The organism is Thermogemmatispora aurantia (assembly GCF_008974285.1).
GTDB classification, from domain to species: domain Bacteria; phylum Chloroflexota; class Ktedonobacteria; order Ktedonobacterales; family Ktedonobacteraceae; genus Thermogemmatispora; species Thermogemmatispora aurantia.
Genome location: NZ_BKZV01000001.1, coordinates 1,210,214 through 1,267,884, shown reverse-complemented (window position 1 = coordinate 1,267,884; position 57,671 = coordinate 1,210,214). Strand labels below are relative to the sequence as shown.

At 59.1% G+C, this 57,671-nt stretch carries 42 protein-coding genes; 17 read left to right on the top strand and 25 right to left on the bottom strand.

Annotated elements, in window-relative coordinates:
• Nucleotides 1-45: 45 nt before the first annotated feature.
• The 4 genes from KTAU_RS04920 to KTAU_RS04905 all read right to left on the bottom strand — a co-directional run bounded on the left by KTAU_RS04920 (nt 46) and on the right by KTAU_RS04905 (nt 4,374).
• Nucleotides 46-1,692 (bottom strand): efflux permease Rv1217c-related protein, encoded by a 1,647-nt coding sequence (locus tag KTAU_RS04920; RefSeq protein ID WP_170293065.1) that lies wholly within the window; start codon nt 1,690-1,692, stop codon nt 46-48.
• A 45-nt stretch (nt 1,693-1,737) separates the two neighbouring features.
• Nucleotides 1,738-2,652, bottom strand: a complete 915-nt coding sequence (locus tag KTAU_RS04915; RefSeq protein ID WP_151727288.1) for an ABC transporter ATP-binding protein — start codon at nt 2,650-2,652, stop codon at nt 1,738-1,740.
• Nucleotides 2,588-3,418 (bottom strand): TetR/AcrR family transcriptional regulator, encoded by an 831-nt coding sequence (locus KTAU_RS04910; protein ID WP_151727287.1) that lies wholly within the window; start codon nt 3,416-3,418, stop codon nt 2,588-2,590. The genes KTAU_RS04915 and KTAU_RS04910 overlap by 65 nt, the downstream gene beginning before the upstream one ends.
• Before the next feature lie 263 nt (nt 3,419-3,681).
• The gene (locus KTAU_RS04905) at nt 3,682-4,374 is read right to left on the bottom strand and encodes a hypothetical protein (RefSeq protein WP_069803854.1); all 693 of its coding nucleotides are present in this window, start codon (nt 4,372-4,374) and stop codon (nt 3,682-3,684) included.
• Between the two features lie 304 nt (nt 4,375-4,678).
• On the opposite strand from KTAU_RS04905, the gene KTAU_RS04900 reads away from it, so the two are divergent.
• Nucleotides 4,679-6,838 (top strand): thioredoxin domain-containing protein, encoded by a 2,160-nt coding sequence (locus KTAU_RS04900; protein ID WP_151727286.1) that lies wholly within the window; start codon nt 4,679-4,681, stop codon nt 6,836-6,838.
• Nucleotides 6,839-7,015: 177 nt separating this feature from the next.
• On the opposite strand, the gene KTAU_RS04895 is transcribed toward KTAU_RS04900, so the two are convergent.
• Complete coding sequence (locus tag KTAU_RS04895; RefSeq protein ID WP_151727285.1) at nt 7,016-7,735, bottom strand: universal stress protein; 720 nt, start codon at nt 7,733-7,735, stop codon at nt 7,016-7,018.
• A gap of 1,075 nt (nt 7,736-8,810) precedes the next feature.
• Between KTAU_RS04895 and KTAU_RS04890 the strand changes: the two genes are divergently transcribed.
• The gene (locus KTAU_RS04890) at nt 8,811-9,515 is read left to right on the top strand and encodes a hypothetical protein (RefSeq protein ID WP_151727284.1); all 705 of its coding nucleotides are present in this window, start codon (nt 8,811-8,813) and stop codon (nt 9,513-9,515) included.
• A gap of 237 nt (nt 9,516-9,752) precedes the next feature.
• Entirely contained in the window at nt 9,753-10,526 is a 774-nt protein-coding gene (locus tag KTAU_RS04885) for an anti-sigma factor (RefSeq protein ID WP_151727283.1), read from the top strand.
• Nucleotides 10,527-10,826: 300 nt separating this feature from the next.
• Here KTAU_RS04885 and KTAU_RS04880 read toward each other — a convergent pair whose 3' ends face one another.
• Nucleotides 10,827-11,405, bottom strand: coding sequence for a nitroreductase family protein (locus KTAU_RS04880; RefSeq protein ID WP_151727282.1), 579 nt, complete (start codon nt 11,403-11,405; stop codon nt 10,827-10,829).
• A 284-nt stretch (nt 11,406-11,689) separates the two neighbouring features.
• Between KTAU_RS04880 and KTAU_RS04875 the strand changes: the two genes are divergently transcribed.
• Nucleotides 11,690-12,601: an LLM class flavin-dependent oxidoreductase gene (locus KTAU_RS04875; RefSeq protein ID WP_151727281.1), complete on the top strand. Its 912-nt coding sequence runs from the start codon at nt 11,690-11,692 to the stop codon at nt 12,599-12,601.
• Nucleotides 12,602-12,715: 114 nt separating this feature from the next.
• The gene (locus KTAU_RS04870; RefSeq protein WP_151727280.1) at nt 12,716-13,621 is read left to right on the top strand and encodes an LLM class flavin-dependent oxidoreductase; all 906 of its coding nucleotides are present in this window, start codon (nt 12,716-12,718) and stop codon (nt 13,619-13,621) included.
• Between the two features lie 138 nt (nt 13,622-13,759).
• Here the strand turns inward: KTAU_RS04870 and KTAU_RS04865 are convergent, their stop codons facing one another.
• From KTAU_RS04865 to argG, 3 genes are read right to left on the bottom strand one after another with little or no spacing between them, the layout of a single operon-like run.
• On the bottom strand, nt 13,760-15,067 hold the full coding sequence (locus KTAU_RS04865; protein WP_371875060.1) for an argininosuccinate synthase: 1,308 nt from the start codon (nt 15,065-15,067) through the stop codon (nt 13,760-13,762).
• Between the two features lies 1 nt (nt 15,068).
• Nucleotides 15,069-16,526, bottom strand: a complete 1,458-nt coding sequence (argH, locus tag KTAU_RS04860) for an argininosuccinate lyase (protein ID WP_151727278.1) — start codon at nt 16,524-16,526, stop codon at nt 15,069-15,071.
• Between the two features lie 3 nt (nt 16,527-16,529).
• Nucleotides 16,530-17,825 (bottom strand): argininosuccinate synthase, encoded by a 1,296-nt coding sequence (argG, locus tag KTAU_RS04855; RefSeq protein WP_151727277.1) that lies wholly within the window; start codon nt 17,823-17,825, stop codon nt 16,530-16,532.
• 1,262 nt (nt 17,826-19,087) lie between these two features.
• Here argG and KTAU_RS04850 point away from each other — a divergent pair.
• The 4 genes from KTAU_RS04850 (at nt 19,088) to KTAU_RS04835 (ending at nt 22,595) form a co-directional block, all read left to right on the top strand.
• Nucleotides 19,088-19,804: a hypothetical protein gene (locus KTAU_RS04850; RefSeq protein ID WP_151727276.1), complete on the top strand. Its 717-nt coding sequence runs from the start codon at nt 19,088-19,090 to the stop codon at nt 19,802-19,804.
• Nucleotides 19,805-19,978: 174 nt separating this feature from the next.
• Nucleotides 19,979-21,040 (top strand): radical SAM protein, encoded by a 1,062-nt coding sequence (locus tag KTAU_RS04845; protein WP_151727275.1) that lies wholly within the window; start codon nt 19,979-19,981, stop codon nt 21,038-21,040.
• 26 nt (nt 21,041-21,066) lie between these two features.
• Nucleotides 21,067-22,182 (top strand): methyltransferase, encoded by a 1,116-nt coding sequence (locus KTAU_RS04840; RefSeq protein ID WP_151727274.1) that lies wholly within the window; start codon nt 21,067-21,069, stop codon nt 22,180-22,182.
• 62 nt (nt 22,183-22,244) lie between these two features.
• Nucleotides 22,245-22,595: an SdpI family protein gene (locus KTAU_RS04835; protein ID WP_151727273.1), complete on the top strand. Its 351-nt coding sequence runs from the start codon at nt 22,245-22,247 to the stop codon at nt 22,593-22,595.
• 140 nt (nt 22,596-22,735) lie between these two features.
• Here the strand turns inward: KTAU_RS04835 and KTAU_RS04830 are convergent, their stop codons facing one another.
• On the bottom strand, nt 22,736-23,242 hold the full coding sequence (locus tag KTAU_RS04830; protein WP_151727272.1) for a DUF1648 domain-containing protein: 507 nt from the start codon (nt 23,240-23,242) through the stop codon (nt 22,736-22,738).
• 52 nt (nt 23,243-23,294) lie between these two features.
• Nucleotides 23,295-23,648, bottom strand: a complete 354-nt coding sequence (locus KTAU_RS04825; protein WP_151727271.1) for a helix-turn-helix domain-containing protein — start codon at nt 23,646-23,648, stop codon at nt 23,295-23,297.
• 761 nt (nt 23,649-24,409) lie between these two features.
• Between KTAU_RS04825 and KTAU_RS04820 the strand changes: the two genes are divergently transcribed.
• A complete protein-coding gene (locus KTAU_RS04820) occupies nt 24,410-25,372 on the top strand; it encodes a TIGR03560 family F420-dependent LLM class oxidoreductase (protein ID WP_151727270.1) in 963 nt (320 codons plus the stop codon).
• Nucleotides 25,373-25,521: 149 nt separating this feature from the next.
• Here KTAU_RS04820 and ppc read toward each other — a convergent pair whose 3' ends face one another.
• From ppc to KTAU_RS04800, 4 genes are all read right to left on the bottom strand, one after another.
• Nucleotides 25,522-28,452: a phosphoenolpyruvate carboxylase gene (gene ppc, locus KTAU_RS04815; protein ID WP_151727269.1), complete on the bottom strand. Its 2,931-nt coding sequence runs from the start codon at nt 28,450-28,452 to the stop codon at nt 25,522-25,524.
• A gap of 601 nt (nt 28,453-29,053) precedes the next feature.
• Nucleotides 29,054-30,556 (bottom strand): carbohydrate binding domain-containing protein, encoded by a 1,503-nt coding sequence (locus KTAU_RS04810; protein WP_151727268.1) that lies wholly within the window; start codon nt 30,554-30,556, stop codon nt 29,054-29,056.
• Between the two features lie 135 nt (nt 30,557-30,691).
• A complete protein-coding gene (locus KTAU_RS04805) occupies nt 30,692-30,982 on the bottom strand; it encodes a hypothetical protein (RefSeq protein ID WP_151727267.1) in 291 nt (96 codons plus the stop codon).
• A gap of 245 nt (nt 30,983-31,227) precedes the next feature.
• The gene (locus KTAU_RS04800; RefSeq protein WP_151727266.1) at nt 31,228-31,617 is read right to left on the bottom strand and encodes an ACT domain-containing protein; all 390 of its coding nucleotides are present in this window, start codon (nt 31,615-31,617) and stop codon (nt 31,228-31,230) included.
• 447 nt (nt 31,618-32,064) lie between these two features.
• Between KTAU_RS04800 and KTAU_RS04795 the strand changes: the two genes are divergently transcribed.
• The 4 genes from KTAU_RS04795 (at nt 32,065) to gltB (ending at nt 41,283) form a co-directional block, all read left to right on the top strand.
• Nucleotides 32,065-33,633 carry an APC family permease gene (locus KTAU_RS04795; protein WP_151727265.1) on the top strand — a complete coding sequence of 523 codons (1,569 nt, stop codon included), beginning with the start codon at nt 32,065-32,067 and terminating at the stop codon, nt 33,631-33,633.
• A gap of 557 nt (nt 33,634-34,190) precedes the next feature.
• Entirely contained in the window at nt 34,191-35,177 is a 987-nt protein-coding gene (locus KTAU_RS04790) for a serine/threonine protein kinase (protein ID WP_151727264.1), read from the top strand.
• Nucleotides 35,178-35,319: 142 nt separating this feature from the next.
• Complete coding sequence (locus tag KTAU_RS04785; protein WP_151727263.1) at nt 35,320-36,189, top strand: metallophosphoesterase; 870 nt, start codon at nt 35,320-35,322, stop codon at nt 36,187-36,189.
• Between the two features lie 522 nt (nt 36,190-36,711).
• On the top strand, nt 36,712-41,283 hold the full coding sequence (gene gltB / locus KTAU_RS04780; RefSeq protein WP_151727262.1) for a glutamate synthase large subunit: 4,572 nt from the start codon (nt 36,712-36,714) through the stop codon (nt 41,281-41,283).
• Nucleotides 41,284-41,405: 122 nt separating this feature from the next.
• On the opposite strand, the gene KTAU_RS04775 is transcribed toward gltB, so the two are convergent.
• The 7 genes from KTAU_RS04775 to KTAU_RS04745 form a co-directional block, all read right to left on the bottom strand.
• Entirely contained in the window at nt 41,406-43,073 is a 1,668-nt protein-coding gene (locus tag KTAU_RS04775) for an MDR family MFS transporter (RefSeq protein ID WP_151727261.1), read from the bottom strand.
• 97 nt (nt 43,074-43,170) lie between these two features.
• Nucleotides 43,171-43,767: a TetR/AcrR family transcriptional regulator gene (locus KTAU_RS04770; RefSeq protein ID WP_151727260.1), complete on the bottom strand. Its 597-nt coding sequence runs from the start codon at nt 43,765-43,767 to the stop codon at nt 43,171-43,173.
• Between the two features lie 272 nt (nt 43,768-44,039).
• Nucleotides 44,040-45,407 (bottom strand): UDP-N-acetylglucosamine 1-carboxyvinyltransferase, encoded by a 1,368-nt coding sequence (gene murA, locus KTAU_RS04765; RefSeq protein WP_151727259.1) that lies wholly within the window; start codon nt 45,405-45,407, stop codon nt 44,040-44,042.
• Nucleotides 45,404-46,978, bottom strand: coding sequence for a phytoene desaturase family protein (locus KTAU_RS04760; protein ID WP_151727258.1), 1,575 nt, complete (start codon nt 46,976-46,978; stop codon nt 45,404-45,406). The genes murA and KTAU_RS04760 overlap by 4 nt, the downstream gene beginning before the upstream one ends.
• A 40-nt stretch (nt 46,979-47,018) precedes the next feature.
• On the bottom strand, nt 47,019-48,404 hold the full coding sequence (locus KTAU_RS04755; RefSeq protein WP_151727670.1) for an FHA domain-containing protein: 1,386 nt from the start codon (nt 48,402-48,404) through the stop codon (nt 47,019-47,021).
• A 196-nt stretch (nt 48,405-48,600) separates the two neighbouring features.
• Nucleotides 48,601-48,855 (bottom strand): hypothetical protein, encoded by a 255-nt coding sequence (locus tag KTAU_RS04750; RefSeq protein WP_151727257.1) that lies wholly within the window; start codon nt 48,853-48,855, stop codon nt 48,601-48,603.
• A gap of 376 nt (nt 48,856-49,231) precedes the next feature.
• Nucleotides 49,232-49,996 (bottom strand): hypothetical protein, encoded by a 765-nt coding sequence (locus KTAU_RS04745; protein ID WP_151727256.1) that lies wholly within the window; start codon nt 49,994-49,996, stop codon nt 49,232-49,234.
• Between the two features lie 790 nt (nt 49,997-50,786).
• Here KTAU_RS04745 and dnaA point away from each other — a divergent pair.
• The 3 genes from dnaA (at nt 50,787) to KTAU_RS04730 (ending at nt 54,689) form a co-directional block, all read left to right on the top strand.
• Nucleotides 50,787-52,382 (top strand): chromosomal replication initiator protein DnaA, encoded by a 1,596-nt coding sequence (gene dnaA / locus KTAU_RS04740; protein WP_151727255.1) that lies wholly within the window; start codon nt 50,787-50,789, stop codon nt 52,380-52,382.
• A 378-nt stretch (nt 52,383-52,760) separates the two neighbouring features.
• Complete coding sequence (locus tag KTAU_RS04735; protein ID WP_170293064.1) at nt 52,761-53,468, top strand: SDR family oxidoreductase; 708 nt, start codon at nt 52,761-52,763, stop codon at nt 53,466-53,468.
• Nucleotides 53,469-53,516: 48 nt separating this feature from the next.
• The gene (locus KTAU_RS04730) at nt 53,517-54,689 is read left to right on the top strand and encodes an S-adenosylmethionine:tRNA ribosyltransferase-isomerase (RefSeq protein WP_151727254.1); all 1,173 of its coding nucleotides are present in this window, start codon (nt 53,517-53,519) and stop codon (nt 54,687-54,689) included.
• Between the two features lie 194 nt (nt 54,690-54,883).
• Here the strand turns inward: KTAU_RS04730 and KTAU_RS04725 are convergent, their stop codons facing one another.
• The 3 genes from KTAU_RS04725 to KTAU_RS21475 all read right to left on the bottom strand — a co-directional run.
• A complete protein-coding gene (locus KTAU_RS04725) occupies nt 54,884-55,759 on the bottom strand; it encodes an SAM-dependent methyltransferase (protein WP_151727253.1) in 876 nt (291 codons plus the stop codon).
• Between the two features lie 153 nt (nt 55,760-55,912).
• Nucleotides 55,913-57,022 carry an ABC transporter substrate-binding protein gene (locus KTAU_RS04720; protein WP_151727252.1) on the bottom strand — a complete coding sequence of 370 codons (1,110 nt, stop codon included), beginning with the start codon at nt 57,020-57,022 and terminating at the stop codon, nt 55,913-55,915.
• 415 nt (nt 57,023-57,437) lie between these two features.
• Nucleotides 57,438-57,671: hypothetical protein (locus tag KTAU_RS21475; protein ID WP_170293063.1), on the bottom strand; the 234-nt coding region annotated here is incomplete at its 5' end.

Here is a 57,671-nt window from a genome sequence, read left to right as displayed (position 1 = left end):
AACTCTGCTTCTCCTCCGCCGGTGTGGGGGAGCCAGCCGTCTCACTCAGGCCCTGGCCACGAGGCTGCTCTGCCGGAAGTGGAGGAAGGCGGCCAGCCCCACAACCAGGGTCAGGCCGAGAATGGTCAGCGTAGGTCCCCAGCGCCAGCCTTCGGTAATTGGGCTACCGTAGAGATGGAAAATCGAGAGATTGATCAGCCACTCGGGCAGCTTCAGCATCGGCTGCAGGAACTCCATCAGGAAGGAGAGAGCCAGGAACACGCTGATGAGGCCCGTGGTCAGGCCCGAGGGGAGGCGCGTCGCCAGGAGGTAGACCAGGGCGGCGGTCAGCCACTCCAGCGGCAGCATACTGAAGCAGGCGGCAGCCGTGTCGCTGACATCGATGCGCAGATTAATGATGTTGGCCGTTACCAGGAGACTGAGCCACATCAACAGTGGAGGAATCAGTGAGGCCAGGATGACAGCCGAAGTGTGCTCTGCGAGCAAGCGGAGACGCGACTGCGGCATGCTCAGGATGATCTCCAGGCGGTTGTTGTCAAGGTCGCGGCTCCAGCTGGAGGCCAGCGTCAAGGCGAAGATGGTCAGGGCCACAGGGACAAACGCGAAGACGGTCGCTCCCAGAAAGCCCTGGTTAGTAGCGACGTTGTAGCCGCTAAAGAGCTGGCTCATCACGGCATTGCCTGCAACTGCCTTCCTGAAGACGTCCAACAGGCTGGGAATGAGAGCGGTCAAAAATTCGACGAAGAAGAGCGTGATCACCGTCCACCAGAAGAGGGCGGTGAACTGCGCGCGCAGGGTGCGCAGACCCAGCGAGCGCAAGAAGGGATCGCCAGCGGCGCGCGCCAGCGCACGGGCGCGCTCGACCGTCGCCGGTTGCCGTTGTCCATTGAGGGCGAGCTGAAACGCCACGCCGCCCAGATCGCGCCGGGCAAAGAGCAAGGCACTGGCGACGATCAAGACCGCTGCCAGCAGGACAAGCAGCGTCAAGGCTCCCCAGTTGGTGGCCACCGAGGGAATCAGAGGCTTATTAGCATTGTAGTAGTAGAAGATCGATAAGCGGCGCAACCAGTCGAAATCGTGCTGAACTCGCCCGACACTATCAAACACGAACATGATCACCAGGACCGCTGCCGTCCAGCCGGCAGCGGCACCGCGCCAGCGCACGAACTGCGAAATCAGCAGGGCGATGGAGGCAAAGATCAGTTCAAACAGGCCGACGTTGAGAGCCGTCAGCAAGGCACGCGGGTAGTCAGCTGCTTGCTTGGCGCTGAGCTGGCCGAGCAGAATAAAGAGGCTAATGATAAGCATCATCACAAGGATGGCTAGCATGAGCGCAAGCAGCTTTTCCAGCAAGAGGCGTATCCGAGCCAGCGGCTGCGAGAGCAGGACATCGAGCGTGCCGCGCTCCTCGTCCCCGCGTACCAGGCGGGCGCCGGCCAGGATGGCCCAGATGGCCAGAAAGGCTGGCAAGGTCGTGCCAAAGACGCGAAAGGTGACATAGCCGGGAATAGTGTTGAGCGCCACCTGATCGCCATAGAAGCTAAAGGACTGATAAATCTGCGTGACACCAGCGCTGAGAGCATCCTGAGCGGTGGCATACATAGCATAGATCAGCAATCCCAGGCCGAGGCCCCAGCAGAGGACTGCGATCCAGTACTCGCGCAACGTTTTCAGCCAGATTGTACGCAGCATAGCTGTTCCCTCCCGTCCTGGCCGCCAGAAAGCGGACAATGACATTTAGCGGCCAGCGGCAACCGGCTGGTCGACCTGATAGAAGCGCAGAAAGATCTCTTCGAGGCTTGGCTCCTGGGTTGAGAGGCTGAGAGCATCGTGGGCGGCGGCTGCCTTGATAACTGCCTGCAGCTCGCCCTGGACGTCAAGATGCAGCTCGCGACCGTCGCGATTGAGGCGGACGGCGGCCACGCCCGGCAGCCCCTGGAACCACTCCGGTGAGGCAGGCCCAGGAAAGCTAATGACGACTGTCTGCTGCCGCATGTGCTTGAGCCGGCTCACCTCGTTCACCTCGACGAGGCGCCCATCGCGGATGATGCCAACGCGGCTGCAGGTCTGCTCAACCTCGGGCAGGATGTGCGAGGAGAGGAAGACCGTGTGTCCCTCGCTCTGTACTTCCCGCAGCATGCGGTAAAACTCCTGCTGGTTGAGGGGATCGAGGCCACTGCTCGGCTCATCCAGGATAAGCAAGCGTGGACGATGCATGAAGGCCTGGATCAGGCCCAGCTTCTGGCGGTTGCCACGCGAATACTCGCGGAAGCGCTTGCCAGGATCGAAGTCCAGTCGCTCGCAGAGCTGCTGCACGTAGGAGCGGTCAACGCCGCCGCGCAGGTGGCCGAGGTAGGTCAGGATTTGGGCCCCTGTCAGCCCGGGATCAAAGGCGAACTCCGAGGGCAGGTAGCCCACGAGCCGCTTGACGGCAGGCGCCTGCGACCAGCAATCCAGGCCGGCGATGGTGGCGCGGCCCGCCGAGGGACGCAGGAAGCCCATCAGCGTGCGGATGGTGGTGGTTTTGCCGGCGCCGTTGGGGCCGAGAAAACCGAAGATTTCACCCTCCTCGATCTCAAAGGTCAGATCAAGAATGCCGCGGCTGCGACCGTAGTACTTCGTCAGGCCGCTGGCTTGAATCAGTGCCGTCATGATAAGTTTCTCCTTCCATATATTGGCTGAGATAAGCGCGAATGGCTATCACGAAGCTTTCGATATGCTCATTGACTGTGTAGGCCAGCCGGCGGCGCTTCTCTGGGGGCGGTAGCTGCTGGTTTTCCAAGGCTCGGCGAATGGCCTCGCCCAGATCCTGAGCCTGTTGCTCAAGCGGAAGGCGTTCTTCTTCCGGCCAGAGCGGGTCGAGCGTCATATAGCCCATAAAGAGGGCTGTCAGCATGTATTCTAGGCGCTTGAGGCTCAGGTCTGAACGCAGCAAACCCTCCTCCTGCATCTGCGCCAGAATGGCATGAGCAAAAAGCACTTTGCGGCGAGCGATCGAGTTCCCCTGCAGATAGTCATGCTGCGCCATCGAGCCGAGCAGACTGACATCGTTGGTCAGCAGCGCCTTCACCAGCGGACGCTCCTGGTAGCGCAGAAAGGCATAGGGAAAAAGCGTATGGAAGGCAAAGCTATCAGCATTCTCAACGATATACTGCTGCAGTGATTCGATCACGGCCAGGGCCTCGCGCATAATCACCGACATAAAGAGGTCCTCGCGTGTCTTCCAGTGGAGATAGATGGTCCCTTTGGCAACCCCGGCCTCGTGCGCGATGTCATCGATGGTCGTCTTATCGTAGCCCCAGCGCTCGATGAGCTTGACAGCAGCGTTAAGGATGCGCTCGGCCCGCGCTCGGCGTTTCTGGGGAGAGGTAGGCGCCCTGCCACGCCGCCGCGGAGGCTGATCTGACTGGCCTGCCACTGTTCCTGGCCTCCCTTGTTTTTATTGACTAAATGACTGAATAAATAAGAACAGTCAAAAAATTCTGATTAGAGAATAATCCATTGTGGCAAGAAAGTCAAGGGGAGGGCGAGAGACAGAAAGGCAGGGGCTGCGCCAGTGCTAGCGGAGGGAGCGGCTGCTATCTTGAGCGAAGCCGGTGATCGCTGTCGAGGAGAGAGGCCCTCTGCTCCCGCCCGGGGGCAGAGGGCCTGAAGGCAGCGCCGATCAAAGCCAAAGCTATTTTAATTGCAGTTCGCCAGGTGCTGTTGCAGGGAGCTGAGACTGAGAGCGACCTGGACCGCTGGCTGTGGCTGACCTGGTCCAGGCTCAGCGGGGGCGCCGGGTTGCTGGAGGGTCACGATCCCGTGGGCGTCGACGGGGAAGGCGTCATAGACCTCCAGCCAGCTTTCCTGGCGGCCTCGCGGCGGTTGAAGACCGGGGGCGAAAACAAGCACATAGTGGCCATTCGGTTGAAGCTGTGGAAACCCAATGATCCAGAACTGATCTGATCCCACCTGGCCACCGACCGTAACAAAGGCCTGCGTCGCTTGCCGCCGCCGATCGTGGAGGATTCTCATCGTGCCGAAATGAACAGGGGTGTAGATGCGATAGCCCTCTGCCACGAGCGTCTCGGCGAGCGAGCTATGGGAAGCTGGCGCCATGTGTGGTCGCAAGCCGTCGGGGGTGTTCCAGCGGCTTTTTCCGTAGCTCACGGTTTGAACCTCGGCGGTCAGGATGCTGGTGCACATGCTCGCCGGCGAATTGAACTCATAGCGATCGACTATCAGGTGGATATTGAGAGACGCCTCAGCCTCTGGACTGCTTGAGGAGTGCTGTGCGGCGGGGGTCTGGCAGGAAGAGAGCATGACGACCAGTAGCGAGGCCACCAGGGCGGCAAATATAGCAGAAAAATATGAAGCGAGCTTTTCTTTCATATTATGGACTACCTCTGAGATAACGTTTACGTTTCTATTCTCCATGAAACGGGCCTGGCAGATAGCTACAACTGGAGAAGCGTCACGGGAAAGGAACGATCTGCTGCTTAGACGTGCAGGGGAACCGCTTGGTCCCCAGGCAGCTTGCTGTCGGTATCCAGGGAGAAAAGTGCAAGGTACACTCCGGCCTAGCGAAGGGGCTGTGCGGTCTCCTGTCCCGTCTCTTGATGTCGTACAATGAAGATCTAAAGGGGCAAGCTGACTATTCTTGAAACGTAAAGCGAGCAGATGCTCGGGAGGCAACATGACAGAAGCGAGCGACGCGCCGCAAGGCGCTCAGCATACCAATCGTCTCATTCATGAGACGAGTCCCTATCTGCTGCAGCACGCACACAACCCGGTGGACTGGTATCCCTGGGGGGAGGAAGCCCTCAACAAAGCCAGACAGGAAGACAAGCCCATTTTTCTCAGCATCGGCTACTCCGCCTGCCATTGGTGTCACGTCATGGAGCGTGAGTCATTTGAAAACGCAGAGATTGCGGCCCTCATCAACCGTCACTTTGTGCCTATCAAAGTTGACCGTGAGGAGCGGCCCGATCTCGACGCCATTTACATGCAGGCCGTCCAGGCGCTGACCGGTCAGGGAGGCTGGCCTCTCAACGTCTTTCTAACGCCCGATGGCAGGCCCTTCTTTGGAGGAACCTACTTCCCGCCCGAGGACCGGCGCTATGGCGGGCAAGTGATGGCCGGGTTCCCGCGAGTGCTCTTGACTCTCGCCGACGCCTATCAGAATCGGCGCCAGGAAGTTGAGGAGCAGGCCGAGCGCCTGGCCGAATACCTGCGCGAGCGCAGCAGCGCGCCCCTCTTGCGTCGCAGTCAAGGGCAGGTCTTGCCGCAGCTTGAACTCCTGGCCAATGCTGCGAGCGAACTGGCCGCCGAATTTGACCCCGTCAATGGCGGCTTTGGCGGTGCTCCCAAGTTTCCCAACAGCATGGCTCTGGAATTTCTCCTGCGCGTGCACCTGCATCGCGCCGCCGGCGAGCTGCCAGCGGCGAAGGAAGGGGAGCGCTCGGAGCTGGAGATCGTTGAGCAGACGCTGCGCCGCATGGCCTGCGGCGGCATCTACGACCAGCTTGGCGGTGGTTTTCATCGCTACTCCGTTGATGCCCGCTGGCTGGTGCCTCATTTCGAAAAGATGCTCTACGACAACGCCCTGCTCAGCCGCCTCTACCTGCATGCCTACCTGGTCACGGGCAACCCCTTCTACCGACGCATTGCCGAAGAGACCCTTGACTACGTCATGCGGGAAATGACGGCGCCAGAAGGGGGCTTCTACTCAACCCAGGACGCAGACAGCGAAGGGGAAGAAGGCAAGTTCTATCTCTGGCAGGCCGAGGAGATTGCCCGCCTACTGCCTGGCGAGGAAGGGGAGCTGTTCATGGCCTGGTATGGCGTGACCCCGCGCGGCAACTTTGAAGGCAAGAACATTCTCCACGTGCCCGAGCCTGATGCCCAGCGGGTGGCTGAGCGTCTCGGGGTCAGTCGAGAGCGTCTGGAGCAGGCTCTGGAGAAGGGCCGCGCGCTTCTCTTGGCGGCACGGGAGCAGCGCGTCAAGCCGGGACGCGATGAAAAGGTCCTGACGGCCTGGAATGGGCTGATGCTGCGCAGCTTCGCCGAGGCCGCGCGCTATCTCGGGCGTAGCGATTACCGGCACGTAGCCGAGCGCAATGCTGACTTTCTGCTGACGGCGCTGCGCAGGGATGGGCGCCTGCAACGTACCTGGAAGGATGGACGGGCCCATCTGGCTGGCTATCTGGAGGACTATGCCTTTCTGGCGGATGGTCTGCTGGCCCTCTACGAAGCCAGCTTCGAGCTGCGCTGGTTCAGTGAAGCGCGCAGCCTGATGGAGGAAGCCCTGCGCCTCTTTGCTGATAGCGAGAATGGTGGCTTCTTCGACACCGGCAGCGACCAGGAGGCGCTGATCAGCCGTCCCAAGGAGATTATGGATAACGCTACACCGGCGGGCAACAGCGTCGCCGCCGAGGTCCTGCTGCGCCTCGCCGCTTTCACTGGAGAGGCGCGCTATCGCCAGGTGGCCGAGAGCTATCTGCAAGCCCTGGCTGATATCATGACGCAGCATCCACAGGCCTTTGGTCATCTGCTGGGAGCGCTTGACTTTGCCCTCTCGCCCGAGCGTGAGATCGCCATCATTGGCGACCCGCAGGCTGAAGAAACAGCCGCTCTGCTGGCTGTGGTCAACCGCCGCTATCGACCCAACAGTGTCCTCGCCTGTGTGGCACCTGGTACCACGCAGGAGCGTGCCGCCGCTCTCATCCCGCTCCTGGCAGAGCGACCCCAGCAGAATGGACGGGCGACAGCTTACGTCTGCCAACATTTTGCCTGTCAGGCGCCGGTGACAACACCAGAGGCTTTGCAGGCCCAGCTCGACGAGTTGAATCGCTAATGTCCTTCTGCCAAGGCTGAGTGAGGAAAGACAGGGCACTGTGGACCGGCTCCCGCTTCGTTGATCCACAGTGCCCGGAACACGTGCTGATGCACATAGTAGAGTCGCAGAAAGCTGAGCAGGCCCGACATAGGTCGAGGCCAGTACCTAAAAGAGGCAGATAGCGGGCTGCCAGGCTTAGTCATTGACATAGCGCAGTTGGCCTTCCACCTCGTGACGGCAGAGCCTGCCACTATTGACGAGATGTTCAAGCGCGAGCGTAGCCGCGGCAACCTCCTTTCTACCAGCCTTCTTCTTGCTGGCTGGCAGAAACATCGTGGCGACCTGCTGGGGAGTGAAAACAGCCAGAGCGCCGGTCTGCTCCTCCAGGTAAGCGGTCAGGGCCTTGCGATACCAGGCCACTAGGTCGCCTGGCTGGGCGATCGGCGGCGCCATCACGATCATCACCGGGCAGGGGGCAAGCGCTAAGACACGGCGGGAGATGCTGCCGACGAGCAAGCGTCGCAGTTTGTGACGAAAACCCTCGCCGCGGCTTCCGACGACGATCAGATCGACGCCCAGCTCACGCGCAGCCCTGACGATCTCTCCCGCCGGCTCACCGACGCGAATCATCATCTCGATACGTTCAGAGGAGATGGTGTATTTTTGGAATTCTAGTCGGGCGCGCTTGAGCACCTCCTCGGCTTCGCGGCGCTGTTCGGTGGTGATCGGTAGGGGCTGAATCTGGCCAACATACATGCCAAGCGAGGGAGAAGCGGTATAGGGGATAGGAATGACCGTCAGGAGAATCACGTGAAAGGCCGGAGCCTGCTCAACCAGCTCTCTGACTTTCGTGATCGCCTGCCTGGTGGCCGGAGAGATCGCGGGATCGATACCAAGCAAGATATGCCTGTTCATGGCTACTGTACTCCCGAAGGTCACCCGAAGATGGCCACCCCATCTTCTGGGTTCGGTTTCTCACTCAGCGGGGATCAGTGGCCCGGACATCCAGCGTTGGGCTGGGCTAATACTGTGGTACTGTTACTGCGTATCTCACCAGAGAAATTCTCTATCCGAGCGGGGACAAGGGGCGGAAAGCGCCTGACACCGCGGCTGGCTCATCAGCTTGTTACTGACTGATTCGCCTGCCTGCTGTTCTGCTGCCTGCCTCGTGTGATACCACATACCCTCATCCTCTCTTCTTCGCGCGGCGCTCGCTTCGCCACCACCTTAGCCGGTAGTACCTCTTCTTTTCCTGGCTTCCTTCCTGACTCCTCCTGGCGACCAGCTTCCTGACCGGGTTCGTCGCTTTTGTCGCTAGCTGCTTGTGTGGCAGGAGACCACTATAGAAAAGATCAACGCTTATGGAACGCCGTCGTTGTCTGGTCACTCATTGCTCAGCCATGTCCTTGCGCGCCGTACCTGGCCTGCGTGGAAGGTGGCAGACAGCCAGCCAGTCGACTGAGAAGACAGCGCCTGCTGCGGTTCCTTCCTCGTCGGCGCTACTCGCATGTTTCTGCTCTCACCCCGCCGTTGAATGTGTGGAGTAGTTCACACTGAGCTGGTTAGCTGCGACATAGCCTGTCCTGAGAAGGGACCGTACACTCTCTATACGATAGTATAGCTGTTTTTTAAAGAAGCCACAAGAGCTTCAAGCCGCTTCTATAGCAGAGTTCAGGCCCTTCAGGCAGCTGAATCCTGTCGAGGAGTGGTCTCCGCCATGAGCAATGTCAATGGACTGGGTCCAGGGGGAAGCCCGGTCGCCCAGCGCATCGTTCCAGTGCTATTCTTGGTGCCTGCCAAGCCAGGTGGGCGGCGGGAGATCTGTCGTTATAAACACATAATCTGGACTCATACGAATGAAAAATTGGAGATCAGCCTGTCACTAGCGTCTACCTGAATATGGATGTCTTAGGGTCCTGCCAACAAGCGGACGAACAAGACTATCTCCGTGTAAGCGAAGGCATTGAAGGAAGAAAGCAGGTTGAGAGCGATGGGCATGCAGACTGAACAATTCTCAAGTGTCCTGGAGCTGGCCCTGCCGACCGAGGTTGAAGCCGGGGGAGCCGAAGCGATGGACGAGAGAGCAGCCGAGCAAAGGCACGAGGAAGAGTGCTATGGACTGGAGATCTTCCAGCGCGCCATTCTGGAAGGTGATCAACAGGCCTGGGCGCTGCTTCAAGACCAGTTCTCTGATCTTGTCCGCTGTTGGATGCGCCGACATCCTAAGCGAGAGATTGCCATGCGTCTGGATAGCGAAGAGAACTATATTGCCCAGGCTTTTGAGCGGTTCTGGCAGGCGACAGCCTTCAAGCAAGACCTTCAGTTTACTTCCCTGGCGGCGGCCCTGAGCTATCTGCGGGCGAGCCTCAACGGGGCTATCATGGACACTTTGCGTATGTACGCCCGACCGCGCGAGGCTTCTCTCTCTGTGCCGGGCTACGAAGGAGCACCAGTGAGCGAGGACAGAGATGATGGTGGCGAGCTTTGGGAGATACTCAAGAGTCTGCTGCCTCAACGGCGAGAGCGGTATCTCGCCTATCTGCTCTTCCATTGCGGCCTGAAGCCACGTGAGGTTGTCCGCTACTGCTCACAGGAATTCCACAGTGTCCAGGAGGTTTACCGCTTAAGGCGTAATATTGTGGAGCGCCTCATTCGTCATGCTGATCAGCTACGTTGGCGGCTCAGCGTGCATTAGCCGTCCTTCTGGGCAGTGGCCTGACCTGGCGTAGCATAGCAGGATGGGGTTTATTACTCCGAGGACTAAGTGGTGCGACAGGAGAGGAGGAAGCTGGAGAGAAGCAGAAGAACGCCGTGTGTAAAAAGCCGCACCTGAAACGTTGATTTAGCGAAAGGAGTATCCTCAGAAGGAGGAAGAACCAGCCTGCGTTTAGGCATCGTTGCATGCCATGCTGCCAGGTGAAGGAAACAAACGATGGATTGCAAAGATCAGTTTGCCCCTGGGACTGAGGAGCTGGCCATACTGGCCTTCGGCGACGAGGGCCTGGCCCCCGAAGTGGTGCGACACTTACGCGCATGCATGATTTGCCAACGGCGCCTTATGCAGTTTCAGGCGCTCTATCGTCACTTGCTGGCGCAACTCTATCGTAGTCAATGCCCTGATGGCCTGCGCCTCAGCTTCTACTGTGCTGGCCTCCTCAGTGTGGAGGACCAGCGTCAGATTGCGGCTCACGTGCAAGAGTGCCCGCTCTGTGCCGAAGAAGTGGCTATTACCAGGCGCTTCATGGCTGATCCGCTGGTACCCGCGACGTCAGCTCCTTCTTTCTCTCGCCTGGCAGCGCCTCACACCAGGCGTCAGGCTCGGCTGGTGTTGTGTGATAGGTGCCCATCAGCAACATGGCCGCGGTACTACCACGGTGAAGAGTTTGAGCTGGCACTACATATCTTGTCTTCCACTCCAGGGCGTTACGTGCTGTACGGTCTGCTCAGCTGCGCCAATGCTGCGCTGGATGTGTCAGCTTTCGCCGGTCGGCAAGCAGAGCTACAGCCGCTAAAGACGCCGCCAGGGAAACAAGCCAGGCGATCCGTGACCAACGCTGATCTGCCTCGGCTGTCAGCCGAGATCGACAGTCGGGGAACGCTGACCTTCCCCGCCGTGTCTCCGGGATGCTATACACTGCTCTTGCGCCTGTGCGAGCGGGACCTGGTGATTGAGGAGTTACAAATCGATGGCTACGGAATGAGCTGAAGCTAAAGCTCGCTGGGCCGGCGAGAGGTGACGAACGCAAAGCAAGGGCGCCGGACCTGGGACGGACTAAGGACCACCGGATCGCCTGGTAAGCGTGAGGGACCACTGGCCCTGGGAGAGGCCGAGCCAGCGTCAGGTCGGCGGCCTCTCCCCTGGTTCCAACCGGCGCCGTCGAGTATGTAATATATGCTTTTAGGATAAAAAGAGTAATATCTTGTTTATGGCTTTTCTTGAGAAAGCGCAGTGATTCCAGGGTGCTCTCTTTGCGGCTGGCCTTCCCGTTGGGGCTGAATCACGCTCCTACTCCAGATCGCCCAGCCAGTGTGTCTTGTTCCGATAATCGGTTGGAATCCGCGCAGGTGGCGAAAGAGCCGGGTAGCCGACATAGAGAAAGGCCACAATCTCATCTTCGGGAGCCAGGCCGAGCCAGGCTTTGACCTGTGGATCATAGGCCGCTTCGCCAGTGCGCCACATCGTGGCCAGGCCCTGCTCCTCGGCGGTCAGCAGCATGTTCTGAACGGCGGCGGCCACCGCCTCGATGTTTTCAATGGCACGTACCTCGGGACGCTGAGGAGCCTCGGCAGCTACCACAATGACCACTGGGGCGCGCAAGGGCTTCTGACGCTCCTTCTCGATCAAGGCCCGGACCTTTTCATCCTGGCTCCGGCTCAGGCGTAGAGCCAGGGCCTGAGCCATTGCCTCGCCCAACTCCTGGCGGGCAGCGCCGCTAAAGATGATGAATTTCCAGGGTTCGACTCTATGGTGATTGGGGGCGTGTGTGGCCGCCTCCAGCATGCGCTCAATCTGGGCCCGTGTCGGACGGCGCTCACTCATCTTGCTGATGCTGCGCCGTCGGCGGATTGTTTCAAACACCAGCATTGTCGATGTTCACCCTTATGAAGTGCCATGATGATGTTCCGTATACTATACCCTATGCGGCCCTGTTACTCAAGGAGGACTTTCGCTCTCAGGCGGCTTCACGGGCTGTGGCGGCTCTCTTTCTCTGATTGCCTCTCTGTCTGTCCGCCTGATCCTCTGCCTGTCTGATAGTCTGATAGTCGGCCTGGGAGATACGCTATAGCTGTCGCCAGGGCTGCCTTGTCATGGTTCTGCTCGAGGGATACAATGGAGGCAAACGGTAAAGGTAAAGGCGAAAGCGAGCCATGATGACAACAGTACACTTTGGCTGGGTTCTCAATGCCGGACCGACGCGCGGCATGGAGCCAAGCCGTTTTCTGGAAATCACGCGAGAGCAGATTGCGCTGGTGGGCGAACAGATCGACTCTCTGTGGTTCACCGATCATCTGCAGTTTGGACAGTCGCCTGTGCTAGAGGGTTGGACAGCGCTGACCTATATTGCCGCACTTTACCCACAGTATCGCATTGGTCACATGGTCCTCTGCCAATCTTTTCGCAATCCGGCTCTGCTGGCCAAGATGGGTGCTACCTTGCAGTATCTCAGTGGGGGGCGTTTCCTGCTCGGTATCGGCGCAGGCTGGCATGAGGAAGAGTATCGAGCCTACAACTATCCTTTCCCCGAGCCACGAATCCGCCTTGAGCAGCTTGAAGAGACCCTTCAGATTGTCAAAGCGCTCTGGAGCGAGGAACAAGCGACCGTTGAGGGGCGCCATTATCGGGTCCACAGCGCCTATTGTGAGCCAAAACCGGAACCGGTGCCGCCTGTCATTGTCGGTGGTCTTGGTCCGCGCCTGCTCCACATTGTGGCCCGCTATGCTGATGGCTGGAATGCTGCCTGGGTCAAGCCAGAAGCCTATCGCGAACGGCTCACGACCTTCGAGCGTGCCTGTCAGCAGCTCGGGCGAGATCCTAGCCAGATCGAGCGGAGCTGGTTCGGGCGCTGCATCTGTGTCCCATCTCCGCAAGAGGCGGCCAGACTGCAAGGTCGGGGGCTGCTGGGTACTCCGGACCAAATTGCGGAGCAGATCCAGGCCTACGTCGACCTGGGCATCACCACCTTTATGCTGGGAAGCTGGGAGCTAGAGGATCTGCAAACCGTCGAACTGCTCGCGCGTCAGGTGTTACCACGCTTCCGTCCAGGTGCCGGAGCCGCCTGAGCGTCACCGCCGACAACGGCCCTGTGATAGGACTCTGATGATGCTCGTTGGTTGAGCGATCGGCGAACGAGCAAGCAAACAAGTGAATGAATGAGTGTGTGAGGAGCGAGGTTTATGGAAACGCCCAAGAGCGAGCGTCCCCCTATCCTCTTTGGGGCAAATGTTGATCCTACCGCGGACGATCCTCGCAGGCCCGTGGAACTCGCGCGCGCCGTGGAAGAAGCCGGCTTTGACCTCATCGGTGTTCAGGATCATCCGTACAATGCGGGCTTCCTTGACACCTGGACGCTCATTGCCGTGCTAGCGCAGGCCACACAGCGCGTGCGCTTCTTCCCCAACGTCGCCAATCTGCCGCTGCGTCCCCCGCTGATGCTGGCTAAAGCGGTGGCCACCCTTGACGTCCTCAGCGGCGGCCGTCTTGAGCTGGGACTGGGAGCTGGCGCTTTCGCCGAAGGCATCGTCGCTATGGGGGGACCACGGCGCAGCGCTGGCGAAGCGGTTGCGGCCCTGGAGGAAGCAATGCAGCTCATACGCCGCTTCTGGAGCGGAGAGCGCAGCCTTCACTTTCAAGGACGCTACTACAGTGCCCAGGGAGCGCGCCCCGGTCCGCGTCCGGCCCATTCGATCGGCATCTGGCTGGGGGCCTATCGTCCGCGCATGCTACGCCTGACTGGACGTCTGGCCGATGGCTGGATTCCCAGCAGCACCTACGCGGCCCCCGAGCAGCTGCCTGCCATGCAGCGTCAGATCGACGAAGCTGCTCAGCAGGCAGGGCGCCCGCCGCGAGCTATTCGGCGTATCTACAATATCGTCGGCCAGATCACCGATAGCGGCCCTGGCTGGGAGCGCGGCACCTTCCGCGGCGGCGTCCAGGACTGGATTACAGAGCTGACGCGCCTGGTGCGCGAAGTGGGGATGGATACCTTTATCTACTGGCCTCTGGAGGACCGTCTACCTCAGATCCAGCGCTTCGCTGCCGAGGTGATCCCTGGCGTTCGCGCGGCCCTCAGTACTCCCTAGCGTGCTCCTCTCGTAGAAAGGTTGTGGCAGCCGGGGCAAGGAGCCAGCAGCCAGCGCTAGAAAGAACCAGGGCAGGCGGCCAGCAATAGCTAAAGGGCATTGCTGGCCGCGCCGGGCCGGCTGGCTCTCTGCGTAAACTCAGCCCTGTCCTTCTGAGGAAGAAGGAGCAGGTCCTTTCTCCAGCAGGTTGCCCTCCACTCCTTTCAGCAGGTTCCCCTCGATCCCAAGCGAGGGAAGAAGCTGGGCCTGGGCCTGTGTCTGCAGTGGGAGGCCCCACAGCTTAATAAAGCCCACAGCGGCGTTATGATCGAACTGATCGCCCGTATCGTAGGTCGCCAGGCTGTGGCTATAGAGCGAATGCTCGGACTGGCGTCCGACCACTGCAAACTGGCCCGGTGCCAACTTCACGCGCACCTTGCCGCTCACAAAGCGCTGCGTGCTCTGCACGTAGGCCGCCAGGTCCTGATGCAGGGCGCTGTACCACTGCCCGTTGTAGATCAGGCGCGCATATTCGGCAGCAACCAACTCCTTGAAGCGCAGCTGGTCGCGGCTGAGCGTCAGGCTCTCTAGAGCCTTATGTGCGGCATGCAGAACCACCGCGGCGGGAGCCTCGTAGATCTCGCGCGACTTAATGCCCACCAGGCGATTCTCGACATGGTCGATGCGCCCGATCCCGTACTTGCCGGCCAAAGGATTGAGTGTCTCGATCAAGGTCACCCCATCGACCTCCTCGCCGTTGAGGGCCACCGGGATGCCACGCTCAAAGGTCACCTCGATATAGGTTGGCTCGGGGATGGGCGGACCGCCCGGACGTCCGAAGAGCCAGGGGCTGGTTGTCCAGGCATAGACATCCTCTGGCGGCTCCTGCCAGGGATCTTCCAGGGCCCCGCACTCGATGCTGCGGCCCCAGAGATTCTGATCGATCGAGTAGGGGCTGGCGTTCGTCACCGGAATGGGAATATTGTGCTCGGCGGCGTAGGCGATCTCGCTGTCGCGCGTCATGCTCCACTCCCGTACGGGGGCGATGATCTTCAGATCGGGAGCCAGCGTCGCGATCGAGACATCGAAACGCACCTGGTCGTTGCCCTTACCAGTACAGCCATGAGCCACGGCAACTGCACCCTCGGCGCGGGCTACCTCTACCAGCAGGCGAGCAATTAATGGACGGGCCAGAGCAGTTGCCAGCGGATACTGGCCCTCATAAATTGCGCCGGCCTGCAGGGCAGGCCAGACAAAGTAGCGCACAAAGTCGGCCCGCGCGTCCACCACAATCGCCTTCACGGCCCCAATCTGTTCCGCGCGGCGGGCAATACTTTGCAGATCGCGATCGTTGCCGACGTCGATTGTCAGCGCGATCACATCCAGATCATATTTCTCCTTAATCCAGCGGATTGCCACAGAGGTATCCAGACCGCCGGAATAGGCGAGAACCGCAGTAGCCATCAGCTTAAGCCCTCCCATGCTCAGACTGAATCCCATCCGGCGCCGACGTGGGGCTGCTCTGACCGCCCTGGTCATTCTGTCCTGGGTCTATCAGGCGCCGGATCGCTCTTTCAAAAGTGGCAGTGCGTTCCTGCCAGGCCGCCCGGGCGGTGGCCAGCCGCTGGACCACTTGTTCCAGACCGAGATTACCGGCTCCGCCCAGGTGATTGCGCTTCTTGAGGCGCTCGACCAGCTGCTCGCGGCTCTCCGTTGGCAGAGGCTCATGACGGTCGAGCTGAGCTGTTACCTCAGCTCCCACAATCCGATAAGCATCGCGAAATGGCAGGTTGGCGGTGCGCGTCAGCTCGTAGGCGCGATCGGTAGCGAAGAGTTCGAAGGTGCAGGCGGCGACCAGGCGGTCGACATTCACCTCCAGCGACCCCACCACTAGCGTGCAGATCTCCAGACACTCACGTACCACATCCAGCGCTTCCATAAAGGGGCGCTTAGTCTCCTGATAGTCCATATTGTAGCCAGAAGGAAGACCGGTGACAATGCCGAGAATCTGCTGCTGAAGAGCCAGCACCGTCTGCGTGCGAGCGCGTACCAGCTCCATCACGCCCAGATTGCGCTTTTGTGGCATAATGCTGCTGCCCGTACATAGTTCCTGGGGTACGCGGAAGAAATTATACTCTGCCGTTGTGAACAGCAAGATGTCCTGAGCCAGCTTACTCAGGTCCAGCATGACCTGAGCCAGGGCCTGGACAATGGCCGCCTCTACTTTGCCGCGGCTATTCTGAACATAGATCACATTATGCTGCACACGGGCGAAGCCCAGCAGCTCAGCGGTATACTGGCGATCGATGGCAATCGGTACACCATAGCCGGCGGCGGAACCGAGCGGCGACTGGTCGTTCAGGCTGTAGGCGGCGCTCAGCAGCTGCTCATCGTCAAGCAGGGCCTCGGCGAAAGCACCAGCCCACAGGGCCACTGAGGAGAGCATGGCCCGCTGCATATGGGTATAGCCGGGCATCGGCACATCGGCATGGGCGCCGGCGAAGCGCCAGAGCGTTTCCACCAGCGTCAGCAGGGAATTGGCGATTCCATGCAGCTGCTCCTTGGCATAGAGGCGCAGGTCAACCAGCACCTGATCATTGCGCGAGCGCGCCATGTGGATCTTCTTGCCAGCGGCGCCAGCCACCTCTGCCAGGTAGTTCTCGACACGCGTATGCACGTCCTCATCGCTGGGCGTGATCGTAAACTGTCCCGTTTCGGCCAGGTGGAGGATGTCGCCCAGGGCCTCTTTCAAGGCCCTGTGTTCGTCCTCCGTCAGCACGCCAATCTTGGTGAGCATGGCCGCATGTGCCAGTGATCCCCAGACATCGTAGCGCACCAGGCGGCTATCGAGAGCGCTATTCTGCGCCGCCTCGAAACGCTCGACCTGCTCATTCACACGATAGGTTTTCTGCCAGAGTTTCGGCATGAATCAGATCCCTCCCACGGGACTGAACCCCAGATTCTTGTTGCGGCGCGAGATCAGCTCATAAGGCAGGCCGCGAATATGGGCCACAGCGGCGCACTCCTTCTGATTGAAGCTGGCGCTCTTGATAGAGCGCACATCGGGGAAGAAGAGACCGCCCTCCGCCTTGCGTGCCACAATATCAACGTTCCCCTTATAGAGCTGGAGCGTGTACTCGCCGTTCACCACCTTCTGAGTCTCAGCAATAAAGGCGTCGATGGCCTGCTTCAGAGGATGGAACCACTCGCCGTGATAGACCAGGCGTGCCCAATAAGCATCGAGAGGACGCTTCAGCTGAATCTCCTCCTTCGTCAGACAGAACTGCTCTAGATCGCGATGGACCTTCAGCAGAATAGTTGCCGCGGGAGCCTCATAGATCTCGCGGGACTTAAGGCCCATGATGCCATCCTCGAAGATGTCGATCTTGCCGATCCCATTGGCCCCCCCGATCACATTCAACTGCTCGATCATCTCATCGAGTGGCATCTCATGGCCATCCAGGGCGACCGGCAAGCCGTTGCGCCAGGTCAGCTTGATCATCGTCGGCTTATCTGGGGCCTTCTGAGGGGGAGTCAGCCACATCCAGATCGAATCGGGCAGCTCGGTATCCAAATCGATACCGCCGCTGGCGATCGAACGGCACCACATCGTCTTGTCATCGCCGCCGACAATGATCTCCTCGATCGGAACGCCGTAGTGCTCCATCAGCAGCCCCTCCTCGCTGCGCGTCAGGTCGAAATCACGCACCGGCACAAAGATCGCCAGGCCGGGAGCGAAGAGGCTAAAAACGTTATGCATGCGGTACTGGTCGTTACCTTTGCCGCTGGAACCCTCCATCAGGGCATCGCAGCCCAGTTCCAGGGCCTTCTGTGCCACCCTGGCGGCGATCAACTGGCGCGTCATCGAGGTCGAGACGGGATAGCCGTTGTAGTCCGAGTTGGCCTGGATGGCTTTTGTCAGCCACTGCTCGGTGAATTCCTTCCTGGCATCGATCGTAATCGGCTGAATACCCAGCTGAACCGCGCGCCGCACCGCCATATCGATCTCCTCTTGCCCCTGACCAACATCAACGTTGATGGCATACAAGGCTCGCGCCTTGTACTTGAGCTGAGAGAGCTTGACGCAGAGCGACGAATCGAGGCCACCGGAGTAAGCCAGGGCGATGCTCTTCCCCTGGGGGACCTCCACCGCCTCGATCTTCTGCAGGGCAACCGCGAGAGCACTCTGCTTGCTAGTTTGCTGTTCCTGATTGCTGGTTGTCATCGTGCAACACTCCTTCAAGGTCAAGGAAAACGTGTCGAGAAGGAGCGAGCAGGCATCAAAAAACCCTCGCCCCTTCCTGTCCTGGAAACCTGAAGGGACGAGAGTAGGCAAAGGCGAGATGAGATTGAGGACTCGCTTGCACCTACACCCGTGGTGCCACCCTTATTGTCACCAGCCGCTGCCTAGCGCCGGAGAGAGAAGACCAGCTCTCTCCTGTTGGATGCCGCTCACACCAGTGTGAGGAGCATGCACGGTGACCGCTCTTTACGGTTATTGTGCTGCGTGGGAACCACCCACCTGATCCTACTTGCCCGTGATGTGCTCCCTTCCACTTCCCTCCCTGCCCCAGATCAGGATGCTTCTGACTTCAGGCGCATCACGGACTTTCTTCGGCCAGCCGCTCACGAAGGCGTTCCAGAGGGCGTGTCCTTCCGAACTCTCACCAATCATCGGATCGCTGTTGGCCGCTTCCTCTGTACTACGTTCGCTCGACGCGGGACAGCTATCAGCAAGCCCGTATTCGATTGTCGCTTGTGCGGCGTGAACACCTGCCCTGGTGGAATGATGGCCTCTCGCGGCTTCTTGCCCGACTGCCTGGCGCATCTCATCTGCCAGGGGTAGCGCCGCGGTGTCTTCCTGCTGATGAAAAAGAGAGATGCCTGCGAGCAATGGCCTGCCCGGCAGGCATACCTTTTTTCAGCATTGATGTTGTAGTGTAGATCACGGCAAGTGGAGCGAACTGCTGTCAGATCGGCTCTGGAAGCCAGGAACGAGAATTTCGCAGGAGACAGCGCGCAGAGGAAGGTTGCTTATGCGAGCTGCGGACTCCTGGCGGCTTTCGGGAGCGCAATGCTGGAACGAATGATACTCATCCAGATCGCAGCTTGCGGCTCTGTCAGCAAGGCCCACACCCAGACGGCCCACCCACCTTCCAGCGAGGCGCTTCGCTGTCATCATCCTCCGCTACCTCTTGCCGAGGCTTCTCCTGCCTGCTCTCGTTTTCGCTCTTGATGCCAGCCTCTATTCCCAGAAGCTAAACACTCTGCCAGAACTATTATACAGGCACGGTCGGGATTGCGCAAGTTTCTGCCTGGCGGACACATGACTTCTGCGCTAGCAGGAGCATACGAAGAAAAAGATGGGAGAAAGCATGAAGAAAAATCCTTCGCCTTTTCCCCTTGTGATTGCTGGAAGCTGGCTTTATGCTTTTTATCAGATGTATTTAATCTTAGTCCTAGTTCTAGAATCAGGAGGTAAAGACCTTGAGTGAGGAAAAGAATGAAATAGAGCAAAAGATGGCAGAAAGTCAGCTGAATCGTCGTAAGCTGCTCAGAACTGTCGGAAAGATTAGTGCCGCTGCTATCATCGGAACTGGTGGATTGAGTGCTACTAATGAAGTAGCACAAGCTGACTATTCTGATGATAATAATATTATATTGCCGCTCAAACTAGATAATGCTCGAAGTTTCAAAACTTTTATGAGCGCTTTGGAGGATTCAAAGCTGCGAGCCGGTCTTAGAAGCCACTCCGCATCGCTTCCGGCTGGTGCGCGCGAGCTGGTCGCCATGCTTGACGACCAGGAGTTCTTGAAGATGGGGGTCGTATGTGTGGAAAAGTTCGATCTGATGATCCACGGCAAAACAACTGTTGAGGAGGTCCAACGAGTTGGTCAAGATTTGTACAGGTACATCAACACTAAGTATCCAGAAGGCTTCAAGACGCTTTGTCAGTATGGTCAGGAGATATTCCCTGAATATCGCCGCCAGGCTACGGTATTGCAGCAGGCTGTAGAGAAAGCCAGCAAAGGGGAAGCTGCCTCCCTCAATTTCCCCTGGCTTGGTGCTAATATCGCTATTGCTGCTAACGCAGGGGGAATTGTCAATGCAGGAGCAGTTGTCAATGCGGTCGTGTATGCAAATGCTGCTGTTGCTACTCTGGCAGTTGTAGTGTTGGCTGTAGTTCCCCCTGCCGTATCCTGATAATGCTGTAGGAGGGAAAATGTCTGGTGCGTCAGGTGTTTATTTGTTCATACCCTCACTACAGTCCTTGCTAACAGCAGTGACTTCATAAAAACCAGGGCAATTGGGTGAGCAAATAAACACCTGAGCGCCTCGGAGAAAGAGGCAAAGCTGGCTGAAAAGGAGGATCCGGACATGTTTATTCGTCCACATTCATTGGCTATTATCACAACCCATCAATGCACAGCGGCGTGCGACCATTGCTGTTTTACGTGTTCTCCCTATGTAACCAAGTCTCTCCGTTATGAGCGCATGGAGCAGCTGATCGACGAGGCTGCACAAATTCCTAGCCTGTGTGTAATTTCATTTACTGGTGGAGAGTGCTTTCTTTTGGGCGATAAGCTCGACGCGCTAATCTCTCGCGCCTCCGGTTACGGTCTCGTTACTCGCTGCGTCACTAACGGCTACTGGGCTGTTACGCCCAAAGCAGCAGAACAGCGGGTTGCGAAACTTGTCAAAGCTGGCCTCAAGGAGATCAATTTCAGTACTGGCACCTTCCATTCGCGGTATATTCCCGTGCAGCGTGTGATCAATGCCGCGTGTGCCTGCGTGCAGGCTGGCTTGACGACGCTCATCAATATCGAGATTTGCAATGAGTCTGATTTCAAACCCGAACTCATTACAGAGCATCCTGTTTTGGCCGAGTATATCGCCAACAGAAGCCTGACCGTCCAGCGCAGTGTCTGGATCGAAGCCGAGGGCATCTCGCCAGTCACTCATCCTGAAGAGCACAGTCGCTTCAACCCTGATCGCAAGAGCGGCTGCCAGACCATTCTCAACGTCCTGGCAGTAACACCAGACGAGCACCTAGTTGCCTGCTGTGGTCTGCATCTCGAACGCATTCCTGATCTTCACTTGGGATCTGTATCACAAAAAAGTATTCGCCAGGTGTTGGATGAAGCACCTGATGATTTCCTCAAAATCTGGATACACGTCGAGGGACCAGAGCGCATCTTGGAATTTGTCAAGCGATATGTGCCGGACTACGAGCTACCTGTTCACTCTGCCCATCCGTGTGAGACCTGCTTGCGATTACACAAGGACAAGGTCGCTAGAACCGTCATTCGGGAGCATTACCGCGAAGTCGAGGATGAGGTTGTTTCTTTATATCTTGCCGGGATGGCCAGCAACGCTTTGAATACAGCCGTGCTTCGTCAATATCAAGGACAGCAAACGTTAGCCACTGACGAAGCATAGTGCTTGTAAGGTAAAATTGAAGTGTCATGGTTATCGATCCGAAATCCACGTTGACTAGCGCCATAATCGAGCAATTACATAGGCTAGGTCATAGGATCGCACAATCTGGCCTGTTGGACTTACTGGCAGCCTATGGATGTGAAGAAGAGCGGCAGGACACCTTACGTTTTGATATAGCTTTTTTGCCAAGAAAATTGGCTTCTGCCGTTAATTTGCTTGTTTTAGGTGATGCGATCAAATTGACCGAAGCCGAGGAGATACTTGGAGCAGATGGTATCGAGACCTTGCTCGCACTCGAGTTAGCGAAGCATGAGTTCGATTCCTTGCACTTACCAAATCTACGTCTCATACGCCACTTTGGCGTAATGCTGTTCTGCCAGCAGCCGGCAATCACTGCCCGCTTTTACTACGGTAATGACTCGTTAGCTTTGGGGCGGCTGCTGTTGCCTGTCAGAGGAGACGTCCTGGATCTCTGTGCCGGTGTTGGTACGCAGGGATTACTGTGCGCTCTGACGGCCCAACGAGTTGTTTCCGTAGAGGTGCAAGCTGAGGTTGCGAAACTCTACGCGATCAATAGCGCCTTGAATGGCCTAGAGGAGAAAATGGAGTTACGTATTGGTAACTTGCTTGAGGCAGTGTATGACGAGCGCTTTGATCGTGTCTGCTGCAATCCCCCATTGTTGCCTGTGCCTCATAGCTTACCTTATCCTCCGGTCGGGGATGGTGGGGAAGATGGCCTGACAATCATTCGTCGGGTCGTATCTCACCTGTCAACCTTGCTCACTCCTACCGGCAGTTGTCAGATCATCGGGACGGTGGTAGGCAATGAAGCGGAGGCCGCATTCCAGGAACTGGAAGATCTTGCAGAGGACCAGGAACTCTCTATCCAATTGATTGTGCCTTGGCGTGAACAGCTCGAAGCGCAAAGCCCCTTAGTCAGATCCCTGGCCTTGACAATCAGCCAGTATGGGAATCTCCCTTATGAAGTGGCGCTCCATGAGTTATTAGCATCCTACCAGGCCATGCAAGTCCGCTATCTCTATTCCTTTCTCTTGCTGGCCCATCGGGCGAGTGCGAGAGGCGAAGCCGGACTTGTCCTGACCCATCACTACCTGCGTGGCAGCTCCTTCTGGAGTGTGTAATGAATGAGTAGTCGTTACAAAATGTTGTCAGTTGCAGCAGCGACGTGAGGAGGTTGTTTCCCGTGAATTCACTGAATCTCTTAGCCAGCGCCATCGATGTCGTGGCGGGCGTTTCCCTGATTGTTTTGAGCCTGCCATTGTTGCGCGGCAATACTCAACGCAACTCCTTCTACGGTTTTCGCTTCGGACGGGCCATGACCTCAGCCGAGCAGTGGCGCGAAATCAACCGCTACGGAGCGAGATGGACGATCCTCTGGTCTAGTCTGCTGGTGGTTATTGGGATCGTTGCTTTCTTTATTCCCTTTGGTGACAATACTACTCTGGCTTTCCTCTGGATCGTTATCCCTGTGCTCTTCCTTTCGACTATACCTATCATCCAGACGGCCAGCTATGCGAGGCGCATAGCTGGATAAGATAGTGCGTCCCTTGATAGGAAGGGAATGCTTCCTCGTGTGCTCCTCCAATCTTTCCCCGGCGTCTGGACTCCTTTCCTGGCGTCGGGGACCCAGGCTTTAGCCGTGGGGTAGTTGACTCTTATGCCGTTGTTGGCTATCTAGCGGGCACGTCTGGCTGCTACGATATACACCGCCGTTGAAAGCAGCATGCAGAGCATCAGACCGATGAAAACCAGCGCGCCGGGACCCGTCGCTTGTTTAGTCGCCATCTCTATCGTAAGCCATTCGCCATAGACCAGCATCCAGATCAGCAAGAGTTTGAGCCAGTTGATCAGCCCTCGCGCTAAGCGATACTGCCGAGCTGCGTTCTCTTCGGTGATGGCCCAGGGATAATTGAAAAACTGCGTGATGCGTGACAAGAGAGTCAGGAAAATATAGGCAATAGATGAGAAAATGGGGTAGTAGAGAAGATCAGATTTGTTAGTATAGGCATCAGGTTGACCTGCGAGATTGAAATGACCAGGGATACGTGCCGGCAATGTAGCCCAGGCCTGCACCGTCAGGTAAATGCTCAAGGCAATACTGACCAGAGCGACGACCTCTATCCCTATTTCGAGGGGAGAAAGTGGTGGACGGACTGCAGGACGCTGTTTTCTCTCGTGCATAGAGTGCTCCGACTTTTTGAAACGCTCAGTCTCAGCAGAATATGCTGTTTTTTTACATTCCTTCCGCTGCTCTCTCAGGGTCTTCTTCAGCTACGACGAGTGCATAGCCGAAACGATAGATTCTACGTAGAGAGAGGCCTGTCGGACGCAATTTGGATTTGATATTATCTATGTGTCGCTCAAGCGTTTTACGTGTACAGCGGTCTTTAGACGGTTTGGAGAAAATGGCCATGAGCAGGCGGGAATCTTCCACATTCTCATGTGTCAGCAGAATACAAAGTAAACGATACTCTGTTGGCGTAAAAGTGATGAGCTCCTCATTGATAAGGAGTGCTCTGTGAGCATCGCTGCGACTGATCTGATATGCTCCGATGGAGCGGCATGGCGTAAAGTGACGTAGTCGCATAAATCCTCCTCAGTAGTATTATTGACATTGAGACTATTCAAAGTAAAAGGCAACCCTGTCTTACCAGCAACTGCCTGATGGGGAATAGTTCTTTGCCCAGAGACGGGCCAGCCATAGGATGCTGACCTGGTGAACCTTCACAGATCGCGACGGCTTTGTCACCAGCTCTACCAGGGCTGCCAGCTGGGAACGAAGCTCTCTTTGCCCTGGTTGAGCCGCTGAATAGCGCTATCGTTGCCTGCTCGTTGCCGGCGTTGTCTGCGGCAACGCTCTTGCGGTGCCCATGGACCAGTGTCTACGAGACAGTGGACGAAGGCGACAGTGAAGTGCCTCGCTGGAAGGTCGTCAGAGCCAGAGCCTTGCTGGTGCCGCTGCACGGTCCGCTCTAGATTCGTGTCGCTCGCTCTTGCAAGGTGCTCTCGAAAGTAGCCAGGAATCCGCAGCCCGGCATGAGGTACCGCTGTATACCGCCCCTGCGCAATTGATCGGTGCTATCGCTCAGAGCCGATCTGGTAACTGTTCTATTCACTCGTCGTAATTCGCACATCAATTCTAAAAATACCATATGCCTGGCAGCGAGGTCAACCCCGGCGAGCGGAGATACTGATGATGCAGCGTTGGCGCTTGTGCCCCTGCGGAGCGGTGTGTCATACTGGTAGCAGACAGGGCGGGGTACTTGTGTCTGTGTGGGGGCAAGCAACCCCTGCCGCAAGAGAGACAGCCCACGCCAGCTCAGTCCAGAGAGGGAGAAGCATTGCACAATGGTTGCTATTTCCATTCAGATTGAGGGACAGACGGGTCTGACCTGGCCCCGCTGGAAGCGTCTGGTTGAGGCCATCGAAGGTCTGGGCTATGCTGGCCTCTTCCGCTCCGATCACTTCACCGATCCCGTGCCGCCCGACCGCGAGGCCCTGGAAACCATTGTCTCGCTGGCCTATGCCGCCGACCATACCCGACGCGTCCATTTTGGCCCCCTTGTCTCGCCGGTCTCCTTTCACCATCCCGTCATGTTAACGCGCCAGGCGATTGCTCTCGACGACCTGAGCGGGGGACGTTTCATCTTCGGTGTAGGGGCTGGCTGGCAGGAGCGCGAGCATGCCATGTTTGGACTCAATCTGGGTGATATGCGCACGCGCATGGCCCGTTTTGCTGAGGCCCTCGAGGTCATCACCCTCCTGTTGCGCTCCGAGCAGCCAGTCACCTTCAGCGGCAGCTTCTACCAGCTCCGCGAGGCGCAGCTCCTGCCCCGTCCGCAGCGGCCTGGTGGGCCGCCCATCATGATCGGCGGCGGCGGACGTAAACGCACGCTGCCGCTGGCGGCACGTTACGCGGACATCTGGAACGCCGGCTTTCTCTCACCCGAGCAGTTTCGCGAGCTTTCGGCCTTTCTCGATCAACTACTGCAAGAGGTTGGACGCCCGCCTGCGAGCGTTCAGCGCACCATGATGACCTCGCTCTTCTTCGGGCGCACACGCGAGGATCTCTATCAGCGCCTTGACTGGTGGCGTCACTATGATCCCAGCTACGCCCCCCTCTCCTCGCGGGAGATCCTGGAGCGAGTGCAGGCCCAGAATCGCACCATCGTCGGCACGCCCGACATGGCTATTGCCCAGATCAAGCGCTACGGCCAGGCCGGCGTTCAAGAGCTGATGCTGCAGTGGTTCTACCTCGACGACATCGACGGTCTGCGCGACTTCGCCGAGACAGTCCTGCCTTTTGTCTAGTTGACAGACCTCGGACCCCCGGCCAAGCAGACGGACAGAGCAGCACAAAAAAGGATGGGACCGATAAGGCGGGTCCCATCCTTCCCCTCGTCTTGTCTCGCCTCGCCTCGCTTTACAGATCTGCCTCTGCTGGCGAGGGAGGTGAACCACTAGCCGGTATTGCGCAGGCCAGCAGCAATGCCATTGATGGTCAACAGCACAGCGTAGGTCAGGCGTGCCCGCTCGCGCTCCTGCTCGCCGGCCTCCTGTTGCTCGGCCTTGCTCAGATCCAGCGGTCCACCCAGGGCGCGCAGACGGCGAAGCAAAACCACCTGGAAGTAGCTCAGCGGGTCCACATAGGGATTGCGCAGACGGATCGAGCGCTGCAGAACCGGCGAGTTATCTAGCAGGGCCTTGCCTCCCACAATGCGCAGGAGCCAGTGACACGTGCGCTCATACTCTGCCTCAATCTCGGCAGAGATCCGCTGACGCAGCTGCTCGTCAGCCACCAGCGTCGCATAGTGGCGAGCAATATGCATATCCGCCTTGGAGAGCGTCATCTGTAAATTATCGAGGAAAGCGCGCATGAAGGGCCAGGAGCGGTACATCTCCTGTAGCTCGTGCAGGCCCTGTGGCTCGGCCTGCACGAACTCCTCGATAGCCCCGCCGATCCCGTACCAGCTTGGCAGCACGTAGCGGCTCTGCATCCAGGAGAAGACCCAGGGGATGGCGCGCAGCTCCTCAATGTTGCGCCCGCTGGTGCGGCGCGCTGGGCGCGAGCCGATATTGAGCCAGCCGAGTTCGAGAATCGGCGTGGCCTGCTCAAAGAAGGTCAGAAACTCGCGATCCTCATAGATCAGGCGGCGGTAGCGCTGATAGGCACTCAGCGAGAGCCGATCCATGATCTCGACCCAACGTGGCGGTTCCTCGCGGCGCGGGTCCTGGGGGAGGCTCGACTCAATGACGCCAGTGACCACCAGCTCCATATTGCGCAAGGCAATCTCGTGAAGCCCGTATTTAAAGGAGAGCATCTCGCCCTGTTCGGTAATGCGAATGCGCCCGTTGACGGTGCCTGGTGGCTGGCCCAGAACAGCCTCGTAGATAGGGCCGCCGCCACGCCCGATGGCCCCGCCGCGTCCGTGGAAGATCATGATGCCGATCCCATAGCGTTCTCCCAGTGCGGCCAGGCGCTGCTGCGCCTGATAGAGCTCCCAGCCCGAGGTCAGCATTCCGCCGTCCTTACTGCTATCCGAGTAACCGAGCATAATCTGCTGCTCATTGCCATGACTGGCCACCCACTGGCGGTAGAGCGGGAAGCGGAAGGCTGTTTCCATGATCGTCGCGCAGCCGCGCAGATCGGCGATTGTCTCGAAGAGCGGCACGATCGGCAGGCCGCTGATGCCGGCCTCCTTGCAGAAAAACTGTACCTCCAGCAAGTCGCTGAGCGTACGCGCCATACTAATGATATAGCAGGTCACCGCCCGTGGACCGAACTCCTCGCGCGCCTGGCGAATGGCCTCGAATGTTCCCAGGACCGTGGCTGTTTCCCTGCTCAGCTGAAGGCCGCGTCGCGGCAAGACGCGCGGGTCACGGAGCAAGCGTTCCAGCAGCTGGACCCGTTCCTCCTCGTTCAGTTCCAGATAGTCTCGGGCGAGCGCTCCATCGGAGCCAGCGGTCAGTGTCTCTGCCAGGCCGGTCACGCGCAGCAGCTCTGAAAGCGCCTGGGCATGGCGCTCGCTGTGCTGGCGCACATCAAGCGCGGCGAAATGAAAGCCAAACAGCTCCACCTGGCGGATCAGACGAGCCAGCGCCCCATTGGCCACCTCATGCTCACCGTCGGCCAGCAGGCTCTCATAGACCAGGCGTAGATCAGCCAGTAGCTCCTCCGCCTCGCGATAGGCCACCGTGCGCTGTAGGGCCGAGGCCAACTCAGCCGCTTCCTCCTCCTGGGCTGGGGCCATCGCAGCCAACGTCGCTCCCAGACGCTTCCACATGAACGACAGCTTGCGCCGATATGGCTCCAGGCGCGTCTGTTCACCCAGCTCGCGGTCGTAGTCTGGCAGACGAGCGGCATCCTCCTCGATCGAGCGACGCAGCTCCTCAGTCACCGTGCTGTAGGTAATCGACTGTGAATACTCCCGTGCCAGTGCCTCAATCGAGCGACGGTAGTGTGTCAGTAAGCTAGCGCGTTGCAGGCGCAGAGCCTGCAGCAACGTCTCCGGTCCGACATTTGGATTGCCATCCTGGTCGCCGCCGATCCAGGAGCCGATCCGCAAGAAAGGTGGAACGCGCAGATCCAGGTTGGGATACTGCCGTTCAAGCAACTGCTCGAACTCCTCGTAGAGTTCGGGCAGTGCCTCGTAGATAATCTCATCGAGGTAATAGATGCCCATCTTCACCTCATCCACCGGCTGCGGGCGCACGTGGCGGACAGCATCGGTGCGCCAGAGCAAAGCAATGGTACTCTCCAGCTCGCGCTGGCGTGACCAGGGGCGTTGAGATCGACCGAGCATGTGGCCGTACTCGCGGTCGTAGGCATCCAGCAGATCAGCCACCTGACGCGACTTGATGATCAGCGTACGGCGCGTCGCCTCGGTCGGGTGGGCAGTAAAGACTAGCTCGATCGAGAGGCGCTGCAGGAGGGCTTGCAGGGTCTCTCGATCGACTCCGTGCTGCTGGAAGAACTGCATGAGGGCAGCCAGCGAGCCGCGCTGTGGCGTCGGTTCCGGGCCACTCTCGTGTTCGCGGCGGCGGCGAATGCGATGGTACTGTTCCGCCGTATTGACCAGGTGAAAGTAGATCGTGAAGGCGCGGATCACATCGATGGCCATGCGCAGATCGCAGCTCTCCACGACCCGCATAATGTCGGCATCCAATGCCTCAATCTCACGCTGCAATTGTTCTGCTTCCACTCCCTCAGCCTGCGCCAGCTGCTCGGCATAATCGCGCAGACGCTTGCAGCTACGGCGGAGGTGTTCCACTGTCTCGAACACCTCACTGCCCCCATGCTGCTGAATAGCACGTCCCAGCGCATCACCGAGCATGCGGATATCACGACGCAAGGGAGCATCTTTCTCCTGACGGCGTTCTTGCTCAGACATAGAGATGCATCCTTTTCCAAGCGCTCAGATGCAAAGCCCTGCTCTGCCAGAGTAGCAACTGATTCTCTCCCGGCTGGCTCCTCCTTCCCAACACCAGGCAGCCTGGCCAGCCTTCTGCTGCGCGCCTACTGAGACGACGACACTGGCAGAGCTGTCAGCCAGACGGCGATCCCTCATCCATTCCGGGATGGAAGTTGCGGAAACCTAGGTGATCAAGCGATCAGCGTTGCTGGATCCCTCGTCAGCGGTGCGGTCAACGGTCCTTGTGGGAGGCTCATCATTGTGCCGTCAGTAGCAATTGTAGCACATTGCCGTGCGAATAGTCGCGCTTCTCCCTGCATCGTCGGACTCGCCGAATGCTAAAGGGACCTTGAACTGACCTGGCCGCTTTGACCAGTGAGCATCTTTCTTCCCATAAAACGACCTGCAGCCAGGGGCAAGTTCCTGCTGCAGGTCGAGAAAGAGCCGCGCTTCCCTGGGGGGTAGGGGCCGGAAGGGACCGTCAAGACAGGGATAGCTAGACTGCCGAAGCTGCGCGATGACTGTCAAGCCGGTCGTCGTCGGCTGCCTGCCCCGTGCAAGCCGGGTCTGTCAGCGTGAGCTAATGCAACGACACATCATCGACATAGACCGGACCCTGAGCGTACCAGCCGTGGACATAGATCGTCACGCTGGTTGTTGAGGAACCGGTCGTGAACGTCACTGACAGCAATGTATAGCTTGTGCTGCTTGTCCAATTGCTAGCTCCGCCGCTGATGCCGAGATAAGCATACGGGCCGTTCACATAGGCGCTCAGCGTATACGTATGATTCGGCTGCACACTGATTGTCTGCGTGCACTGGCCAGTTGTCGAATTGCTCGGCGTCAGCTGCAAAGCATACGAACCGCTGTGGACGGGAGACGTCACCACACGGTCGCCGGCGTCGCAGCTCCAGGGCGAGAGCGAGCCACTTTCAAAGCCGGGATTGGCCACCAGGTTCCCCCCGGTTGGAGTTGGCGAGGGCGTTGGGGTCGGGGTGAGGCCAGGGGTGGGAGTAGGCGTCGCCGGCTGAGGCGTTGGCGTGGGCGTGGGATTCGTGGTGCTGCCGCTAGTGAACTGGTTAAAGAGCTTCGAGAAATCAAAGGGCTGCTGCTGAATACCGCTGCACGTCGGTGAGACATAGGCCCCATTGTTGGGGCAGGGCTGATCGCGGCCCGCCGACCACATCGACAGCTCCCCCAGACCATTCTGCTGGGCGAAACTCAGCAGCTGCTGGGCATCCTGGAGTGTAAAGACCTCGGGCGACACATCGTTTAAGCCGATCATCGGCGTCACCCCAATCATTGCCCACAGCTGGGCGCTCGACTTGTTGGGGTAAAGGCTCTTGAGCTGATTGAAGGTACTCTGAGCGGCGCTAATGGCATTTTGTCCCATCTGATTGGGAGGGACCGAGCTGCCGTAATCCATCGCCATAATATTGACCATACCCACGTTAACGCCGTTAGCGATGGCATTCTGCAGAAGATTGATGCCATCCTGTGTCAATCCCGAAGGCATCACCGGCAGCGTATACGAAACGAACAACCCGGGGTTGGCCGCCTGCAGAGCGGCCAGGGCCTTATTGCGCCGGTCGACCGAAGCCGAGTCGGCAATGGCCGCCCCCTCGATGTCAAAATCCACGTGCGTCAACTGATAGTTGGTCACCACGGCCTGGTACTGGGCCTGCAAGCTACTGACGCTGCTGCAAGCCTGGGCCAGCTCGGTGCCATTGGCGCCGCCGAAGGAGACAATCACATCGCCGCCCAGGGCACGCAGATTGCTGATATCGCTCTGCAAGAAGCCCTGATTGACGGGGGTGGTTCCATTCCACTCGGCCTGACAGCTTCCGCCGCCGTTAATAATGAAGGCCAGTGTATAGAACTTCACCCCAATCTGCTGGGCCGTCTGCGTCAACTGGAACGTGGGATATAGACTTGTATCAACATAGGGAGCGAAGTAGTGGGCTGGGAAGCCGGCGGCCTGCGCTGGCCGACTCTGATGCAGCTGCCAGCCGACTAAGAGGGAGGCTGCCAGAGAGAGCGACAGGGCGACGAAAACGATAGGACGCGGTAATCTTTGCTGCATCGTTGCTCCTTTGTTGCATCATGCATCGTTGGTAACTAACACAGGCAAGAGAGAGAAGAAGGCCGCAGCCATGCGAAACAAAGAGCAGCAGGGAAGCGCGCAGCGCAGCCTTGCGTATGACCATCCGACCCTGGATCAGCAGCGAGGATGAGAAGAAGATAAGGCATCGCTTACCTCCTGATTGAGGGCTTCATCATAGAGCTGGCACAGCGTTTGCAATGCCGCTTTCTCGCCGACATAGTGCGCTAACTGGGCACAGAGCCGGTCGGCTCGGCGCAGATGGAAGGCAATGACCTGGTGGCGGGCCCGTCCCAGTGCCAGCCCGTAGAGACCGCGCTGCATTGCAATGTACTCGGCCTCGATCTGGCAACGGAGGCGTGCCACCTCACTCTTGCCCTCAGCCAGGGACTGCTTACTGCCAGGCATAGGCTCACCTGAGAGTGACTTTCTGCTCGCGCACAGCGAGCCTGCAGAAGCGAACAAATCCTTTTCAAGGAGATCCTAACCAAAACTGGACTGAATGTCAAGATGTATAGTCCACTTTATCTAACCCAGGTGGCTGGCAGTCGCCTGGGCTTAAAGTGGTCAAAGGCAGGGCTTGGATGGAAGCCGGAACCGATAAGAGGGAGAGAAAGGTAAGGTGAGCGAGCCTGGGGGCTGATCAGAGCGAGCTAGGTACGGAAGTGGTGGCCGGCCCGTTCCAAGACCTGTCTGGCGCGTTCCAGATCTTCGGCCTTCACCAGGATATGGTCGGTCTCATAAGTGGCGATAGCCAGCACACTGATATTAGCTTCCGCGAGTGGGATAGCCAGCGAGACATGCACACCAGCCACAGAAAAATCGAAAGGGCCATCGACGCGCAGGCATTTCCAGCCGCGTTCGACCTGATAGCCCTCTTGAGGGACGTTATCCTCGCAGCAAACGACAGACAGCTCATAGGGTGTGCGGGTGAGGGAGATAAATTCATCGCCGATCAGGGCCCAGTGAGGGATTGGGCCATTGGGATCGAGGCGGCAGACAGCGTACTGGCCGGGCAAGATTGAAAGCGTCAATTTCTGCATAGAGCAACAGACTCCCTTCTCCGACAGCGACAGCGTAGCAAGCAAATAGAGCAGCGTGTGTAGGAATCGCCAGCGGCGTTGAGGCCGCTGGCGGCTGCTATCCTGAAGTCTGTGTTTTTTGCACAATGCTCTGGCTAACGTTTCCACCAGCGACCCAAAGCGCGGGGGTAAAAAATCCCCACAGTGTTAAGTATAGCCGTTAACGTGGCCCGCGTGATTGTGCACAATGCATGAATCCCGTCTCTGACTTTTTGATGGATTGTCTCTACTTTTCGGCGAGGGAGCGGCGCTACACTACTAGCGTGGGGAAGAGCAGGAGACGAACGAGCGGTGATTGCCCGAAAGCTCTTTCCGCAGCCCGGCGCCATGAAGGCGAATCCTGTGGTAATGAGGCCAGCCATCATCACATTCTTCCTGGGATTGTGCTGCTAGAAAAGGAGGTTCCTCATGGCTACAGAAACCGGTGGTGAGGTGCGCATGCAGCCCACCCTGGGGCTGACGGGTGTCACCATCAACGCGATGGCGCTCATTGCGCCTGGTGCTTTTCTCTGGACCACCTATCAGATCCAGGCGGTGCCGTCCTCGGCAATGAACATGTGGTTTTCGGTCTTCATTGCCACTGCCATCGCCATGCTCACCGCCATCGCCTATGCGACCCTGGCCAGGCGTTATCCAGAGGCAGGCCCCGGCAGCTCCTACTATTTTGCCGAGGCGGCGGTCTTGCAGCAAGAGGAACACCGGCACTTCAAATTTGCTCGTTTGAGTAAATTCATTGTAGGCTGGGCCTCGCACCTCTATTACTGGGTCTACCCGGGCGTGATGGTCGCCTTCATGGGGCTAGTGATCACCTACATCATCCAGACCTTCGTTCCCAGCTTTGGCGCGCCCTGGCAGGAGGTGCTTGTCTGTATTGTCTTTGCCATCATTGTTGGGGCCATCGCTTACATTGGCGTCACGGGGGCCACTCTGGCCAACATCATTATCAACGCCATCCAGATCATTGCCCTGGTCAGTTTCTCGATCCTGGCCGTTGTCTACCGTATCCAGCATCCCGAGCTGCACTACATGCATCCCAACCCGCTAAGCGTAGTGCTGCCCCATGACCTGGGCGGGTTGATCTTCCAGTCAACGATCGCCATTCTGTTGGTGGTAGGCTTTGAATCGGCCACGGCCCTGGCGGCGGAGGCCAAGAATCCGGCGCGGGATATCCCGCGGGGCGTCATTCTCTCGCTGGTTATTCAGGCGGTTATCTTCTACTTCCTGGAGTACTTTGCGGCCAATTTCGTGATCAATGATGCTTACAAGAACGCTGGCGGGAGTGGCTTTGCAGCGGCCAATAGCTCGGTGGCTCCCATCGGTGATCTGGCGCGCATCATCGGCGATAGCCTGCTCGGTGGCAATGGCCTGGCCTACGCCATGATGCTGGCGGCCAGCGTGGTAGTGGCTCTGGTAGGCACCTCTCTCTCTTGTTTGAACACGGGTGTGCGCGTGACCTACGCGATGGGCAAAGATACCGAGCTGCCGGTGGTCTTCGGTTTCCTCCACGGGCGCTTTCGTACCCCTCACGTCGGAGTAATTGTCCTGACGATCATTTCAGCGCTTGTCGGGTCATACGGTGTGCTGAACGTGAACAACCTGACCCAGGTGACCCTGATCTCGAACATCGGCACCTTCCTGCTTTACGGTATGACCTGTTTGATCTGTCTGATTGCTTTCCGCGGCGTGCCGGGGCGCAGCTTCTTCTCGACGATCCTGGCCCCAGCTCTGGGAGCGCTCATGAATATCCTGATGCTGGTCGGCGTGCTCTACTACGCCATCACAGCGGGCGGTGCCTCGCAGCTCAACACGATCATCGCTGCGCTCTTCGCGGTGGCCTGGCTGGTCATCGGCTTCGGCTACCTCTACATCCGCAAGTTGGTCACGGGCACGCCTATCCTCTACCCCGAGGACCACAAGGAGAAGCTGGGGCTCAAGATCGGCTCTGGCTCGGGGGTCCTCTCAGGCGAAAGCAGCTAGGCTAGAGGTCTCTGCTCAACAGCGATGAGCGGATGGTGGGCTGGCACTAGCGCCAGCCTGGCCGCAGTCAGTCGGCAATGGCCTGAACCCAAACTGTTCCTCTCAGTGTGTTTGCCTGTTCCTGTCATGAGCCGGTCGGGCAGGAAGCCGGGGAGTACGAGCTGCCTGTGGTGCAGCAACGAGGCGGTCGCAGCGCAGCAGAGATCTCTCTGGCTGATCCTGCCGGCCTGGCCCACTGGCAGTGGACCAGAACAGAAATACGAGACAGACGGAGACGGCGGGTATGGAGGTCGGCAGGCCAGCAATGGCCAGCGAGTCTCTGCGCGCAAGAAGGAAAGAGGGTGAGAGGTAAGCTTGTCACTGCCATAAACCCACCAGGGCGAAGGGAGGAGAAGAGGGAGTGAGGTAAGGTAACTGGCAGACTCCTTGGGAGAAGCTATGATGAGCGTTGCTTGTTCGGGGGGCGAAGACTGGCGGGGCTCTCCCTTTTATGCTACACTGGGGGAGAGAGACAGACTGGCACTGGCAACTATCTCGCGGAAAGGCGTACGGAGCCGATGCAAGGGGTCTATTCACCGGGGACGCGCATCGACCACTATGAGATCGTGCGCATGCTGGGCCACGGCGGCATGAACCGTGTCTACCTGGCCCGCGATTTGCATAACCAGGAGCTGGTCGTGCTCAAGTTTCCCAACAGCGAGCTGATTGGTGACATTGCCGTCTTCGAGCGCTACAAGCGTGAGGCCGAGGTTGGTCATCGGATCAATCATCCCTACGTGCAGCGCCTGCTCAATGTGGACGAGCCGCGCTCCGAAGACTACCTGGTGATGGAGTACATCAAGGGTCGCTCGCTACGCCAGATCCTGGAGGAGCATGCTCCCGAACCCCTGCCGGTTGCTGAGGCTCTGCGCATTGCCATTCAGATCTGCGAGGCTCTGGCCTATTGCCATGAGCATGGGGTTTTCCATCGCGACATTAAGCCCGAGAACATCCTGATTCAGGAGAACGGCGATGTCAAGATCATTGACTTTGGCATTGCCCTGCTGGAAGGGGCGCGGCGCGTAACCTGGCGTGGCCTCTCCAGTACGGTAGGAACTCCTGACTACATGTCGCCAGAGCAGCTGAAAGGCGAGCGTGGCACCGCCCGCTCCGATATCTATGCGGTCGGCATCATTCTGTACGAGATGCTCTGTGGTCGAACTCCCTTCGAAGGCGAGAACGTCTTTGCCATCATGAATCAGCATGTCTCGCAGGACCCGCCTTCGATTCTGAAGTACAATCCGCAGCTCTCGCCGGAACTGGCAACGGTGGTCATGCGGGCCATTCGCCGTGATCCGCAGAAGCGCTATCAGAGTATGCAAGAGCTGCTCCACGACCTGCGCAATCTCGGAGAGGTCAAGCCAGTACCCTATACGCCCGATCCGGTCCAGCTCGGCCAAACCGGACGTCTGGTGCTCATTGCCTCCCTCGTTATCATTGCCCTCTCCCTCGCCATTATTGCCTTTGGCTTCTTAGTACAGTTTCTGCATCACGCAGCGCACTGAGGTGAGCAGGTAGCTGTCTGCCTCTCTCCCTGCCGCACTAACCTGCCTGTCTACTTGCCTGCCTGCTTGCAAAGGCGATCGCTGTTTACTGTTCTGTTGTGTTCTCGATGCGTGGTTCCTTGGACGGAAGGGGGGCGATGCTATGTCTGAGTCCGTCGCGACGCCAATCTATCTGGTTGGCGATGTACATGGCCATCTCAAAAAGCTACTTGTGCTCCTGCAACGTGCTCAACTGATCGATAGTCAGCAGCGCTGGAGTGGGGGCCAGGCCAGGCTCTGGTTCCTAGGCGACTTTGTTGATCGTGGGCCGCAGGGTATTGCCGTAGTTGAGTTTGTCATGCGTTTGCAGCAGGAGGCGGCGGCAGTCGGTGGACGCGTCGAGGCGCTGCTGGGAAATCATGAGTTACTCTTGCTGGCGGCGTATCGCTTTGGCCGGCGCTCTACGGGCCTGGGTAGCAGTTTTCTCACTCGCTGGCGCAGGAATGGGGGCCAACGGGCAGACCTGGCTGCCCTGCGTCAACATCATCTGGATTGGCTGCAACAGCTGCCGGCAATGGCCCTGGTGGCTGACCATTTGCTCATCCATGCCGATGCTCCGCTCTATCTGCGCTGTGGCCGGACGCTGGAGGAGGTCAATACTTCCTTCTCTCACCTGTTGCGGCACAGCGATGCTCTGGTCTGGGAAGAAACGTTGGAGGATTTTGGGGCGCGCGGTCTCTTCGCCAATCCTTTTGTGGGGACGCAGATGGTGCAGCGCTTCCTGCACACCTTTGGAGGCCGCTACCTGGTGCATGGTCATACGCCCATTAGCTTCTTGACCGGCCAGGCCGCTGGCCGAATCCTTGATCCCTGGATCTATGCCGGGGGGCAGTGTATTAATATCGATGGTGGCCTGCACCTGGGTGGGGCCGGTCTGGTCTATCAGCTTCACTCTTCGCGCCACAGCCCTGTCACTGACAGTCATGACAGGCCCGTGCCTGGGCAGCCGGCGCTCAGGGCTGCTGCGAGCTAGTCAGACAGGCAAGCTGATGACGGATGAGAAAACCGCAGGCCATCGTGCCCCACGCCTGATCCGTCATCTCTGCTCGGTTGCTTATCTCTCAAGGAGAATAGCATACTCTTCCTCCTTGTAGCCCTCCTGAACTCCTGAGACAGGCCGCGTGTGGGAACAGGGCGGTTCTCATGCGATCAGCTCGCTGGACAGAGCTTGGAGGCCGTGAGCACCTGTTACAGTGTTCACGGCCTCCGGCCCGTGCCTGCTTCACGGGTTTCCCCTTGCCAAAAGCCGTGTTCGTATGTTACACTTTTTGAACAGCGAACGCTGGTTGTTCGGCTGTATGGACCGTGACCAGGTGTCCGCGAGCCCCGCCGCTCTTCCCCGACCAATGCCGCTCATGTGTGCGCATCTGTGCGCCCTGCAATCCTGTCTATCCCGATGACCTCGGCGAGCGCTGTTCTGGTCGCCGACACAGTGTGGCTCCAACGCTGGTGCCTCCTGGTCTTCTATGCTGTCTGTTTTACAGGAGGGCAATCTATGCAGCACCACGCTTCTGCTGATCCCGCATATCCGCTCTACGATGCCCGGTGGGAACATGATGCCTGTGGTACAGGCTTTATTGTACAGATTTCCGGAGAGCGCAGTCATGCGCTGGTAGAGATGGCCCTGGAGGCGCTGGCTCGCCTGACGCACAGGGGGGCCCAAGACGCCGATGCCGAGACCGGCGATGGTGCTGGCGTGCTGACCCAGCTGCCGACGGAACTCTTCCGCTCGGAGCTGGAGGCCCAGGGGATCACGCCGCCCAAGGCTCACGCCCTGGCTGTGGGCATGCTCTTCCTTCCCCCCCTCGCGCGCGTTCCCGAAGAGCTTGAGACAAGCCGCCAGATCGTCGAGCAGACGCTGGCCGAGTTGGAGATCCCGCTGTTGCTCTGGCGCCAGCCGCCGCTCGATGAGAGCGTGCTTGGCTCCCAGGCGCGCGCGACGCTGCCAACGATTTCCCAGATTTTGCTTGCATGTCCAGACAAGCTTACCCCTGAAGCGTTCGATGCCTCCCTCTACTATGCCCGTCGCCTGATCGAGCGTCGCTGGCTGGAGGCCGGCCTGACCAATGCCTATGTGGCCTCGCTCTCCCGCCATACCCTGGTCTACAAGGGCCTGATGGCGCCCGATACGCTGGCGCGCTTCTACCGCGACCTGGCCAATCCTCTCTATACCAGCGCTTTTGCTATCTTTCACCAGCGTTACAGCACCAACACTTTCCCGTCCTGGCCGTTGGCCCAGCCGTTCCGCATGCTGGCCCACAACGGCGAAATCAATACTTTGCTTGGTAACCGTAACTGGATGCGGGCGCGCGAAAAAGCCCTGACTGCCGCTCGCTGGGGGGAGAAGCTGGCCGATCTACTGCCTGTGATTCAAGAAGGGGGCAGCGATTCGGCCCAGCTCGATAACGTGCTAGAGTTCTTAACCTGTTCTGGCCGGGACCTGCTGCATAGCATGCAGATGTTAGTTCCACCGGCATGGGAGCAAATGCCTGAGTTGGATCATGCGTGGCGGGCCTGGTGCGAGTATCATGCAGGCCAGATCGAACCCTGGGATGGCCCAGCGGCCTTAGTCTTCAGCGATGGGCGCTTTGTGGGTGCGGCTCTCGATCGCAACGGCCTGCGCCCGGCGCGGTATACGCTCACCTCGAACGGCCTGCTGATTCTGGCCTCCGAGGTTGGGGTGATTTCCTGTGAGCCGCATGAGGTGGTCGAGAAAGGGCGTCTAGGACCGGGGCAGATGATCGCCGTGGACCTGGAGCGTCATGCTGTGCTGCGCGACGAGGACATCAAAGCGATGTTAGCACAGCGCCAGCCGTACGGGCAGTGGCTTGATGACAATTTAGTGCGCCTGACACGACAGCCCCAGGTGGTGTCTTCGGAGCTGTGTAGCGATGGAGGGGATCAGCAGGAACTAGATGCCGAAGCCCTTTTCCAGCGTCAGCTGCTCTTTGGTGTGACGAATGAGGATGTTGAGTTGATTCTGCGCGCTATGGTCCAGAATGCCAAAGAGCCAATCTGGAGCATGGGCGACGATACCCCGCTTGCCTCCCTCTCGTTGCGCTCCCGTTCCCTGGCCGACTACTTCCATCAGCGCTTTGCTCAGGTTACTAATCCGCCTATCGATCCTTTGCGCGAGCAGGTGGTCATGTCACTGGACTGCTATTTGGGACGGCGGGAAAGCCTGCTCAGCGAATCGCCGCGCCATGCCCACCTTATTCACCTGGAGACGCCCCTGCTGACTGAGGCGCAGTTGAAGACGCTCCGTCATCTGGAGGGACAGGGATTTCGGGCTCGCACGCTGGAGGCCACCTTCGCGTTGGCTGAAGGGCCGGCAGGGCTGGAGGCCGCTCTGGCGCGTTTGGAGCGCGAGGCGGTAGCGGCTGTTCATGAGGGGATAGACCTTTTGATTCTGAGCGATCTGGGGACCGATCTGGAGCATGCTCCTGTCCCGATGCTGCTCGCCGTCGGAGCGGTCCATCAGGAGCTGATCCGCCGGGGGCTGCGTACCTCCGTGTCGTTGATTTGTGAGACTGGCGCGGCCTGGGATATTCATCAGATTGCCTTGCTGCTCGGCTATGGCGCGGAGGCGATTGTGCCAGCCGTGGCGCTGGCGACGGTGCGCGCTCTGGCCGGTGAGCGTCATCTGGAGTCGATCACGCCCGAGGAGGCGGTTGAGCGCTACTTCCACGGAGTTGAGGAGGGCCTGCGCAAGGTCATGGCGCGCATGGGCATCTCGACTGTGCGTAACATCATCGGTGGCGGCCAGTTCGAGATCGTAGCCCTGGAGCCTGCTCTGGTCGAGCGCTGCTTTGCTGGCTCGCCGGCTCATCCTGGCAGGATCGGGCTGGAGCAGATTGCGCGCCAGTTGATCGAACACCACCAGAAGCTGATCCAGCCAGCGGAGCAACCTGTGGCGACTTCGCGGACGGCAGCCACTGCCGGTGCGGCTCATCAGCGGCGCAAGCTCCCCGAGGCCGGCTACTACCGCTATCGTCGTGATGCTGAGTATCACGCCTTCAACCCGCTGGTAGTGCGCGCCCTGCAGAAAGTGGCCCAGAGCGGCGATCCCGAAGACTATCGTCGCTTTACTGAGTTGGTCTATGGGCGTCCACCCACGAACATTCGTGATCTCCTTAGCTTTGTGCCGCGTGAACCCATTCCCATCGAAGAAGTTGAGCCGGTCGAAGCAATTCGCGCGCGCTTCGTGGTCTCGGCGATGTCGCTGGGGGCCTTGAGTCCCGAGGCCCATCGTACCATTGCCGCCGCTATGAACAGCATTGGCGGACGTAACAATACGGGCGAAGGTGGCGAAGATCCTGATTGGTACTACGAGCTGCTGGAGGGCCATCCGGTCAGTAGCAAGATCAAGCAAGTGGCTTCCGCGCGCTTTGGTGTAACCACCGAGTATTTGGTGCGAGCTGAGGAGCTGGAGATCAAAATGGCCCAGGGTTCGAAGCCGGGCGAGGGCGGCCAGCTTCCACCCAACAAGGTTACACCCTTTATTGCTCGCCTGCGTCACACGGCGCCGGGCGTACCCTTGATCTCGCCGCCGCCCCATCACGATATCTATAGTATCGAGGATCTGGCCCAGCTGATCTATGATCTGCGCCAGGTCAATCCGCGGGCGCGCGTTGGGGTCAAGCTCGTATCGAGTAAGGGCGTAGGAACCATTGCGGCAGGCGTAGCCAAGGCCCATGCTAACTACATCCATATTGCGGGCCACGATGGCGGCACGGGCGCCTCACCGTTCCAGTCGATCAAGCATGCGGGTATCCCCTGGGAGCTGGGTCTGGCGGAGACCCAGCAGACGCTGGTGCGCAACGGCCTGCGCAGCCGTGTGCGGGTGCGCGTTGACGGCGGCCTCAAGACGGGGCGTGACGTAGTCATCGCGGCGATGCTGGGGGCCGATGAGTTCGGTTTCGGCACCGCTATCATGGTCTCGCTCGGCTGTGACATGGCGCGTCAATGTCATCTAAATACTTGTCCAGCGGGCATAGCTACCCAACGTGAGGATCTGCGTGCGAAGTACACAGGCCGGCCAGAGATGGTCGTCAATTATCTGACATTGCTGGCCCAGGAGGTGCGTGAGATCCTGGCCCGGCTGGGGGTGCGGCGTCTTGACGAGATCATCGGGCGGGCTGATTTGCTACAGTGTCCCGAAGATGTGAGCATCGAACTGGCGCCTGTCCTGGCGACACCGGCGGGTGGCTTTGTGGCGCCAGCGCCACCGCCGCCGGGTTCGCAAGTGGCGGCCCAAATCCTCAGCGAGGCCGAGCAGGCTCTAAATGGAGAGCGCAGCGTCTTTACGCAGCATAGCATCCAGAACGCCGATCGCACGGTCGGGGCCAGTCTGGCGGGAGAGATCGCGCGGCGCTATGGCAATCAGGGGCTGCCAGGTGTGAGCGTCACCTGCACCTTCCACGGCTCGGCGGGACAGAGCTTCGGCGCCTTCTGCGTGCCTGGCATGCGCTTGATCCTCAACGGCGAGGCCAACGACTATGTGGGCAAGGGCATGACAGGCGGCCAGATTATCATCATGCCGCCGCCAGCGGCGCGCTATCCTGCGCATAAGAATATCATTATGGGCAATGCGGTTCTCTATGGAGCCACTGGTGGCCAGCTCTTCGCCGCTGGCTGTGCGGGCGAGCGCTTTGCCGTGCGCAACAGCGGTGCCCTGGCTGTGGTGGAGGGTGTGGGAGCCCATGCCTGTGAGTACATGACTGGCGGCATGGTGGTGGTGCTTGGCAGCACGGGCATCAACTTTGGCGCCGGTATGTCCGCCGGTGTGGCCTATGTCCTCGATACCGAGGGCGTCTTCCCGCCGCGCTGTAATACCGAACTGGTCGAGCTGCAGCGCATCAACGACCCTGATGAGGCGGAGGCGCTGCGCAAACTGATCGTGCTCCACCGCAAGAAGACCCATAGCTGGCGCGCGGCCCAGATCCTGGCTGAGTGGGACCATATGCAGCGCTTCTTCTGGCGTGTGGCGCCGCGCGAGCGTGTGCAGACGGCGCGCGATTTCCTGGGAGCCTATCCCGAGGAGAAACGCGACGCCGTAGGAAGCTAGCAGCGTGAAGGGCCACCGAGAGCGGTGGCCCTTTTACTGCTGATGCTCGACACTGGCCAGCTGACCGCAACCGAGCTGCCACGGCGACTAGGGCCCGCTACCGGACGAGCCAACTTGTCGGACTAGTCTGCTGCCTGTGGGATGTGCCTGCTGCGGCTATGCTGGCGACTCAGCACCTGCTCTTTCAGGCAGCATGAGGCGAGCAGAGTCAAGAGGCTGATGAGGGCACTGGCGACGAAAGCCTGATGCAGGCTCTGCGCCAGCCCACTTTTCACGGCATTGAGCAGGGCTGCGTAGGCACGCAGGCCCTGTGGCCCGTAGGCGGCGAAGGCAGCGCGAATCCGTAGCAGGGTGTTACCGGGCGCGAGCAAGACCAGCGGATCATCGAAGATGCTGATGAGGCGTTCAGGCAGGGCTGTGCGCAGCGCCGCCGGCAGAGCGGCGTGAAAAGCCGGGACGTAGCTGGAGGTGACGATGCCTCCCAGAACAGCCAGACTGATGGTCCCTCCGAGCTGGCGGAAGAAAGCCAGTGCCGCTGTCGCCTGGCCAAGCTTATCCGGCAGTGCATTCTGCACAGCCGTCGTATAGACGGCCTGACCTGCTCCCATACCAATCCCCAGCACCAGCATAGCCATCAAGGCATCCACCCACTGTGAGCGCATGTTCAAGCGTAGCAGCAGCAGTGCGCCCAGCAGGGCGATCGCGGCCCCGGCGACCGCCTGCCATTTGTAGCGGCCCGTCAGGGAGAGCGATAGCCCGGTGGTCACCGCGCCGACGATAGCGGCTAGCGCCAGCGGGATAACCACCAGGCCGCTGTTAGTCGCCGAGCTGCCAATGACACCCTGGATGAAGAGCGGGATGTAGTAAGCGCTGCCCATCAGGGCAATATTGAGGCTGATCGTTACCAGAGAGGCGATGCCGAAAACGCGCGGGCTGCGGCGAAAAAGGCCTGGCTCAAAGATCGGTTCCTGCCCGCGGCGCTCCAGAGCAGCGGCGTGGAGCACAAGGACGGTCAGGAAAACGGCAGCTCCTGCCAACAGGGCGAGGATCTGCGGCGAGAGCCAGGCGTACTGATTGCCGGCCCAGGAGAAGGCGAGCAGCAGTGGCGCCGTGCCCAGCCCTACGAGCAGAGCACCGCCATAGTCGATAAAGACCCGCTCTACCCGTGGTCGCAGCGGAGGCATCAGCCAGAGTAGCGTGATCAGGGCCAGGCAGCCGATGGGTAGATTGACATAGAAGATCCAGCGCCAGGAAAGGTGGTCGGTCAGCCAGCCGCCGGCCAGTGGCCCCACGATGGCGGCCAGCGCGTAGACGCTGCCTGTCAGGCCCATCCATTTCCCGCGCTCGCGTGGCGGAAAGAGGTCGCCGATAACCGCGGAGGCAATGGGCTGAAGACCGCCGGCGCCGATGCCTTGAAGGGCACGGAAGACAATCAGCTGCGCCATTGACCGCGCCAGCCCGCTAAAGGCCGAACCGATCAGAAACACTACGATGCTGAAGAGAAAGATGAGCTTACGCCCCAATAGATCGGAAAGCTTCCCGTAGATGGGAATGGTGACCGTTGACGTCAGCAGGTAGGCGATACCAACCCAGGCGAGATCGGTGAAACCTTGAAGATCAGCGGCAATGTGCGGCAGCGCGGTGGCTACAATAGTTTGATCCAGCGTGGCCAGGAAGAGAATCAGCAGAATACCGCCGATGGTGGCGAGCGTTTGACGGCGGCTGTAGACTACAAGATCCTCCTGCTGCGCTGGGGATGGCGGTAGCGGTTGCTCCAGTTCAGGCTGCATAGTGGTAAGCCTTTCTCTGCTTACATCAGGACATCAGGACATACGATTTTAAGTATAGCGAACGCACCGGCTAGGTCTGCCGGCCTGACAACGATGCTCAGGGCTTCAGGATACGCAGCATCCGCTCGATGGAAGGCTGCACCTCGCTGTATTCATCCATGAACCAGGCGCCCGTAGCCAGACCCTGAAGCAGCGACCCGTAGAGCAGCGTCAGCTCTTCGGGGTCAGCCAGGACCACCTGGCCGGCCTGCTGGCCCTCAACGATCAGCTCGCGAAAGAAAGTGTACGACTCACGGATGTAGCGTCGTGCCAGCGCTCTGATCTCTTCAGGTACAGCCTCACTGATCAGCGTGTGCAGCACGACATGGACATAGGCCGGTCGACGACGCATGCCTTCCCACATGTAGGCTGTCAGACGATAGAGCTTCTCCCAGGGCGTGCCTGGCTGCTCGCGTAGCTCCTGCAGGCCAGTCAAGACCTGATCCAGAGCATTGGCGATCACGGCTTTCAAAAGCTCTTCCTTACTGGCAAAGTAGCGATAGATCAGACCCTGGCTGATCCCGCTGGCTGTGGCGATATCGCTGATGCGGGTCTCCGCCAGCCCTTTGCGCGCGAAGATCTCCGCGGCCACATTGAGGATCTGGCGACGGCGTTCATCGCGTATCTGTTGATTGGCTTGCTCGCTGCGTGGCATTAGCTGATCCTGCCAGAGAATATGCTGTGTAATATGCTGTGCCCGTGCACTGTGCTCGTGGTGGCCCTGATCTCAACTCGGCCCAGCACGAACTCGCGGCTGGATTATCGAATGAATAATCATTCATCCAACACATTGGAAAGTATAGCCTCCTTGCTGACCTCTGTCAAGAGGGCAGGGAGAGGAAGAGGCGAGGGCCTGGCAGGGTGGTGGCCGGGGCCACGGCAAGGAGGCAAGAGCGAAAGAGAGAGTCAGATAGGGACAGGCGGAAGCTAAGCGAGAGCGTCCAGCGAGTCATCCTCTGCTGAGGGGTGGATCACCTCCAGTTGGGCTCCGAGGGCGCGCAGCTTCTCATCCAGACGCTCATAGCCACGCTCGATATGCTCTACGCCATGCACCTCGGAAGTTCCCTCGGCGCAGAGGGCGGCCAGAATATAAGAGCAGCCAGCGCGGATATCGGGGATATCCAGGCGGGCGGCGCTCAGAGGTGTGGGGCCGCGGACCACGCAACTGTGCAAATACTGCTTTTCGCGGAAGCGGCAAGGCACTTCTCCCAGGCACTTGGTATAGAGACCGATATGGGCTCCCATTGTTTTAAGGGCGTGAGTGTAGCCGAAGCGGTCCTCATAGATCGTCTCATGCACCACTGAAATCCCGTCGGCCTGGGTCAGCAGGATGGTAAAGGGCTGTTGCCAGTCTGTCATGAAGCCCGGATGGACATCCGTTTCCAGGGCGATTGGCGGCGGAGGGCGATCATCCCCGATAAAGCGAATGCCTTCATCCTCCACCTCGAAGTGCAGGCCCATCTTGGACAACGTATTCAAGAAAGTCAGCAGTGTATCCTGCTGGGCGCCGCGCAGATAGATATCGCCTTTAGTCAAGTAGGCTGCGATGGCCAGCGAGACCGCCTCATTGCGATCGCTCAAGAGCGTATGGCGAGCCCCGCGCAGGCGTTGGACTCCTTCGATGACGATCCGGCGGTCCACCTTCTGCTCGATAATCGCGCCCATTTTCTGCAAGAACTTGATCAGGTCGATGATCTCTGGTTCGAGGGCGGCGTTCTCAATGATCGTCACGCCTCGGGCCAGCGAAGCCGTGATCAGAAAGTTCTCAGTGGCCATCACGCTAGGAAAAGGCAAGCGAATAGTGGCCCCGTGGAGGCCGCGGGGAGCGCTCATATAGTAGCGTCCGCCCAGCTCCACGATCGTTGCGCCCATCTGTTGCAGGCCGTTGAGATGGAAATCGATCGGGCGGGCCCCGATCCGGTCACCGCCGGGGAGAGGGATATCGGCCTCGCCGCAACGATGCAGCAGAGGGCCGACCGTCAGGATCGCCATACGATTCAGGCCGCCGATGGTCGCGGAGACTGAAGTTGAGTGGATCGCCGGGGTTCTGATCGAGAGCAGATGCTCCTGCTCATCGAGTGTCACCTCGGAACCCATCTCCTGGCAGAGACTGAGGGTCAGGTAGAGATCGCCGATAAGCGGCACATTGCGCAGCGTGCAGGGTTCCTCGGTCAACAGCGAAGCGATTGTCATCTTGGTGACAGCGTTCTTGGCCCCGCTGACCGTGACCTCGCCGTGGAGGGGAGTCCCGCCGCGGATCAGATAATAGGGAGCAGCCTTTGCGATGTCCGTCATGGATAGAGGGGTCTCCTTACCTGCTTACGAGCATTGCCCGGGGCCGTCCATAACCAGCGCAGGGCATTGAGGCGGGAAGGGGGGTGTACCACATGACCCGAGCGTGCTCGTTTCCATCCTCGTCCAAATGGTAACCAGCCTGGCCAGCGCTGGCGTTCGCTGTCCGCGGCTGTCGTGGCTGGCAAGTGAGGGCTGCCCAGAGGACCAGCGGCCTCGCCGTGCTCGATAGCATCGAGGAGGTCGAGCACGTAATTGACGCTCTGTGCTACTCCCTCGACCATCAGATAGCCGCTGGGCTTGACGGCATCGCCCACCAGGAAGAGGCCCTGTAAAGGTGTGACCGGCGAGAGATCTCTCCCCTGGGCCAGGCGATTCACCGGCCACTCGCCTCGATAGACGCTCATCGTCAGAATACGGCAGTGTCGTTCAAAGGTTTCCCCGAAGAGTCTGCGCAGATCGGCGATAGCCAACGCTTTCTCTTCTTCAATATTCTCGCTCTGGAGCACCTGGTGCGTAATGAGCAAATGCTTGCCAGGAGGAGCCAGGCGAGGATCGCAGTTCGTTGGCTGGACAATGCCGGCGATGCGCTGTGTGTCCAGGCAATACATGATCCCGCGATGTGGGATCAAAGAAACATCGCTGAGCACGTGGACTTTCAGCCCCACCGCTTCGCGGTAAGCGGGTGGTGCCTCGCTGGCTGCCGCTATGGCCTGGGCTGCCTCGCGCTGCTGCTTGAGCAGCTCGGCCTGGCGTACCTGGCGATTTTCGACCAGAGCGGTTGTTGCGCGAGGACCGATGTCGCTAACTACCAGGGGGGCAGAGAGCAGCAGCTCATCACCGGTTGCCTTGTTGCGGGCGCGCACGCCTGTCACGCGCCCATCGGCATGCAGAATCTGCAGCACCTCATGGCTCAGCAACACAGCGGCTCCCCGCTCGCGCAAACGGCGCTCTAGCTCGGCTACCAGCGCCCCACAGCCGCCCTCGACGATGCCGGGCGCGCCGTAGCGGAACATGTTCTTGGTCGTGGCAATGACCTCAGCCGTTGAGACCTGGTGCAGCTCCAGGCTGAGAGCGAAACGGGCAATGCGCTCGAAGAAGGCCACCAGCTCGCGGTTTTGCTCGACATTGATATGGCGTGCCAGCCAGGCGCTAAAAGGTAAATCGCTCTCGCTGGCGGGCAGCGGGCGGAAAAACATCAGATAGCCCAGGCGGAGAAACCAGAAGAACTGGCGCGGGCCTAGAAAGCGATAGACACCGAGGAGGCCGCGAGCGCGCACCTGACGACCATGCACGTGAAAGGAGCCGAAGACATCGGCGTCCAAGAGGCGATGAGGAATGTGCAAGCGCCGCAGGGTGCGGGCCAGCACCCCGCTGCTGCCAAAGGGCACCATGTGCACAGCTCCGGTGCTGACCTGCACTCCTTTAAAGGTCTTGGCCGTAAAGCGTCCACCGCAGTGATCAAGCCGCTCCAGCAGAGCTACACTCTTGCCGCGCTGCAGCAGTTGAGCGGCGCTAAGCAACCCCCCCAGGCCAGCGCCGATGACGATGGCGTCGTAGTGAGCTTCCTGCATTTTTCTGAGAAAAGGCTCAATTCACTATGATTTGATGCTATTATCGCTCTTCCCCAATGAGAGCGCGCAATAGAGTATTGCACTCAGCAAGCGTATTGAGTACGCTCTGATGGATCTGGAAGACTTTGTTCAGCTCGCGGGCTTTGCGGGCAAGGCGTGTAACATACTCGATATCGCGCGGATTATTGGTGACGTCTTCCATCAGCTGGATCAGCTCGGACCAGGCCAGTGCCTCACGGCTGCGGGCCACATCGGCGATCGTTTGATCCATGCGTTCGGCCACGCGGCGGACGCCGGCGCGCAGCTGATTAGCCGTCTGAGCGATTTCGGCCTCGTGGTTGCGCAGGGCCTCCTGGGTCGCGTTCAGCTGCTCTTGGAGGGCTGAGACCTGACCATCGAGGGTTGCCAGGGCTGCCATCAGGGAAGACATATCCGGCAGAGCGGGTAGAGGCAGGCTAGTCAGGCGATTGAAGGTGACGCCATCGGCGGAGCTAGAAGCAGGAGGCTGGACGACATCTGCGGCGGCAGAAGCGGGAGCCACTGGCTCTGACTCGCGCGCGGAGCTGGCTGCGACAGGCTCTGCCACGGTCGCGCTGCTGGAGCCACTCTCGCTGCTGGGGGTCACAGGTGGGATGGACGAGATTGAGCCGCTGCCGGCCACCACTGCAGGAGACAATTCACCCTCCGTGCGTGTCACAAACTGGTCCATCGAGCTGGCCGTCAGACTGCTATCCTCGCGCGTCCGATAGGTCATCTCCCCCGGTTGAATGCTGATGGTAGGCAGTTCATCGACGCTGACGGCAGGAGCCTGGAAGATCAGCTCATGCTCGCCGATACCAATGTGGTCGCCATCCTTCAAGGTGTAAGGAACCAGCTCCTCAAGCTGTTGTCCGTTGACGAAGGTCCCGTTAGCGCTCCGCTCGTCGCGCAGGATATACTGTCCATTTTCGTAGCGGACAGTTGCGTGGCGACGCGAGGTAAGCTTATCCTTGGAGAGGAGAATATCGCTGGTTGGAGCGCGTCCGATCGTAATTTCCTCTTTATCAAGGGTATATTCCTGGATTACCTCGCCGCTTTCTGACTTCAGGATAAAGCGGGCAGGGTTGTTAATTTTTGGCGTCGCCGTGGCCACTGCCGCTTCAGGGCTCGCGGCAGGCTGAGCTGGAGAGGGTGACAGCTCTGTTGGTGCAGATGGAGAAGCAGGAATAGTAGCATTGGGCCAGCCTCCGCCGGACAAAGACGGCGGCTGTGGACCAGGAGCCGCAGCTCCCCACTCATCTTGAGCTGGCATAGTTGCATCGCCCCCGGAGAGCGGGGTCTGGGCCGGCTCATAGGCGGGAGCGGAGGAAAGCAGCGGCTGACCACAACTCAAGCAGAAGCGATCCCCGGGCCGCGTTTCTGCACCACAACGGGGGCACTTGTCCATAATAGATCTCCTCCCTTTGCTAGCACGTAGGCTTTGCTTTTGTGCTCCTCGTATACCTCACAGGAGTATTTAGCGCACTCGCAAAACTGCTGCCATTATACCAGAAGTGGTCACCGCGCGTCGAGCGGGTACACAAGCGAGAGCAGGAGAGAAACTGCTCGCCCGTAGATCCGCTAGCTCGCTAGGACAGCTGTTGCTACCAGAACAGGCGCCTGAACACCTCATGAATAAGGTGACGCACAAAGAGGTAGATCAGGAAGAGCGTGACGACAATCAGGCCGACGAAGCAGAAGAAGAGGCCGCGCAGTCCGGGAATGAACCAGGCCAGCAGGCCCAAGGCCACCAGAGCGGCTAAAGTGCCGCCAGCAATGAAGAGCAGGATCAGCCCCGCTTGCTTGAGGGACTGCTGACCTGGCAAAACGCTTGCCAGCTGGAGCGCTGAATCCGGCATAGGCTGTACTGGCTGAACTGCTGACGGATCTCCCCAGCCCGTGGCCCTGTTTCCCTGTGCGCTGGCTAGTGCGGCTGGAGGGGAGAGCGAGGCGCCGCAGTTGGTACAAAAGCGCGCCTGCGGGTCTCCGGGCTGGCCGCAGTAGGAACAAGTACCTGGAATCTGCATATTCCTGACTCCTTTCCTAGCGAGAGGACGTGCTCGAAACGGGGCCACCTCGGGACCTGCTTTCCCCCAATGGGGTCGAAGATTTCCTTGATGGTTGTTTCTGCGCTCGTACTCTGGTCTTAACTTAGCGAGCACGCTGTCTGCAAGGCCCTGGCTTGCCTCTTCCTTCTTCCCTCTCGCTCTACCTTGCAGCAGCAGCGAAGGCTCTTCAAGAGAGAGGCACCCAGGCCACATCGGGTTGCAGCGTATCAAAAAACTGTTTCAGCGCCTTCTCATCGCCGGGCGCCGAAAAAACGATGCTGGTCTCGCCACGTACCCCGGAACAAATCTGGTTCGGCGTCCGCGTCGGTGTTGGACTCGCCTGGGCTGTGGGGCTGGCCTTTGTCTGAGGGCGAGCCGTGGCCGTGGGAGTCACGGGAGAGGCTGTGCACTGGAATAGCGACTTCTGGTTACGGTGCGGCGCCTCTGAGAGGCTGATAGCGCTTCCATCCGGCAACAGATACGAGATCGAGAAGTTACCTCCAAAAATAGGGTCGTGGACTGTGCCAAGGGCGCTTACCAAGCAAGTGCGAGCAGGCAGGCGTGGAGGAAGGTAGACAGTGAAGCCGAGCAAAGGCTGAACCTGCTCCCAACCCGTAAGTGTGCGTGGGCCGCTGCTGGCAGCCGTGGCCTGAGCAGTGGCGGTGGCGGTCGTCGTCGCTGTAGCGGTGGAGGCTGATGGTGAGACAGTTGCCCCCTCATCACGGAACAGCATCGAAGGCTTACCGCACCAATGGAGTTGATTCAACGCGACAGTTGCTGCAGTGGGAGTGTTGGTTGCAGATTGAGGTGTATTGCCGCCCAACAGACCAGAACAGGCAGCTGTCAGTGATCCCGTCAGGATCACCAGGGCCAGGAGTAGGAGCCAGCCATGTCGATGCTGCGGCGAATGAGCAATCTGTGCCGAGCGCAATAATGCTTTCATGAGCATCATCGAGCAGCCGGCTCCTCTCCCTGATGGCCTGCGGACCAGGGGGTCAGGAGCAGAGCGGCTGCCTCTCCTTTCTATCCTCTCCTCAAGGGATTGCAGCGTGGCAGCGACTAGAGCCTGAACAAGGACGTCGCGCTCTCCCTTACTCACTCTTCCTCCCTGAAAGGCGCACTGTGAAGAGGGAAAGCCAAGAGCACGCGCCTTCGTTGCACTGCTCTATCGTGCGAGCCTGTTATGCTATCCAGGCCAGGTATCAGAAACGGGGCAGGGTGAGCAGCCAGATAAGAGCAGGGGCATCTGAGCGGCGTATGAGTGGGGGAGGAGGGCTGTCATCCCCCAGCTCTGGTGACAGCTGGGTGAGCGAGGTGGAGCGGGAAGGGCGTTGCCTGAGTGCATGAGGCACGCCTCGCCTCTAGGCCCTCGCTTCCCAACGACAACAGGACTTTTTTCCTTGCTCACAAGAGCACCCTGCGCGCTTTGAACCCAGTATATATTACTGGTAAAGGAATTCCTATGGTCTGCTTCTCATCTGGTACCAAAAGAGGGCTTTACAGCCTTTTGGTTTAGTGCTACCATTACCCTCTGCTATTCAGGAATACGTTCATCCGGGTGTTTTTTGTCCTACTCATCCGACCCTTGTACTACCAGCGTAGGGCTGGGCACCCCTCTAGCTGCCGAATTGTTTCTGATGATCCAGGCCTGTGACCTGGCATTTCTATGCCCGAACGAAGCAAATCAGGGCGAACTGACGCAGCCTGAAGGCAGAGACGAACTGCGTATGAGGTGAGAGCCGGTGAATGCAAGACAGATCTGGAAAGCGACACTGGAGCAGATACAGACCCGGGTCCAGCCGTCCGTCTACGATACCTGGTTCAGCGGTACGGTGGGTCTCTCGTTCGACGAGAACGTCTTTATGGTAGGGGTGCCCTCGGCCTTTGCCAAGGCTCAAATGGAAGTCCGCTTTATCGAGATGATCCGCTCCCTCCTCTCGGAGGCGACTGGCTGTCAGCCCGAGGTGCGCTTTGTGGTTACTAAGGGTTCGACGGTCAATGAGGAGTTACAGGCATTGGAGCAGGAGGCCGCTCTGGGTGAGGGACCTACCCAGCGTTTGAAACGCGCGTATCGCGCACCCAGACATCGCCCGGCCTTACGGGCGAAGCTCGATTCGTCTTCACCGGCGATTGTGATGACGTCTCATGCCCCCTCTAGCGCTCGCCCGGTTCCCCATCGCGCCGAAGCCCATGAGGAGGAGCAGGAACAGGCTGCCATCTTTCTTGGATATGAGCGCTCTGCCGAGGAGAAGACTGGCGGCGGCGAACAGGAGCATCTCTTTACTCCCATTGAAGGCGGTAGTATGCTGAATCCTCGCTATACCTTCGATACCTTCATTGTCGGCAAGTCGAACCGCCTGGCTCATGCCGCCTCAAAGGCAGTCGCCGAGCGCCCCGGCTATGTCTACAATCCACTCTTCCTCTATGGGGGGGTAGGGCTGGGTAAGACCCATCTGCTTCATGCCATTGGACATCATGGTGAGGCTGCGGGCCTGAGCGTTCTTTACACGACCTCTGAAAAGTTCACGAATGAAATTATCAACGCTATTCGCTTTCAGAAAACGGAGGAGTTCCGCGCGAAGTATCGCCAGATCGATATTCTGCTGGTCGACGATATTCAGTTCATCGCTGGCAAGGAATCGACAGAAGAGGAGTTCTTTCATACCTTTAACGCGCTCTACGATTCTAATAAGCAGATCGTAGTGACCAGTGATCGCCCCCCCAAGGCGATTGTGAGCCTGCAGGATCGCCTGCGCTCGCGCTTTGAATGGGGGTTGTTGGCCGATATTCAGCCGCCTGATTATGAGCATCGCCAGGCGATCTTGCGCTCCAAGGCTGAGTCGATGCGTTTCCAGGTCCCTCCGGCGGTCATCGATTATATCGCTCGTCCCGAATGTCGCAGCGTTCGTGAGCTGGAAGGGGCCTTGAAGCGTGTGATCGCCTATGCCACCTTGCATCAGGAGCCTCTCACGGTCAGTCTGGCCGCCAAAGCTCTGGAGCATATCTATAACAGCAAGCCGCCGGCAACCTTAACGGTGCGCGAGGTCCTGGAGGGTGTCTGTCGCTACTATAATGTCGATCCCGAGCAGTTGCGAGGCAAGGCTCGCGATCGAGAGATCGTCTGGCCGCGTCAGGTGGCGATGTATGTGATGCGCGAGCAGACCGATGCTTCGCTGCTCCAGATTGGCGCCGAGCTAGGTGGACGTGACCATACGACGATTATGCATGGCTGGGAGAAGGTGCAGGCGGAGATGGCTACCAATGACCGCGTGCGTCGGGAGATCGCGGCGGTCATCGAGACAATCGAACAGTCTAGAATAGATCTGCGGCGCCTCTGATCTCCCTCCAAGCTCGCCTGCTGATTGGCCCGGTGCTGTCTGATCGGTGAGCGAAGCAAGCTGATGCCCAGGTACTGCATCAGAGCCGTGACGGAAAGTGGCAGCCAGATCGGCGATATCGTGTGCTGACCTCTTCTTTCTGACCACACGATGCCGCCGGTCTGGCCCTATTTTTGGATCTTGGCGACTGTATCAGCGATCTCCAAGAGGAGGCGACCTGAACTACAAGCCATTGTGATGTTCCTCGCTCTGACAGTGACAGATCTGCCCACAAGGACAGTGAGTGATCTGTCCACTTGCCCGGTGCGTGCTCCCCGTGACGCGCCTATGATCGGTCTCGCGTGTGAGTGCTTCAACAAGCAAGGAGGTTCGTGATCTATGATGTCTTCTTCTCTGAGCGCTGACCGTATCGGGCTGATCACTGGGGCCTCGCGCGGCTTGGGGCTAGCTCTGGCCCGTGAGCTGGCGCGTGCGGGCTGGCGACTCATTATCGATGCGCGCACTGCCGGAGAGCTGGAGCAAGCGCGGGCCGAGCTGGCCCGCTGGAGCGAGGTTGTGGCTACTACTGGCGATGTCAGCGATCCTGAGCACCAGCAGGCTCTGACCAGCGCTGTGGCGCGCTGGGGGAAGCTTGACCTGCTGGTCAATAACGCCAGTATTCTTGGTCCCAGTCCCCAGCCATTTCTGCTGGAATATCCTCTAGAGATTCTAGAGCAAGTCTATCGTGTCAATACTCTTTCGCCTCTTTCTCTCATCCAGAGAGTGCGGCGCTATCTCTCATCCAAAGCCTGTATCATCAATATTACGAGCGATGCGGCGCGTGAGCCATATCCAGGCTGGGGTGGCTATGGCTCAAGCAAAGCGGCGCTGGAGCAGCTGACTATTATCCTGGCTGTGGAGCAGCCGCAGTGGCGGGTTTACCTGGTTGACCCTGGAGACATGAGGACGCGGCTGCATCAGGAGGCTTTCCCGGGAGAGGATATCAGTGATCGGCCACCTCCAGAGGTGAGTGTGCCAGGCTTGCTGGCCTTGATTAAAGGAGACTATCCCTCTGGGCGCTATCTGGCGCGTGAGGTGAAAGCGTGATTCCGGCGATGGTTGCAGGCTGACTATGCAGAAGGACGATAGGTGTCTATGAGCGGATTAGAAGAGAGCTGGCGTGGACAGCGTCCAGAGAGTGGGGGGCGTGTGAGGGAAGCTGCTCCTCAAGCTGGTTCTAAATGGTCATGGCAGACGGTTGAGCGGGATCTGACTGCTTTGTCGTTTGAGCTACCGTCTCAGCTGGAAGCCGGAGAGCCGCCCGAGGCGCGTGGCCTGGCGCGCGACGAGGTGCGTTTGCTGGTCTCCTATCGCAGCGACAATCGCCTGGTGCATGCGCGCTTTCGCGAGCTGCCGGCTTTTCTCAGGCGAGGCGACGTGCTGGTGATTAATACCAGTGGCATGATGAAAGCCGCCCTGCCGGCTGAGCGAGCCGGCGGAGATCCGTTAGAGCTGCATCTCTCGACCTGTCTGCCGGCAGGTCTCTGGGTAGTTGAGGTCCGGCGGCCTCTCTCTCAAGGCTCGCAGCCCTTTTCCGGCCTCGAACCTGGTGAGGTGCTGATGCTGCCGCAAGGGGGGCGGGCGGTGCTGCATACCCCCTACGGGCGTAACTCGCGCGCTAAAGCTGCCGCTCAGCTGCGTCTCTGGGTGGCCACGTTGGAGTTGCCGGCGCCGCTTGAGATCTATCTGGAACACTATGGCTTTCCGATTCGCTATGGCTATGTACGGCAGGAGTGGCCAATCGACTATTATCGGTCGGTGTTTGTCACAGAGGTGGGCAGCGCGGAGATGCCCTCGGCCAGCCGTCCTTTTACGCCTGAACTGGTCACGCGGCTGGTAGCGGAGGGGGTTCAGTTCGCTCCCCTGCTGCTTCATACGGGGGTAGCCAGCCTGGAGGCGCATGAGCCGCCCTACGAGGAGTACTATCGGGTGCCCGCTGAGAGTGCTGAGTTGGTCAATGCGGCTCTCCGGCAGGGACGGCGAGTCATCGCCATAGGGACAACGCCGATGCGGGCCCTCGAGACGGTAGCCGATCAGTATGGGGTCGTGCATCCAGGTGAGGGCTGGACGGATCTGGTGATTACTCCACAGCGGGGGGTGCGTGTGGTCGGTGGGCTGCTGACAGGCTTCCATGAGCCGCGTGCCTCGCATCTGGCGCTCTTAGAGGCGCTGGCTGGACGCGAGCATCTGGAGCGGGCCTATGCTGCGGCACTGCAGGAGGGCTATCTCTGGCATGAGTTTGGCGACGTGCATCTGATCCTGCCTTGAGCAGGGGACGGCTGAGACCTGCGGTGCCTGCTGTACTTGACGAGAGGCTGGTGCAGGCAGCCAGAGCCCGACAAGCGCGGCGACCAGGGAGAGCTTCGGCTCAGCCAACGGCGCAACGGCAGCAGACTATGCTGCTGCTCTCTTGCTTAAGCGGACCGCACGCGCTTGTCGGGCCTCTGTTTTGAACGCCTGGCTTACTCCTGCTGAGGCGCCTGGCTCTGGCGAACTGCAGTCACTAACCAGTGATAAAGTCTTTCCATGTCAGGCGTGAGCTGATCACGCGCAATGAAGGGATAGACAGGACGGTTGTACTCGTAGCCTTTGCGAGCGCTGGAGGTAACGGTGGCCTGCCAGCCTAGGGACGCCAGGAGAGCGACGGGGTCATCGATGGTACCGATCCAGGGCACACCGAGCCGGGCGACGCGCTCGATGCGCTGCTGTGTGAGCGGAGAGGTAGTCATAGCGCTATGAATGGCATCAAATGCTAGCCAACTGTGGGGAGCGCTGAGGCTGCTCATCAGCTCAAGGAGCTGAAGGATGGCCTTGTGAGGTAAGTAGAAGAGCAGTCCCTCGATGAGCCAGAGCGAAGGGCGAGAAGGATCATAGCCGGCCTCAAGTAAGCATGTGGGCCAGGAGTCCTCGATCAGATCGACGGCGACTAGGCGGCGTTGGCAGCCTGGCTGGGCGCGTTGAGCCTGTAGGATGCCCTCTTTGTAGCGCAGCAGGTCGGGCTGGTCCAGTTCGAACAGGACGGTGTCCGCTGGCCAGGATAAGCGGAAAGCGCGGGTATCGAGGCCACAGGCGGGCATAACAATCTGACGGATGCTCCATTGATTGACGGTGCGCTGCAGGAACTCATCGAAAAAGCGGGTACGGACGATGATGCTGCCGCCGGCGTCTTCGAGCTGGTGAAAACGCCGTTCTCCCTCGGCTCCGGCCAACTTGGCGGCCCAGGGATCATGGAAGAGGCAATCTGGTCGCTGACTCTCATGAGCGCGCGCAGCGGCTGTCATATAGGCTGTGTGTCCTATCGATGCTTTCTGGGTCGGGGTGAGGCTGTGCTCTACCATAGCTAGGATTGATCCTTTCCAGAACAAGGCTCTTTGCCGGTAGCGTGATTGAGCGTTAGGTTGTGGCCAGGCTTCTGGCGGTTCGGTTATGGTTTCGCGATAACGACCAGTAGCCGCCAGGAGCGACTGAGTATTGCTCAGAATGAGCCTGAACTAGATCGGTGGAGTAAAGCCCTGCAGAGCCTGGGCAGCAGTTTGGGTATCGACCAGCGTGGAGAAAGGAGGAATCTTCTTGACCGCGCCGGTTTGCAACGCGAAGTTGGCGGTGACGTTATAACCCTGCTCATTGACGATTGGCGTGCTAGCATAGGATGCACGCAGATGCTGAGCAGCGGCGGTGGCAGTCTTATCGTCGATGTGGGTGTACTTCTGTAAGATCCTGATAGCCTGGTCGGGGTATTTCTGAATGAAGGCCAGGGCCATCGCCATAGCGCGTACAAGGGCCTTGAAGGTGTTGGGCTTGGCGCGGATGAGGCTGGCTTTGGCGTAGAAGACGGAGTTGAGTTGTCCCTGCATTTGAGGAACATCGCCGCGCAAAGGACTGATGAAGATACGCCCCAGGCCCTGGGTTTCGATGGCCTCGCCGACGGGCTTATAGAAGCTGAGAGCGTCGACGCGGCCTGTCTTCAAGGCTGCCACTGCCGCCGAGACGTTGTTGCCAACGGCTACAAGGGTAGCGGCCTTATTGACATCCAGGCCAAAGAGGTGGAAGAGGTAGCTGACGAAGGCGCCGGTCTGGCCGGTAGAAGAGATGACGCCGATCTTCTTGCCGACGAGGGCTTTGACTTTGGCCTCCAGGGAACTGCTCTCGGAGAGGCCGGTCTGCTGCAGGAACTTGTTGCTAACGGTGATATCGTTGGGAAAAGCCACTTGCAGCTGACCAAGCACTTTGACATCCGGGTCGACCTGAGAGACGAGGAAGGCTTCGGTCAGCAGGCCGCCGACGGCCACGTCGATGGCGCCGGAGTGGATGGCCTCGGCCATTTGGGGACTGGTCGGTTCAAGCTGGAAGGGAGTGGGGTAGACAGTGAGGCCCTGGACCTGGAAGTAGCCTTTGTCAAGTGCCACCAGATCAGGCAAGAAAGGAGCGGACAGGCTGTCTACTGCGACTTTTAATCTCATGTTATCCTGACTGTGGCCGCTGGGTGACGGGGGGGAGCTGGTGCCGCCACAGGCACTGGTAGCGAACAGAATCAAGACCAGGATCAGCGTAGGCAGCGAGAAGCTGCAACGTGTAAGTAGCCGCTGCTGTTGCCAGTACATGGGTAAGTCCTCCCTGTGAGTGGCTTGCCAGGCAAGCGGTGCTGTGGACTGCGTACGGACATGCTCCAGAGATTGCCGGCAGACTAGGCTTGCTGTAGGCTGCTCCAATGGAGCTGAGAGCAGCCTGGGACCGGCAACGGCACAGAGCGCTGCTGATGATCACCGAGTTATCCATAAGCAACAACACGTATGCATGCTCATCGGCGAGGGAGAAGGACGAGGCTATGGGGCTGATCATTGTCGCCTGCAGAGAGCAGTCCGCTCGATCAAACCCAGAGCGAATTTCTCTCGCGCTTGGCCAGCAATCGCCGGTGTCGCTTCTCAAAAGCAGGCCGTGCCCATCGCAGCTATCAACGTAACTGGGTGGGTGCGGCCTGCAAGCTTCAATGTGATGGTAGCTAGGAGCTAAGAGCCATTAAACGTTCGGAGTAAAGCCCTGCATCGCTTGAGCGGCAATCTGGGTGTCAACCAAAGAAGAGAAAGGAGGGATCTTCTTGGCGATACCGGTGTCCTGGGCGAAAGAGGCAGTCACGTTATACGCCTGTTGATCAACGATAGGAGAAGATGGGTAGGAGCTGCGAAGATCCTGCATGACAGCGGTAGCGGCCTGATCGCTGATATGGGTATACTTTTGCAAGATCTTGGCAGC

Bases quoted from the DNA above. Each gene is read 5' to 3' on its own strand.
- murA (WP_151727259.1), bottom strand. From the start codon at position 45,407: ATGACGGACATCGCAAAGGCTGCTCCCTATTATCTGATCCGCGGCGGG.
- KTAU_RS04905 (WP_069803854.1), bottom strand. From the start codon at position 4,374: ATGAAAGAAAAGCTCGCTTCATATTTTTCTGCTATATTTGCCGCCCTG.
- KTAU_RS04825 (WP_151727271.1), bottom strand. From the start codon at position 23,648: ATGCGACTACGTCACTTTACGCCATGCCGCTCCATCGGAGCATATCAG.
- KTAU_RS04885 (WP_151727283.1), top strand. From the start codon at position 9,753: ATGGATTGCAAAGATCAGTTTGCCCCTGGGACTGAGGAGCTGGCCATA.
- KTAU_RS04805 (WP_151727267.1), bottom strand. From the start codon at position 30,982: ATGCCTGGCAGTAAGCAGTCCCTGGCTGAGGGCAAGAGTGAGGTGGCA.
- KTAU_RS04875 (WP_151727281.1), top strand. From the start codon at position 11,690: ATGATGACAACAGTACACTTTGGCTGGGTTCTCAATGCCGGACCGACG.
- KTAU_RS04820 (WP_151727270.1), top strand. From the start codon at position 24,410: ATGGTTGCTATTTCCATTCAGATTGAGGGACAGACGGGTCTGACCTGG.
- KTAU_RS04920 (WP_170293065.1), bottom strand. From the start codon at position 1,692: ATGCTGCGTACAATCTGGCTGAAAACGTTGCGCGAGTACTGGATCGCA.
- KTAU_RS04840 (WP_151727274.1), top strand. From the start codon at position 21,067: ATGGTTATCGATCCGAAATCCACGTTGACTAGCGCCATAATCGAGCAA.
- KTAU_RS04735 (WP_170293064.1), top strand. From the start codon at position 52,761: ATGATGTCTTCTTCTCTGAGCGCTGACCGTATCGGGCTGATCACTGGG.
- KTAU_RS04890 (WP_151727284.1), top strand. From the start codon at position 8,811: ATGGGCATGCAGACTGAACAATTCTCAAGTGTCCTGGAGCTGGCCCTG.
- KTAU_RS04880 (WP_151727282.1), bottom strand. From the start codon at position 11,405: ATGCTGGTGTTTGAAACAATCCGCCGACGGCGCAGCATCAGCAAGATG.
- KTAU_RS04775 (WP_151727261.1), bottom strand. From the start codon at position 43,073: ATGCAGCCTGAACTGGAGCAACCGCTACCGCCATCCCCAGCGCAGCAG.
- KTAU_RS04800 (WP_151727266.1), bottom strand. From the start codon at position 31,617: ATGCAGAAATTGACGCTTTCAATCTTGCCCGGCCAGTACGCTGTCTGC.
- KTAU_RS04755 (WP_151727670.1), bottom strand. From the start codon at position 48,404: ATGGACAAGTGCCCCCGTTGTGGTGCAGAAACGCGGCCCGGGGATCGC.
- gltB (WP_151727262.1), top strand. From the start codon at position 36,712: ATGCAGCACCACGCTTCTGCTGATCCCGCATATCCGCTCTACGATGCC.
- argH (WP_151727278.1), bottom strand. From the start codon at position 16,526: ATGCCGAAACTCTGGCAGAAAACCTATCGTGTGAATGAGCAGGTCGAG.
- KTAU_RS04790 (WP_151727264.1), top strand. From the start codon at position 34,191: ATGCAAGGGGTCTATTCACCGGGGACGCGCATCGACCACTATGAGATC.
- KTAU_RS04745 (WP_151727256.1), bottom strand. From the start codon at position 49,996: ATGATGCTCATGAAAGCATTATTGCGCTCGGCACAGATTGCTCATTCG.
- KTAU_RS04830 (WP_151727272.1), bottom strand. From the start codon at position 23,242: ATGCACGAGAGAAAACAGCGTCCTGCAGTCCGTCCACCACTTTCTCCC.
- KTAU_RS04810 (WP_151727268.1), bottom strand. From the start codon at position 30,556: ATGCAGCAAAGATTACCGCGTCCTATCGTTTTCGTCGCCCTGTCGCTC.
- KTAU_RS04720 (WP_151727252.1), bottom strand. From the start codon at position 57,022: ATGTACTGGCAACAGCAGCGGCTACTTACACGTTGCAGCTTCTCGCTG.
- KTAU_RS04760 (WP_151727258.1), bottom strand. From the start codon at position 46,978: ATGCAGGAAGCTCACTACGACGCCATCGTCATCGGCGCTGGCCTGGGG.
- argG (WP_151727277.1), bottom strand. From the start codon at position 17,825: ATGACAACCAGCAATCAGGAACAGCAAACTAGCAAGCAGAGTGCTCTC.
- KTAU_RS04785 (WP_151727263.1), top strand. From the start codon at position 35,320: ATGTCTGAGTCCGTCGCGACGCCAATCTATCTGGTTGGCGATGTACAT.
- KTAU_RS04895 (WP_151727285.1), bottom strand. From the start codon at position 7,735: ATGAACAGGCATATCTTGCTTGGTATCGATCCCGCGATCTCTCCGGCC.
- KTAU_RS04845 (WP_151727275.1), top strand. From the start codon at position 19,979: ATGTTTATTCGTCCACATTCATTGGCTATTATCACAACCCATCAATGC.
- KTAU_RS04750 (WP_151727257.1), bottom strand. From the start codon at position 48,855: ATGCCGGATTCAGCGCTCCAGCTGGCAAGCGTTTTGCCAGGTCAGCAG.
- KTAU_RS04915 (WP_151727288.1), bottom strand. From the start codon at position 2,652: ATGACGGCACTGATTCAAGCCAGCGGCCTGACGAAGTACTACGGTCGC.
- KTAU_RS04730 (WP_151727254.1), top strand. From the start codon at position 53,517: ATGAGCGGATTAGAAGAGAGCTGGCGTGGACAGCGTCCAGAGAGTGGG.
- KTAU_RS04870 (WP_151727280.1), top strand. From the start codon at position 12,716: ATGGAAACGCCCAAGAGCGAGCGTCCCCCTATCCTCTTTGGGGCAAAT.
- KTAU_RS04770 (WP_151727260.1), bottom strand. From the start codon at position 43,767: ATGCCACGCAGCGAGCAAGCCAATCAACAGATACGCGATGAACGCCGT.
- KTAU_RS04795 (WP_151727265.1), top strand. From the start codon at position 32,065: ATGGCTACAGAAACCGGTGGTGAGGTGCGCATGCAGCCCACCCTGGGG.
- KTAU_RS04900 (WP_151727286.1), top strand. From the start codon at position 4,679: ATGACAGAAGCGAGCGACGCGCCGCAAGGCGCTCAGCATACCAATCGT.
- KTAU_RS04725 (WP_151727253.1), bottom strand. From the start codon at position 55,759: ATGGTAGAGCACAGCCTCACCCCGACCCAGAAAGCATCGATAGGACAC.
- ppc (WP_151727269.1), bottom strand. From the start codon at position 28,452: ATGTCTGAGCAAGAACGCCGTCAGGAGAAAGATGCTCCCTTGCGTCGT.